The sequence below is a fragment of the Ruegeria sp. O4 genome (genome assembly GCF_056535125.1).
This window is the reverse complement of sequence record NZ_JBQERO010000006.1, coordinates 1-56,397: the sequence shown is the minus strand read 5'-3', so window position 1 is coordinate 56,397 and position 56,397 is coordinate 1. Positions and strand designations below refer to the sequence as shown.

52 protein-coding genes, 2 tRNA genes, 1 pseudogene and 1 riboswitch (1 of these 56 only partly in view) are annotated in these 56,397 nt (G+C 57.0%); of the genes and pseudogenes, 18 read left to right on the top strand and 37 right to left on the bottom strand.

From position 1 onward, the window contains the following. Both ACR0J7_RS09475 and ACR0J7_RS09470 read right to left on the bottom strand, forming a co-directional pair. Positions 1-421: the 5' portion of a pyridoxamine 5'-phosphate oxidase family protein gene (locus ACR0J7_RS09475; RefSeq protein WP_480487659.1), read on the bottom strand. It extends 200 nt beyond the left edge of the window; 421 of the gene's 621 nt are visible here — the first part of the coding sequence; it begins with the start codon at positions 419-421; its stop codon lies beyond the left edge, outside the window. Between the two features lie 11 nt (positions 422-432). Then, positions 433-897, bottom strand: coding sequence for a nuclear transport factor 2 family protein (locus ACR0J7_RS09470; RefSeq protein ID WP_209504702.1), 465 nt, complete (start codon positions 895-897; stop codon positions 433-435). A gap of 303 nt (positions 898-1,200) precedes the next feature. Between ACR0J7_RS09470 and ACR0J7_RS09465 the strand changes: the two genes are divergently transcribed. The 3 genes from ACR0J7_RS09465 (at position 1,201) to ACR0J7_RS09455 (ending at position 4,512) form a co-directional block, all read left to right on the top strand. Continuing rightward, entirely contained in the window at positions 1,201-1,764 is a 564-nt protein-coding gene (locus ACR0J7_RS09465) for a TetR/AcrR family transcriptional regulator (RefSeq protein ID WP_267366610.1), read from the top strand. A 142-nt stretch (positions 1,765-1,906) separates the two neighbouring features. Then, on the top strand, positions 1,907-3,064 hold the full coding sequence (locus ACR0J7_RS09460) for an acyl-CoA dehydrogenase family protein (RefSeq protein WP_480914022.1): 1,158 nt from the start codon (positions 1,907-1,909) through the stop codon (positions 3,062-3,064). 176 nt (positions 3,065-3,240) lie between these two features. Further along, positions 3,241-4,512, top strand: a complete 1,272-nt coding sequence (locus tag ACR0J7_RS09455) for an NAD(P)/FAD-dependent oxidoreductase (RefSeq protein ID WP_480914020.1) — start codon at positions 3,241-3,243, stop codon at positions 4,510-4,512. A 2-nt stretch (positions 4,513-4,514) separates the two neighbouring features. Here the strand turns inward: ACR0J7_RS09455 and ACR0J7_RS09450 are convergent, their stop codons facing one another. Then, positions 4,515-5,216 carry an SDR family oxidoreductase gene (locus ACR0J7_RS09450; RefSeq protein WP_480482134.1) on the bottom strand — a complete coding sequence of 234 codons (702 nt, stop codon included), beginning with the start codon at positions 5,214-5,216 and terminating at the stop codon, positions 4,515-4,517. 131 nt (positions 5,217-5,347) lie between these two features. Beyond that, complete coding sequence (locus ACR0J7_RS09445; protein WP_480482132.1) at positions 5,348-6,250, bottom strand: LysR family transcriptional regulator; 903 nt, start codon at positions 6,248-6,250, stop codon at positions 5,348-5,350. Between the two features lie 75 nt (positions 6,251-6,325). On the opposite strand from ACR0J7_RS09445, the gene ACR0J7_RS09440 reads away from it, so the two are divergent. From ACR0J7_RS09440 to ACR0J7_RS09420, 5 genes are all read left to right on the top strand, one after another. After that, positions 6,326-9,538, top strand: coding sequence for a reductive dehalogenase (locus ACR0J7_RS09440; protein ID WP_480914018.1), 3,213 nt, complete (start codon positions 6,326-6,328; stop codon positions 9,536-9,538). A gap of 125 nt (positions 9,539-9,663) precedes the next feature. Continuing rightward, positions 9,664-10,530, top strand: coding sequence for an FAD binding domain-containing protein (locus ACR0J7_RS09435; protein ID WP_480475624.1), 867 nt, complete (start codon positions 9,664-9,666; stop codon positions 10,528-10,530). Next, positions 10,527-11,006, top strand: coding sequence for a (2Fe-2S)-binding protein (locus ACR0J7_RS09430; RefSeq protein ID WP_209597982.1), 480 nt, complete (start codon positions 10,527-10,529; stop codon positions 11,004-11,006). Before ACR0J7_RS09435 ends, ACR0J7_RS09430 begins: the two co-directional genes overlap by 4 nt. After that, the gene (locus ACR0J7_RS09425) at positions 11,006-13,261 is read left to right on the top strand and encodes a xanthine dehydrogenase family protein molybdopterin-binding subunit (RefSeq protein WP_480914016.1); all 2,256 of its coding nucleotides are present in this window, start codon (positions 11,006-11,008) and stop codon (positions 13,259-13,261) included. Before ACR0J7_RS09430 ends, ACR0J7_RS09425 begins: the two co-directional genes overlap by 1 nt. Beyond that, positions 13,254-13,499, top strand: coding sequence for a MoaD/ThiS family protein (locus ACR0J7_RS09420; RefSeq protein ID WP_170346142.1), 246 nt, complete (start codon positions 13,254-13,256; stop codon positions 13,497-13,499). The genes ACR0J7_RS09425 and ACR0J7_RS09420 overlap by 8 nt, the downstream gene beginning before the upstream one ends. On the opposite strand, the gene ACR0J7_RS09415 is transcribed toward ACR0J7_RS09420, so the two are convergent. Next, positions 13,496-14,200: a lysophospholipid acyltransferase family protein gene (locus ACR0J7_RS09415; RefSeq protein WP_480899448.1), complete on the bottom strand. Its 705-nt coding sequence runs from the start codon at positions 14,198-14,200 to the stop codon at positions 13,496-13,498. The two genes, ACR0J7_RS09420 and ACR0J7_RS09415, sit on opposite strands and share 4 nt — an antisense overlap. A 141-nt stretch (positions 14,201-14,341) precedes the next feature. On the opposite strand from ACR0J7_RS09415, the gene ACR0J7_RS09410 reads away from it, so the two are divergent. Further along, positions 14,342-14,417, top strand: a tRNA-Trp gene (locus ACR0J7_RS09410). 161 nt (positions 14,418-14,578) lie between these two features. On the opposite strand, the gene ACR0J7_RS09405 is transcribed toward ACR0J7_RS09410, so the two are convergent. After that, a complete protein-coding gene (locus ACR0J7_RS09405) occupies positions 14,579-14,800 on the bottom strand; it encodes a hypothetical protein (protein ID WP_480899450.1) in 222 nt (73 codons plus the stop codon). A 438-nt stretch (positions 14,801-15,238) separates the two neighbouring features. Here ACR0J7_RS09405 and lptF point away from each other — a divergent pair, with 438 nt between their 5' ends. Next, entirely contained in the window at positions 15,239-16,378 is a 1,140-nt protein-coding gene (gene lptF, locus ACR0J7_RS09400) for an LPS export ABC transporter permease LptF (protein WP_480870121.1), read from the top strand. Positions 16,379-16,380: 2 nt separating this feature from the next. Here lptF and ACR0J7_RS09395 read toward each other — a convergent pair whose 3' ends face one another. After that, positions 16,381-17,214, bottom strand: a complete 834-nt coding sequence (locus ACR0J7_RS09395) for a LysR family transcriptional regulator (RefSeq protein ID WP_480773726.1) — start codon at positions 17,212-17,214, stop codon at positions 16,381-16,383. Positions 17,215-17,315: 101 nt separating this feature from the next. Here ACR0J7_RS09395 and ACR0J7_RS09390 point away from each other — a divergent pair, with 101 nt between their 5' ends. Further along, positions 17,316-17,906 (top strand): HD domain-containing protein, encoded by a 591-nt coding sequence (locus ACR0J7_RS09390; RefSeq protein ID WP_480605317.1) that lies wholly within the window; start codon positions 17,316-17,318, stop codon positions 17,904-17,906. On the opposite strand, the gene speB is transcribed toward ACR0J7_RS09390, so the two are convergent. From speB to ACR0J7_RS09335, 11 genes are all read right to left on the bottom strand, one after another. Further along, complete coding sequence (gene speB / locus ACR0J7_RS09385; RefSeq protein WP_480773725.1) at positions 17,903-18,745, bottom strand: agmatinase; 843 nt, start codon at positions 18,743-18,745, stop codon at positions 17,903-17,905. The genes ACR0J7_RS09390 and speB overlap by 4 nt on opposite strands. Then, positions 18,742-19,911, bottom strand: a complete 1,170-nt coding sequence (gene nspC / locus ACR0J7_RS09380; protein ID WP_480914014.1) for a carboxynorspermidine decarboxylase — start codon at positions 19,909-19,911, stop codon at positions 18,742-18,744. The genes speB and nspC overlap by 4 nt, the downstream gene beginning before the upstream one ends. Positions 19,912-19,996: 85 nt before the next feature. Continuing rightward, positions 19,997-21,220 carry a saccharopine dehydrogenase family protein gene (locus ACR0J7_RS09375; protein ID WP_480773723.1) on the bottom strand — a complete coding sequence of 408 codons (1,224 nt, stop codon included), beginning with the start codon at positions 21,218-21,220 and terminating at the stop codon, positions 19,997-19,999. A gap of 22 nt (positions 21,221-21,242) precedes the next feature. Beyond that, a complete protein-coding gene (speA, locus tag ACR0J7_RS09370) occupies positions 21,243-23,132 on the bottom strand; it encodes a biosynthetic arginine decarboxylase (protein ID WP_480773722.1) in 1,890 nt (629 codons plus the stop codon). 100 nt (positions 23,133-23,232) lie between these two features. Beyond that, a complete protein-coding gene (locus ACR0J7_RS09365) occupies positions 23,233-24,318 on the bottom strand; it encodes a DUF1513 domain-containing protein (protein ID WP_480773721.1) in 1,086 nt (361 codons plus the stop codon). A gap of 3 nt (positions 24,319-24,321) precedes the next feature. Then, positions 24,322-25,332, bottom strand: a complete 1,011-nt coding sequence (locus ACR0J7_RS09360; protein WP_480914011.1) for an imelysin family protein — start codon at positions 25,330-25,332, stop codon at positions 24,322-24,324. Positions 25,333-25,335: 3 nt separating this feature from the next. Beyond that, a complete protein-coding gene (locus tag ACR0J7_RS09355; RefSeq protein WP_480914008.1) occupies positions 25,336-26,883 on the bottom strand; it encodes a di-heme oxidoreductase family protein in 1,548 nt (515 codons plus the stop codon). Then, positions 26,843-27,328, bottom strand: a complete 486-nt coding sequence (gene bfr, locus ACR0J7_RS09350; RefSeq protein ID WP_480914006.1) for a bacterioferritin — start codon at positions 27,326-27,328, stop codon at positions 26,843-26,845. The genes ACR0J7_RS09355 and bfr overlap by 41 nt, the downstream gene beginning before the upstream one ends. Beyond that, on the bottom strand, positions 27,276-27,569 hold the full coding sequence (locus tag ACR0J7_RS09345; protein ID WP_480914004.1) for a (2Fe-2S)-binding protein: 294 nt from the start codon (positions 27,567-27,569) through the stop codon (positions 27,276-27,278). Before ACR0J7_RS09345 ends, bfr begins: the two co-directional genes overlap by 53 nt. 93 nt (positions 27,570-27,662) lie before the next feature. Further along, positions 27,663-28,934 carry an imelysin family protein gene (locus tag ACR0J7_RS09340; RefSeq protein ID WP_480914002.1) on the bottom strand — a complete coding sequence of 424 codons (1,272 nt, stop codon included), beginning with the start codon at positions 28,932-28,934 and terminating at the stop codon, positions 27,663-27,665. Between the two features lie 28 nt (positions 28,935-28,962). Next, on the bottom strand, positions 28,963-29,184 hold the full coding sequence (locus ACR0J7_RS09335) for a hypothetical protein (protein ID WP_480899464.1): 222 nt from the start codon (positions 29,182-29,184) through the stop codon (positions 28,963-28,965). Between ACR0J7_RS09335 and ACR0J7_RS09330 the strand changes: the two genes are divergently transcribed. Then, on the top strand, positions 29,183-29,740 hold the full coding sequence (locus tag ACR0J7_RS09330) for a ZrgA family zinc uptake protein (RefSeq protein ID WP_480914001.1): 558 nt from the start codon (positions 29,183-29,185) through the stop codon (positions 29,738-29,740). The two genes, ACR0J7_RS09335 and ACR0J7_RS09330, sit on opposite strands and share 2 nt — an antisense overlap. A 57-nt stretch (positions 29,741-29,797) precedes the next feature. On the opposite strand, the gene ACR0J7_RS09325 is transcribed toward ACR0J7_RS09330, so the two are convergent. The 3 genes from ACR0J7_RS09325 to ACR0J7_RS09315 form a co-directional block, all read right to left on the bottom strand. After that, positions 29,798-29,874: transfer RNA gene (locus ACR0J7_RS09325), tRNA-Met, on the bottom strand. 55 nt (positions 29,875-29,929) lie between these two features. Then, the gene (locus ACR0J7_RS09320; RefSeq protein ID WP_480913999.1) at positions 29,930-30,931 is read right to left on the bottom strand and encodes an alpha/beta fold hydrolase; all 1,002 of its coding nucleotides are present in this window, start codon (positions 30,929-30,931) and stop codon (positions 29,930-29,932) included. Continuing rightward, positions 30,932-32,398 (bottom strand): flavin-containing monooxygenase, encoded by a 1,467-nt coding sequence (locus ACR0J7_RS09315; RefSeq protein WP_480910538.1) that lies wholly within the window; start codon positions 32,396-32,398, stop codon positions 30,932-30,934. Between the two features lie 228 nt (positions 32,399-32,626). On the opposite strand from ACR0J7_RS09315, the gene ACR0J7_RS09310 reads away from it, so the two are divergent. The 4 genes from ACR0J7_RS09310 to ACR0J7_RS09295 all read left to right on the top strand — a co-directional run bounded on the left by ACR0J7_RS09310 (position 32,627) and on the right by ACR0J7_RS09295 (position 36,826). Further along, positions 32,627-34,174, top strand: a complete 1,548-nt coding sequence (locus ACR0J7_RS09310; RefSeq protein WP_480913995.1) for a trimethylamine methyltransferase family protein — start codon at positions 32,627-32,629, stop codon at positions 34,172-34,174. 71 nt (positions 34,175-34,245) lie between these two features. After that, on the top strand, positions 34,246-35,349 hold the full coding sequence (locus tag ACR0J7_RS09305) for a mandelate racemase/muconate lactonizing enzyme family protein (RefSeq protein WP_480899473.1): 1,104 nt from the start codon (positions 34,246-34,248) through the stop codon (positions 35,347-35,349). Between the two features lie 14 nt (positions 35,350-35,363). After that, entirely contained in the window at positions 35,364-36,095 is a 732-nt protein-coding gene (locus ACR0J7_RS09300; RefSeq protein ID WP_480773256.1) for an SDR family NAD(P)-dependent oxidoreductase, read from the top strand. Further along, a complete protein-coding gene (locus ACR0J7_RS09295) occupies positions 36,092-36,826 on the top strand; it encodes an SDR family NAD(P)-dependent oxidoreductase (RefSeq protein WP_480899474.1) in 735 nt (244 codons plus the stop codon). Before ACR0J7_RS09300 ends, ACR0J7_RS09295 begins: the two co-directional genes overlap by 4 nt. Before the next feature lie 2 nt (positions 36,827-36,828). Here ACR0J7_RS09295 and ACR0J7_RS09290 read toward each other — a convergent pair whose 3' ends face one another. The 4 genes from ACR0J7_RS09290 to ACR0J7_RS09275 are packed head-to-tail and all read right to left on the bottom strand — an operon-like array spanning position 36,829 to position 41,303. Next, positions 36,829-38,169: an NAD(P)/FAD-dependent oxidoreductase gene (locus ACR0J7_RS09290; RefSeq protein WP_480899476.1), complete on the bottom strand. Its 1,341-nt coding sequence runs from the start codon at positions 38,167-38,169 to the stop codon at positions 36,829-36,831. After that, positions 38,166-39,662 (bottom strand): aldehyde dehydrogenase, encoded by a 1,497-nt coding sequence (locus tag ACR0J7_RS09285; RefSeq protein WP_480899478.1) that lies wholly within the window; start codon positions 39,660-39,662, stop codon positions 38,166-38,168. Before ACR0J7_RS09285 ends, ACR0J7_RS09290 begins: the two co-directional genes overlap by 4 nt. 5 nt (positions 39,663-39,667) lie before the next feature. After that, a complete protein-coding gene (locus ACR0J7_RS09280) occupies positions 39,668-40,585 on the bottom strand; it encodes a dihydrodipicolinate synthase family protein (protein WP_480899480.1) in 918 nt (305 codons plus the stop codon). Between the two features lie 7 nt (positions 40,586-40,592). Then, on the bottom strand, positions 40,593-41,303 hold the full coding sequence (locus ACR0J7_RS09275; RefSeq protein WP_480557693.1) for a GntR family transcriptional regulator: 711 nt from the start codon (positions 41,301-41,303) through the stop codon (positions 40,593-40,595). Between the two features lie 166 nt (positions 41,304-41,469). Here ACR0J7_RS09275 and ACR0J7_RS09270 point away from each other — a divergent pair, with 166 nt between their 5' ends. Then, on the top strand, positions 41,470-42,420 hold the full coding sequence (locus ACR0J7_RS09270; protein WP_267365279.1) for a GlxA family transcriptional regulator: 951 nt from the start codon (positions 41,470-41,472) through the stop codon (positions 42,418-42,420). A gap of 891 nt (positions 42,421-43,311) precedes the next feature. Here the strand turns inward: ACR0J7_RS09270 and ACR0J7_RS09265 are convergent. The 9 genes and pseudogenes from ACR0J7_RS09265 to ACR0J7_RS09225 all read right to left on the bottom strand — a co-directional run. Beyond that, positions 43,312-43,821 (bottom strand): annotated as a pseudogene (locus ACR0J7_RS09265) (ABC transporter ATP-binding protein); the annotation flags it as partial. After that, the gene (locus ACR0J7_RS09260; RefSeq protein ID WP_480538224.1) at positions 43,818-44,849 is read right to left on the bottom strand and encodes a FecCD family ABC transporter permease; all 1,032 of its coding nucleotides are present in this window, start codon (positions 44,847-44,849) and stop codon (positions 43,818-43,820) included. The pseudogene ACR0J7_RS09265 and the gene ACR0J7_RS09260, both read right to left, overlap by 4 nt. 14 nt (positions 44,850-44,863) lie before the next feature. Beyond that, entirely contained in the window at positions 44,864-45,868 is a 1,005-nt protein-coding gene (locus tag ACR0J7_RS09255) for an ABC transporter substrate-binding protein (protein ID WP_480537371.1), read from the bottom strand. Positions 45,869-46,021: 153 nt separating this feature from the next. Next, a riboswitch (cobalamin riboswitch) is annotated at positions 46,022-46,214 on the bottom strand. Between the two features lie 704 nt (positions 46,215-46,918). After that, the gene (locus ACR0J7_RS09250) at positions 46,919-47,776 is read right to left on the bottom strand and encodes a DUF302 domain-containing protein (RefSeq protein ID WP_170582983.1); all 858 of its coding nucleotides are present in this window, start codon (positions 47,774-47,776) and stop codon (positions 46,919-46,921) included. A 1-nt stretch (position 47,777) separates the two neighbouring features. After that, complete coding sequence (locus ACR0J7_RS09245) at positions 47,778-48,167, bottom strand: DUF4345 domain-containing protein (RefSeq protein WP_480901144.1); 390 nt, start codon at positions 48,165-48,167, stop codon at positions 47,778-47,780. A 126-nt stretch (positions 48,168-48,293) separates the two neighbouring features. After that, the gene (locus ACR0J7_RS09240; protein WP_480910527.1) at positions 48,294-49,856 is read right to left on the bottom strand and encodes an arylsulfatase; all 1,563 of its coding nucleotides are present in this window, start codon (positions 49,854-49,856) and stop codon (positions 48,294-48,296) included. A gap of 224 nt (positions 49,857-50,080) precedes the next feature. Further along, positions 50,081-50,838, bottom strand: a protein-coding gene (locus ACR0J7_RS09235) for an IS5 family transposase (RefSeq protein ID WP_480870235.1) whose coding sequence is annotated in 2 segments (ribosomal slippage) — positions 50,081-50,502 and positions 50,502-50,838 — 759 coding nt in all. Because the reading frame shifts where the segments join, the coding sequence is not laid out codon by codon here. A gap of 168 nt (positions 50,839-51,006) precedes the next feature. Next, positions 51,007-51,258, bottom strand: a complete 252-nt coding sequence (locus ACR0J7_RS09230; protein ID WP_480508603.1) for a DUF6552 family protein — start codon at positions 51,256-51,258, stop codon at positions 51,007-51,009. Further along, positions 51,248-51,952, bottom strand: coding sequence for an SDR family oxidoreductase (locus ACR0J7_RS09225; protein WP_480537491.1), 705 nt, complete (start codon positions 51,950-51,952; stop codon positions 51,248-51,250). Before ACR0J7_RS09225 ends, ACR0J7_RS09230 begins: the two co-directional genes overlap by 11 nt. A 98-nt stretch (positions 51,953-52,050) precedes the next feature. On the opposite strand from ACR0J7_RS09225, the gene ACR0J7_RS09220 reads away from it, so the two are divergent. Next, positions 52,051-52,929 (top strand): LysR substrate-binding domain-containing protein, encoded by an 879-nt coding sequence (locus ACR0J7_RS09220; RefSeq protein ID WP_480537492.1) that lies wholly within the window; start codon positions 52,051-52,053, stop codon positions 52,927-52,929. Positions 52,930-53,167: 238 nt separating this feature from the next. Here ACR0J7_RS09220 and ACR0J7_RS09215 read toward each other — a convergent pair whose 3' ends face one another. The 3 genes from ACR0J7_RS09215 to ACR0J7_RS09205 all read right to left on the bottom strand — a co-directional run bounded on the left by ACR0J7_RS09215 (position 53,168) and on the right by ACR0J7_RS09205 (position 56,239). Further along, positions 53,168-55,105 carry an adenylate/guanylate cyclase domain-containing protein gene (locus ACR0J7_RS09215; protein WP_480474018.1) on the bottom strand — a complete coding sequence of 646 codons (1,938 nt, stop codon included), beginning with the start codon at positions 55,103-55,105 and terminating at the stop codon, positions 53,168-53,170. 13 nt (positions 55,106-55,118) lie between these two features. Then, positions 55,119-55,577 (bottom strand): hypothetical protein, encoded by a 459-nt coding sequence (locus ACR0J7_RS09210; protein WP_480474019.1) that lies wholly within the window; start codon positions 55,575-55,577, stop codon positions 55,119-55,121. A 215-nt stretch (positions 55,578-55,792) separates the two neighbouring features. Next, positions 55,793-56,239 carry a hypothetical protein gene (locus ACR0J7_RS09205; RefSeq protein ID WP_480913990.1) on the bottom strand — a complete coding sequence of 149 codons (447 nt, stop codon included), beginning with the start codon at positions 56,237-56,239 and terminating at the stop codon, positions 55,793-55,795. Between the last annotated feature and the right edge of the window lie 158 nt (positions 56,240-56,397).

Below are 56,397 nucleotides of genomic sequence, written 5' to 3'. Positions count from 1 at the left end.
ACAAGCTGGCTGCCGCTGCTTGACCTTCCGTGAATTCGACACGCCCCAGGATCTTCAAACGGTGTTGATTGGCATAATCCATCAGGATCATCGCGACCCGATCGTTGCCATCCAGATTTCCGCGCGAGATATACTGTCTGTTGCCTGAAAAATCGGCATATCCGATGGTTTGCGGCCCCAGCACCTTAAGAAACCCGACCGGCCCGCCGCGATACTGCACATAAGGCCAGCCTGTTTCAGACACCGAGGATTGATAAAACCCGTCGCGCGCCTGAATGAACTGTTTTTCGGGTTCGCCGATCAGATGGCCCTGTTGCGGGCCACCTTCAATGAATTTGGCATAGGTTTTTGCCGATCCCATCCGCTCCTGATGGGCGCGGACGGTTGGGGTGAAGGTCAGTTCTGAAAACGCACGCGGCACAGTATGTCCTTTCAAAGACCCAGATCAGACAACTCGGGATGGTCATCGGGGCGTTCACCCAATGGCCAATGAAACAAGCGGTCGCTTTCGGCTATGGGGTGATCATTCAGCGAGGCATGCCGATGCGACATGCGTCCGTCTTCGGCAAATTCCCAATTCTCGTTGCCATATGACCGGAACCACTGACCGCTATCGTCGTGCCACTCGTAAGCGTAACGCACTGCGATGCGATTACCGGTAAAGGCCCAGAGTTCCTTGATCAGCCGATAGTCCAGTTCCTTGTGCCACTTACGGCTTAGGAAGGCGTGAATTTCGTCATGCCCTGACAGAAATTCCGCCCGGTTTCGCCACTGACTGTCATCTGTGTATGCGGGGGTGACGCGGTCGGGATCGCGGCTGTTCCAGGCATTCTCTGCCATGCGCACTTTTTGCGTGGCAGTTTCCAACGTGAACGGGGGAAGAGGGGGTCGAGACATGGTGCAGGGGGCTTTCAGGTTAGAGAAGCGGCAAGAATGGCCAGTGTCAGAAGAAATGGAACGTACTGAGGGGGGAATATGCTGGCGCGACGTTTCATCGGTCAAATCCTCTGGTGTACTGATCGGTTAACTTTCCAATAAGGTGTACCGATCTGTTAACTTTTGCAAGAGGAAAAGCAGAAAATATTTCGCGCGGTTCAGGGCGAGCCATGAATTCTAATGAAAACAATGATTTGAGTTAGGCCGGTTGTACTTCATGTTTCGGGGTAATATGTACAGAACGGTACACCATGGAGCCGAATCATGCGTCCAAACAAACGGGATGAACTTGTCAGCAAAGCCCTGAAGGTTTTTTATCGCGACGGGTTTCACGCGACCGGCATGGATAAGCTGGTGGCGGAAACGGGCGTTTCGAAAACGTCGATGTACAAACATTTCCGCACTAAAGAAGACCTGATTGTAGCCGCTCTGCGTCTGCGGGATGAGAATTTTCGCGAGTGGTTCTATCGGCGCATCGAAGAGATGGCAGAAACACCGGCCGAGCAACTCATCGTCAGTTTTGATGCCTTGAAAGAATGGTTCGAGGAAGATGGATTCCGGGGCTGCATGTTCATCAAGGCCGGGGCAGAATATCAGGAAACAGACCATCCGATCCATGTGCAGGCAGCCGAACATAAACAGCTGTTGCTGGAGCATTTCACGTCCGTCGCCGAACAGGCTGGTGCGCGTGATCCTCAGAAACTCGCGAGCCAGATCGTGTTGTTGCAGGAAGGGGCAATTGTGTCTGCGGTTTTGCTCAAGAATTGTGATCCTGCGGAAGACGCCAGAGATGCGGCACAGCATTTGCTGGCATTGGCGCTGAGTTAATTTCCTTTAAAACAAGCAGGTTCTTAAAGTTACCTAGCAAAGAAACGTTGCGTTGTTCGAAGTCGGAACGCCACGTCACGTGGATTGGCGGGAATCGGGCTGAACGCTAGGCTTTCGCGAAAGACAGATTGGAGAGCCTTTGATGTCACTTTTCACTTCGACCGCGGCATGGATCACTGACGAACACCGCATGTTTGCGGATATGGCTGGCCGATTCATGGATGATGAACTGTCACCGAATATCGAAGCCTGGGTTGAAAACGGGGCCGTTGATCGCGACTTCTGGCGCAAGGCTGGTGAAACCGGCCTGATGGCTGGTGCAATCCCCGAAGAATATGGCGGCGTCGGCGGCGGTATGGGCTTTGACGCCATCACCGCGTACGAACAGGGTGCACGGGGCGACGCTGGCTGGGGCTATGGTATTCAGTCGATCGTGACCCACTATCTTATCGCCTATGGCAGCGAAGATCAGAAACGGAAATGGCTGCCCAAACTGGCTTCGGGTGAGATGGTCGGCGCACTTGCCATGACGGAACCCAGCACCGGCTCGGATGTTCAGGCTGTGCGCACAACGGCCGAGAAGGACGGAAACTCCTACCGGCTGAATGGCTCGAAAATCTTCATCACGAATGGCCAGACGGCGGATCTGATCATCGTGGCCGCCAAGACTGACAAGTCCGAGGGCGCGCGGGGTGTGTCATTGATCGTGGTCGAAACCGAAGGGGCCGAGGGGTTTCGCAGGGGGCGCAACCTCAAGAAACTGGGGATGAAGGGCAACGACACGGCCGAGCTGTTTTTCGAAGATGTCAAAGTTCCGATGACGAACCTGCTGGGGGCTGAGGAAGGTCATGGGTTTTATCAGCTGATGAAGCAACTGCCATGGGAACGGCTGAATATCGCGATCATGGCGCTGGGTTCGATCGATTTTGCCATTGCCGAAACGGTAAAGTACGTGCAGGAGCGCAAAGCGTTCGGTCAGCGGGTAATGGATTTCCAGAACACACGTTTCAAGCTTGCAGAATGCAAGACCAAGGCCGAGGTGCTGCGCAGTTTCGTCAATGACTGTATCGGCAAGCTGGAGGCAGGCGAACTGGACGCGGCAACCGCCTCGATGGCCAAGTACTGGGGGTCAGAGGTGCAGAACGAAATCATGCACGAATGCCTGCAGCTGTTCGGCGGTTACGGTTTTATGATGGAGTATCCAATTGCCCGCCTCTACGCAGACGCGCGCGTGCAGATGATTTACGGCGGCACGAACGAGGTCATGAAAGAGGTGATTGCACGGTCGCTCGACGTCTGAAGGTATCCGGGCAGCCTCTTGCCGGATGTCATCATTCCTGACGGAATGTTCGCTTCTGTTGGACCTCGCAGGCCCGTGCTTGCGGGGTTTTTTCGTTGCTGACCCGACCGCAGTTGCCCACTTGCAAAGGACGTGCAGCGGTATGATGATCCGCCGAAAAGACTCAGAGGTCTGACGTGAACGATCCCGAACAAGCCCTGTGGCGGACTACATGTACCGAAGCAGTCATAGCTCTGCCGCTGGGTAGTGATACAACCGTTGATCTGGCTATCATAGGTGGCGGATATACAGGGTGTTCAGCTGCCTTGACGGCAGCCCGGTCCGGCGCTTCGGTCTGTTTGGTGGAAGCGCAGAAGATCGGGTTTGGCGGGTCGGGGCGCAATGTCGGTCTGGTCAATGCCGGGCTGTGGCTGCCACCGGATGACATCCGCGCGCATATCGGTGCAGAGGCTGGCGATCGCCTGATCGATCTGCTGGGCAAGGCACCGTCGGACGTTTTTTCCCTGATCGAAGAACACGGCATCACATGCGAACCCATTCGCAACGGAACCCTGCATTGCGCGCATTCCGCCTCGGGGCTGAAGAACCTGCAAACGCGCCACGCGCAGCTAAGCGGGTCCGGCGCGCCGGTAGCACTGCTATCGGTGGATCAGGCCCGTGACCGGACCGGTAGCGATGCCTTCCATGGGGCGTTGTTCGATCCTCGCGCAGGAACCATACAACCCTTGGCTTATGTCATGGGATTGGCGCGTGCCGCGTCTCAGGCCGGGGCGCAGATCCATGAACAAAGCCCGGTACAGACCCTTCGGCACGAAGGTGGGCAATGGGTATTGACGACACCGGGCGGGAACGTACGGGCGAGGTCCGTCATTCAGGCAACCAACGCCTATCACCTTGGCTTGCCAGATACTGCGCCTGCCTATGTTCCCGTTTATTACTTTCAATACGCAACGACCCCGTTGTCGCATAATCTGCGCGCCAGCATCCTGCCGCAGGCAGAAGGGTGCTGGGATACCGGGCTGATCATGACGTCCTTCCGGCTGGATCAGGCGGGGCGGATGATCATTGGCGGCATGGGCGATCTGGGGAATGCAGGACGCAGTGTGCATACCGGATGGGTCCGACGCAAACTGGCTGAGCTTTATCCTCAGCTTGCCGATCAGCCGTTTGAACAGGGTTGGCACGGGCGGATTGCCATGACCTCGGACCATATCCCGAAAATCACGCAGATTGGCCCCAACGCTCTGGCCGCGCACGGATATTCCGGCCGTGGTATTGGCCCCGGCACGGTGTTCGGTCGAATGATGGCCAAAAGTCTTCTTGCAGGTGAGCTTTCGCTTTTGCCCGTTCCTGCGGTGCATGAGCATCGCGAAAGCTGGACGCGCGTGCGCCGCGCCTTTTTTGAATCCGGCGCGGCGCTGACGCATCTGATAAAGGCGCGGATCTGAATTCAGACCGAGCGGGTGATGCCACCATCAACCCGGATATTCTGCCCGGTGATGTAGCCACCGCCTTCGGATGCCAGCAGGGCAACGACCGAGGCGACCTCGTCATAACTGCGCCCATAGCGCCCCATGGGAATGCGCGCGCGGAATTCTTCTTTTTCGGGCAGGCTGTCAATGAAACCGGGCAGGATGTTGTTCATGCGGATGTTTTCGGCAGCGTATTTGTCCGAGAACAGTTTGGTGAACGCGGCCAGCCCGGCGCGAAACACGCCTGAGGTCGGGAAAACCGGGTCAGGTTCGAATGCAGCGAAGGTTGAGATATTGATGATCGATCCACCGCCCTGCGCTTGCATGATCGGCGTCACAAGCCGCGAGGGGCGGACGGCATTCATGAAATAGACATCCATACCGGTGTGCCAATCTTCGTCCGTCAACTCAAGGATCGGGGCACGGGGGCCGTGACCAGCGGAATTGACCAGAACGTCAATACGCCCCCAATGGGCCATGGCCGCATCAACAAGCTTTTGCAGATCCTCCGTGGACTGGTTCGAGCCGGTTACACCGACGCCTCCCAACTCATGCGCCAGCGCTTCGCCCTTGCCCGAGGATGACAGAATCCCGACCTTGAAACCGTCCGCGGCCAGCCGCCTCGCGGAATCCGCGCCCATGCCGCTGCCGCCTGCTGTGATCAGTGCTACTTTCTCCATCTGACGTCTCCGTTTTGATTTGGTTTCAGGATGGCGAATGAATTGCGGTTTGACCAATCCGTTTTGTTGAGTACTCGTAACCGTGTCCCGCAGCCGAACCTGGCCTTTGTTATGCGCAGCTGACGGCTGTCTCAGGTCTGAAGGGACGCTGCGATGGCTTCTATCCGGTCGCGTAACCAGCGGTGGGCGGGGTCATTGGCCGATCTTTGATGCCAGACCATGTAGATGGACACAGGGGGACAGGCGAAGGGTAAAGGTGCGCAATCCAGCGCGGCAAGTGGGCCCTGTTTCATCAGTGCCGTATCTGTCGAGATCAGGTCGCTGCCCTGCACAAAGGCCGGGATCGCGTTGAAATGCGGCAGGGTTACAACCGCAGGATTGATCTGGCTTTGATCAACGCCGCGCATAACGGCACGGGCGTTTCGGCCATCGGCAAAGCGCACTTCGACATGGTCGCTGTGGCAATAGTCCTGCCAGCTGTCCGGGGGCGTGCGTTGCGTGGCGTCGTAGAACACCATCAGCGGGCTTTCGATCAGTCTTTTCTGGAAAATATCCGGTCCGTCGGGCGGCAGCGGGGTTAGCATCAACTGGCACCGGTCGCTGCGCAACAATTCGGGGTCGGGCACACCCGATGGGATGAATTCCAACCGCAGGCGCGCGCCTTCGGCGCGTGTGTCACGCAGCAACCATGGAAAGATCAGCTCTCGTGGCATGTCATTGGTGGCGATGCGGATGTTGATCTGTTCCGACAAAGGATCGAACGGCCGGCCGTCGGTCAGCGCGCGCATCCCGTCCAGTACCTTTTGCGCAGGCTCTTTCAGGGACAGGGCGCGTTCGGTTGGCGTCAGACCCTGACCTGAGCGAACAAACAGCGGGTCGCCCAGGACCTGCCGCAGTTTGGCCAGAGTATGACTGATCGCAGATTGCGTAACCCCCAGCCGATCTGCGGCTTTCGAGACCGAGTTTTCCTCGAGTATCGTCAAAAAAGTGCGTAGAACCTTGCCGTCGAGGTCAATGAAATCGAATTTGCTCATACCATTTATGATTAATCATGAATGGTTTTGCTGTCCATGGCGGGGTACGGGACGGGCATCAACAGGAGATATTCGATGGGGATCCGTTTATTCTCGGACAGAAACCGGCCCGTTCATATGGGCGGCTACCCGCTGGAGCGTTTGGCCCGGCAAGATGACATGCCGGATCTGTCGCTTGTGCCCGCTTTGGCCGAGCTGAGTTTCCACCGACCGGAACACCCTGACAGCATCGTCAATGCGATGGGTGAGTTTCAGGCGATGATGGACGCCATCCGCGACGGAATGGTGAACGCGGTTGCGTCCGAGATTCCATCTAACCCGCAGGAACGGGCCAACCACATAAAAGCGTTCGGTTACTTCAACGATGCGTCGATGATGGGGTGCGGTCCACTGCCATCTGACGCCCTTTTGCCCGAGGCTCGCCGCAATCCCGATATTGACCGGCTGGCCCACGCGTTGCGCACCCGTCAGACCAAAACGCTGGCATCCGGGATCGACGTCATCATGGCTGATCTGAAAGACAGTATGGAGGCTGCGCCCAAGCCGATCGACAGCCATCGGCACAGCATTGTCTTTCTTTATGAACACAACCGCGATCCCGACCCGTCCGAACCCGGCGCTGATTGGATAGTCGACGCGCAGGACCATCGCGCCTGTCTGCTGGCGACCGAGAATGCGGTGGTCATCGCCAATTACATCCGCCTTTTGGGCTTTGACGCACGGGCGCACAGCATGATGTCAACCGACGTTGATTTGGGCAAGCTGGCGGTCACCGCCGGGTTGGCTTCGGTCGAGGATGGAGAGGTTGTCGTGCCCTGGCTGGGCAAGCGCTTTGGTTTGGCCGCCGTGACGACTGACATGCCGATCGCCCATGACAAACCGCTGAAGCCTATGGCCGATCAGCCCTGGTTCCGGACGCAGGGGCCGGCATGGTGGTTGGGCACGGGCTTTGCCAAGAACGCCCTCAACCGTGACCCATATGCCAAACGGCGCTATGTGGACGGGGCGCATCCGTTTGAGAAACTCAAACGGGTCGAGACACCAACGACCTTTATTGACGAAGAGAATGTCGCTCGTGTGCCCAAGCGTGCAGATATGTTTGCTCGGGCGCAGTTCGGAGATATGGGCAAGTCGCTACAGGATGCGGCCAAAGGCGGGTATTACGTCCGCAAGGCAGCGCCGAGTTTTGCCCAACGCCGTGCTTTGGGTGCGTTTGTACTGTTGCAGGACGGTGAAAGCGCTGACGCGCCCAAGCCATCTGACGCACAACGCAACGCAGCAAACATCAAGGCTGCGACCTATTTTCTGGGGGTCGATGCGGTGGGTCTCAGCCGCTGCCCGGAATGGGCCTGGTATTCCCATGACGCGACGGGCGAAGAAATCGTGCCGCCCCATGATCAGGCCGTCAGCATGATCATCGATCAGGGTTATGAAACGATGGAGGGTGCCAGCGGCGACGACTGGATCAGCGTCGCCCAATCGATGCGCGCCTATCTGCGATTTTCGCTGCTGGGTGGCGTGATTGCACAGCAGATCCGCAATCTTGGCTACAAGGCCAAGGCGCATACGGTGATGGATGGCGAAGTTCTGCAACCTCCGCTTTTGTTGCTGTCCGGTCTGGGCGAAGTCAGCCGGATCGGCGAAGTGATCCTGAACCCCTATCTTGGGCCGCGACTGAAATCAGGCGTGGTGACCACGGATATGCCGATCGTGCATGACAGGCCCATCGATTTCGGTCTGCAAAGCTTTTGCGAGTCTTGCAACAAATGCGCGCGCGAATGCCCATCGGGCGCGATCACGGCTGGGCCAAAGCTGATGTTCAACGGCTATGAAATCTGGAAATCCGACAGCCAGAAATGCGCGACCTACCGCGTGACCACTCCGGGAGGCGCAATGTGCGGGCGGTGCATGAAGACCTGCCCTTGGAACCTTGAGGGTATCTTCAAGGAGCGCCCGTTCCGTTGGGCCGCGATGAACATCCCCTCGGCGGCGCCTGCATTGGCCAAGCTGGATGATGCGGTTGGCAATGGCGGTTTGAACGACACCAAGAAATGGTGGTGGGATATCGAGTTGCAGCCCGACGGGGCGTATCGGCCAACAACACACCCTTTGAACCGGCGCGATCTGCAAAAGGATCTGTACCTTAGATACGAAGATCAGACATTGGCGGTCTACCCGGCCTATCTGGCCCCGCACCCCTGGCCCTATCCGTTTGCAATGGATCGCGAGGCAGGAATTGCCGCCTATGAGGCCTTGGTGACAGCCGAAGAGTACAAGGCGCGTAAAGCTGCGGGGGATATGTCGATCATTCATCGTTATCAGGTCGCAGGTGACGCGCCGGTGATGCGGGTCGCTGTGACCAAGGTCGACAAGATGACCTCGGATGTCACCAAGTATGAGTTTTCCTCCCTTGACGGTGCGCCGCTTCCTGAATGGTCCGCAGGTGCGCATCTGGATGTGCTTGTCGCGCCAGAGTTCCTGCGCCAATACTCCATGTCTGGCGACCCGTCGGAACGGGGGTCTTATCAGATCGGTGTTCTGCGCGAGGATGAAGGGCGGGGTGGCTCGGCCTTGCTGCACCGAATTTTCAACGAAGGGCGCAAGGTTTTCATCTCGAAACCGATCAACCATTTCGAACTGAACGAAGGGGCGTCCAAAACCTTTTTGATGGGGGGTGGTATCGGTATAACCCCGATGATCGCATTTGCTCATCGCCTGCATTCATTGGGCATGGATTTCGAGTTGCACTACTCGGCCAGCACGCGGGGTGGGGCGGGGTATCTGGATGATCTGGCGGGGATGCCCTGGGCGAACCGCGTCCACTACCATTTCTCGGATGAAGGCTCGCGCGCTGATCTGGATGCGATCCTGTCGGGGTATCAGCTGGGATGGCACCTCTATACATGCGGGCCTGATCGGTACATGGAAGGGGTCATGCAGGCCGCGGAACATCAGGGTTTCCCCGAAGAGGCCCGACATCTTGAGTATTTCTCGGTCCCGGAAACCCCGGACTACGAAAACCACCCATTTATCCTGAAACTCGCGCGTTCAGGTAAAACGTTGCCTGTGCCCGCAGACAAGGATGCCGCTCAGGTTCTGAACGAGGCGGGTTTTCGCGTGGATGTGAAATGCGCCGATGGTATCTGTGGTGTGTGCAAATGCGGTGTCCTTTCGGGCGAGGTCGAGCATCGGGATTTCGTGCTGTCCAAAAAGCAGCGCCAAGGGGCGATGATTCTGTGCCAAAGCCGCGCTGCGGAGCCGGATGGTGTGATCGAGCTCGATCTGTAAGCATGGTCAGAAAGCGACCTTTGGACGGTTAAATTTGGTCGCTCGGCCCATGGACGTCAGGTGGGTGGTGAATTAACGTCGCCCCGAACCCAGATATCCCTGACCAACAGGTGCGAGGTAGCATTATGGATTATCACAGCCCCGCCAGCTTTGCCGAGGCTTCGGCTCTGGCCGCAAATGCGACGGGCATCACGCGCTTTCTGGCGGGCGGCACCGACGTTTTGGTGCAGCTGCGCTCGGAGTTGGTGACGCCTGATACGCTGATCGACATCAAGAAAATCAACGGTGTACACGACATTACCCGCAATGCTGATGGAAGCTGGACGTTGGGAATTGCCGCAACCGGTGCCGAAATGAGCGAGCATCCCGAGTTGGGTCGTGACTGGCCCGGTGTGGTCGAGGCGATGGACCTGATCGGATCAACCCAGGTGCAGGGGCGCGCAACACCGACCGGTAACCTGTGTAACGGCTCACCTGCGGCTGATTCCGTGCCCGCCATGGTCGCAGCTGGTGTGACTGTTACCGTGACCGGCCCGGACGGCACTCGCGAAGTCGCGGTCGAGGATATTCCGACCGGCCCCGGTAAAACCTCGCTGGCCAAAGGCGAGCTGATCTCGGCGGTCAATATCCCGGCACGTGGCGAAAACGGCGGCGATGCCTATCTGCGGTTCATCCCCCGCACCGAAATGGACATCGCTGTGGTTGGCGTTGGTGTGAACCTGCGTCTTGACGGCGACACCATCACTGAGGCCCGTGTATCACTGGGCGCCGTGGCCCCGACCGTTCTGCTGGTCGAAGACTGTGCCAAGGCCATTATCGGGAGCGCGCTGGATGATGCGGCCCTGGCTGCGCTGGCCGCCGCCGCCTCTGCCGCTTGTAACCCGATTGACGACAAGCGCGGCACGATCGCGTTCCGTACCGAGGTCGCAGGCGTTCTGGCAAAGCGCGCTGCAAAAATTGCCTATGCCCGCGCGAAGGGAGAAAACGCATGAAAAAGCTCCACGTAACCACCACCGTGAATGGCGATGCGGTCGAATACCTGTGTGATCCGCGTGAAACTCTGCTGGATTGTCTGCGCGACAAGCTGAACCTGACAGGCGCGAAAGAGGGCTGTGGCACCGGCGATTGCGGCGCGTGCTCGGTCACCGTTGATGGCCGTCTGGTCTGTTCATGTCTGATGCTGGGTGTCGAGGCTGAAGGTAAGCAGATCGAAACCGTCGAAGGCATCGCCGACGGTGATATTCTGCACCCGCTGCAAAAGAAGATGATCGAATACGCCGCCCTGCAATGCGGCATCTGCACGCCGGGCATTCTGGTGGCGGCCAAGTCGTTGCTGGAGAAAAACCCGAACCCGACCGAGGAAGAGACGCGGTATTGGCTGGCAGGCAACCTCTGCCGCTGTACTGGGTATGACAAGATCATTCGCGCCGTGATGGATACGGCGGCTGAGATGCGGGAGGCGTCGTAATGGCTCTGGACGATCGTAAATCAGACTTCACTTTTGTCGGCACCCGCCCCAACCGTCCCGACGGTCTGGACAAGGTGACCGGCCGCGCCAAATTCGGAGCGGATGCCTACGCCCCGGGAATGCTGCATGGCGCGATCCTGCGCTCACCTCATGCTCATGCGCGGATCGTGAAAATCGACACGTCGAAAGCCGAGGCGCACAAGGATGTCAAAGCTGTTGTGACGCGCGCCGACTTTGCTGAAGTGCCGTTTAAGCCCGGTCTGGAAGGTGAATTCTACAACGTTCTGGAAAACGTTATGGCCGGTGAGAAAGCGCTATATGACGGGCACGCGGTTGCAGCGGTCGCTGCGACTTCGGCATTGGCGGCGCGTGACGCGCTCAAGCTGATCGAGGTCGAATACGAAGTTCTGCCCCACGTCACCGATGTGGATAAGGCGATGGCACCGGATGCGCCTGTGATCCGCGAAAGGGCAGCGGATTATTCCGTGCCGGAAGGAATGCACCCGAACGTTGTCCGCTATCATGAAAGTGGTCACGGCGATGTCGAGGCCGGATTTGCCGAAGCGGATCTGGTCATTGAAGACAGTTTCGTCACTGAAGCGACGCATCAGGGTTATATCGAACCGCACGCCTGTCTGGCCATATTGGGTAATGACGGCAAAGGTGAGTTGTGGTGCACGACACAAGGGCATTGGATTGCGCAGAAAACCTGTGCCGCGCTTCTGGGAATTGAAACCTCGCAGTTGCGCGTCACTGCGTCTGAGATTGGCGGAGGGTTTGGCGGTAAGACAACCGTTTTCATCGAACCCGTCGCACTAGCGCTCAGCCGTAAGGCCAATCGCCCGGTCAAGCTTGTGATGACCCGGTCCGAGGTGTTCCGGGCCACTGGTCCGACTTCGTCTGCCTCGATGGACGTCAAGATCGGCATGAAGAAAGACGGCACGATCTCGGCGGCCCAGGGTGTTTTCCGCTTGCAGGGCGGGGCCTTTCCCGGTGCGCCGGGCGACATGACAGCCATGTGTGCCTTTGCGCCGTACAACCTGACCAACGTCAAGCAGATCGGCTATGACGTTATGTCCAACCGCCCAAAGCAGGCAGCGTACCGCGCGCCGGGTGCACCAATGGGCGCCTTTGCAGTCGAGTCCGTGATTGACGAGTTGTGCAACAAGCTGGGTCTCGACCCCGTTGAGGTGCGCCTGAAGAACGCCGCGCATGAGGGCACGAAAGCCAGCTATGGACCTACCTACGAGCGCATCGGTCTTGTCGAAACGCTGGAGGCAGCCAAGGCGCATCCTCATTATTCAGCTCCGCTGAAGCCGGGGCAGGGGCGCGGTATTTCCTGTGGCTTCTGGTTTAACCATGGTGGCGAGACCAGCGTTTCGCTTGCCTTGTCCGAGGATGGCTCGGCTCAGGTGATGGTCGGAACGCCTGATATCGGTGGCTCGCGCGCGTCGATGGCCCTGATGGCGGCCGAGGTTCTGGGCATCCCGTATGAAAACATCCGGGTGACCATCGCCGATACGGCCACGCTGGGCTACAATGACGTAAGCCATGGCTCTCGCGTGACCTACGCGTCAGGGCTGGCGACGATCAAAGCTGCGAGACACGCGGTTGAGAAACTGTGCGAACGGGCCGCGGCCAAATGGGGCATCCCGGTTGATGCGGTGAAATGGGAAAACGGCTGTGCGGTGCCCTCAGGCCCGAATGCAGGCGATTTCGATCCGATGCCGCTGGCCGATATCACCGCTGATATGGGCCGCACGGGTGGTCCGATCTCGGGCCATTTCGAGGCAACCCCCGAAGGTGCCGGCGTGTCTTTTGGCACCCATATCGTCGATGCCGAGGTTGACCCGGAAACCGGTAAGACCAATGTGACCCGCTACACGGTCATTCAGGACGCGGGCAAGGCGATCCACCCGACCTATGTCGAAGGCCAGTATCAGGGCGGTGCAGCGCAAGGTATCGGTTGGGCCCTGAACGAGGAATATATCTACGGCGAAGACGGTCGCTTGCAGAACTCGATCTTTCTCGACTACCGCATCCCGGTGGCCAGCGACCTGCCGATGATCGACACCGTGATCGTCGAGGTTCCGAATCCGGGCCACCCGTTTGGCGTTCGCGGTGTGGGTGAGACGGGTATCGTGCCGCCACTGGCCGCCATTGCCAACGCTGTGTCCAACGCGGCTGGCGTGCGGATGAAGCGGTTGCCGATGTCGCCGCCACGTATTCTGGCCGCTCTCAAGGACAATGGTTGAGGTTCACCTCTGGTCCGGCCTCCGGTCACTGACCGGGGGTCAGCAGGTGGTTGAGGTCGAGGCCAAAACCACTGGCGAGTTGCTACGCGCGCTCGTGCGTGCACATCCGCAGCTTCAGGCACCCATCGACGCTGGCGTGTCTATCGCTGTCGACGGGCGCGTGATCGCGACCGGACTGACCGAACCAATTCCAGAGGGTAGTGAAGTCTATCTGATGCAAAGGCTGAGGGGCGGTTAAGCGTCAGGCGACCAAGGTTCGCGCCCGACCAATCGGTCTGCCTCGGCCGTGATATCGTTCATATGCTGCTCAAGGCTTTGGCGCAGGGTTTCGATTTCGTCTTCACTGGCTTTGCGCGGAACTGTTTCTGTCCATTCCCGGCACAGAAACACCCCCTCGTTACCCCATGGGCGGGGCATCAATAGATGATCCCATGTTCCTGCTTCGCGCCCATGTTTCGCCGAAAAGGTAATACCAAACACGCGTTTGCCTGATGTGCGCGCCCAGACCAGCGGAACCGTTGACAAAACCCGCTCTGGTCCACGGGGTCCGTCCGCCGCTATGCCAATGGATATTCCCTGTTTCATCTTTCCAAGCACTTCGCGTGATAACGCCACGTGGCGCTGATGACTGGACATGGCAATCGTGTCCATTCCGAACAGCTTTTGCACGCGACCCACCATGCTGCCAGCCCGCGCAGACGATGTAATCGAACAGATGCGCCCCTTGTCCAGTGGGAAGAAATAGGGCGACTGCGCCAGCCGTTGATGCCAAAGAACAACGATGACCGGCTCACCCTGTTCGGCCAACTGGTCCAGTTCTTCATAGCCGATGCGCTGCCAACGTGTGTTGCGGTGTACCAGCCGAATATAATTTGCAATCCGACGCGCCACCCAGTTTAGCACAGCTTCGCTGTCTGCAATCTTCTTACGGAGGTTCACGCCGGGTTCCTTCTGCTAACCGGTCCTTGTCTTAGCGCACCATGCGTTTTGCGCAACTTGTTTGTCCGGACATTTCGTGGATCGGAATCTGAAAAAGCCTCTTGAGTCCGCCGCGCGGCTGGCATATCTGGGGCTCACTACAGGGGTATAGCTCAGTTGGTAGAGCGACGGTCTCCAAAACCGTAGGTCGCGGGTTCGAACCCTGCTGCCCCTGCCATTGAAATTGTCCGAATACTAAGTTGTGATTTCCAAGGATGAACGGGTTTCAGCCTTTGAGTTCGCTTTGCCAGTCTTAAGCCATTACGCGCTTGGGTCATTACTGGTCGCAGTATTGGCTCCGACAGCACTGCTACAATGGCGCGAGGCCATCGTGCCCTGTTATTGTCTTTTGTTGGCACCTGTATTTTCGTGCGGACCTACGGCATCCAGCTTTTCAGCCCACATATGCTGATATTCTTGAAACACCGCAGGCTTGTTTGAGTGGAGCGCCATCAATGCACACGCGGCCCACATAGCGACATCGTAATCCGAGTCGGTCTTTTTCAGTATTTGCGCATTCAGTGCAGCGGCTTCTGATGTCGAAGGTTTATGCATTGCCATCGGACCCCTTGTGCCAACTGGTACTGTTACTCGCAATCGTCCTGCCCCGGACACTCACCAAAACCAACAGATTTCATTATGTGGGTAGAACAGTGAATGGGCTGGAAACAAGACGTTAACGTGTCATTAACTTTTAGCTGGGGCAGATGTCTACAAGAGTGTTCATGTGAACGGTCCAAAGGTGAACTAAGTCACAGACCAATCACTTGAATTCCACTTTACTTACAATTGTTACGAGTTGGCGCTCACGTTCGGTACATGACGCTGTTTTTGTTTTTCCCTCCTGTGGCTGGGGCGCGCTTGTGGTTGAGCGCGCCCTTCCCATGTCCGAATAACTAGGTTACCGCCGATGCCAGTTCTGAGGCGGTAATCGAGGTTTCCTTGGGTGGGCGATTGACTTATTGTCCGGCCACGACGCAATCAGCCGGATGAGGATACATGTCGCGTTTTGATGGATATTTCCTGCGGCAATTGCTGGTTTTATTCGGCTTCTTCACCCTTGTCCTGGTGGGTGTGTTCTGGATCACCCGTTCCGTCAGCCTGTTTGACAAGGTCATCAGCGGTGGCCAGTCCGCTATGGTGTTTCTTGAATTCACCGCGCTTACCCTGCCGACGCTGGTTCGTACGGTTATGCCGATGGCGGTATTTGCGGCGGCTGTCTATGCGACCAATAGATTGAGCCGCGAAAGCGAGATGACAGTGATGCTGGCAACCGGGTCAAGCCCCTGGCGACTGGCGCGTGCCGTAGTATTGTTCGGTGTGATCACCGGTCTGATGATGGCCGCCATCAGCGTGTTCCTGCGCCCGGCCTCGGTCCAACAACTGGAATTCCGGCAAGCCGAAGTTGCAGGAGATGTGACAGCGCAGTTGTTGAATGAAGGTGAATTTCTGCACCCTGCCGAAGATGTTACGGTTTACATCGGTGGCATCGATCTGGACGGTACGTTGCACGAGGTGTTCGTATCGGATCGCCGCGACCCGGAAAACGCGGTCAGCTATTCCAGCGTGACAGCCTATCTGGTCAATAACGACGCGGGAATTCATCTGGTGATGGTCGATGGGGTGGCGCTGCGTTTGAACAAGGCGGGCAGGGTTCTGTCCTCGACCCTGTTTCAGGACGCATCATATGACATTTCGCAACTGACGAACGCAAGCCCGTTGGCAAGCCGCAGCCTCGAAGCCATTCCAACCTCTGATCTGATCCTCAACCGGGATGCGATTTCTGAAACCGAGGGGTTCAGCCAGGGTAAATTGATCGAAGAACTGCATCAGCGATTTTCCTGGATAGCCATTTGCATCGCCGTATCGCTGGCGGGTTATTCAACCCTGATGTTAGGCAGCTTTTCACGGTTTGGATTGTGGCCTCAGATTTTGGGTGCCTTTACCATTCTTGTGCTGCTTGAAGGTGTTCGCGGGTTTGTGTCCCCGGTTGTGATCGATGACCCGAAGCTTTGGGTGCTGCTTTACCTTCCTGCCGTTATGGGTGTGTTGATCTCGTGCTGTTTTCTGCTTGTCGCAGGTCGTCCACTTATGCGGAAACGTGCGCGCAGGTCCGAGGTCATCCCAACACCCGCTTGATTTCAGGTTCGAAGTTCTTCCAGACAACAACGAATGTCGTCGAATTCTTCGCGATCACTACGGGCGACCAGATACATCGGCAGCCGCAGGCTCACACTGTCCTCTACCGGTTCGAGTGCACCCGAAGCCAGATGTTGCGAAATGACGTAATCGGGGAAGTAGCCGCATCCGCCTCTATGCAAGACATAACGTAGCGCCATCATGCAATTTCCCAGAAACAAGATCTGCCCCGAGGCGCGTCGCACGGCCGATCTGACGTGGTCTTGGTAAATCTCTCCAAGTTCAAGGTTGACGAAGACCAAATCGTTTTCTGCTGTTGCTGCTTGCGGGGTTTTGACCAGGGTTAGAAGCTCCGGTTCCAGCTCGTGGTAGGTGACGCGTCGGTCTGATGGCGTTTCATGCGTGATCGCCACGTCCAGCACATGGGTCGCCACAGCTTCAACCATGTTCAGATCGTGGTCGTAATTCAGTGTCAGCAGCAGTTTGTCAAAGCGCTGTTCAAACCGAACAGCCAGATCCACAAGCAAAGGGTCCCAGATGCTAAGCTGACTACCCAACCGAAGCGCTGGACGGTTCTGTGTCTGCAACGATAAATCCCGCGACGCGAAGGCCCAAAGGGACAGAATTTGTTCTGCATATGGTTTGAATTGTCTGCCAAACTCGGTCAGCGCCGTGCCACCGGCTCCGCGGGTAAACAGTGGTCTGCCGGTTTCTTCTTCGATCAAATGAATGCGCGCGCTGACGGCCGTTTGAGTCACATTCAGCTTGCGGGCAGCGGCATGAAAACCACCTGTCTCGGCCACACATAGAAAGGTTTCCAAAGCTTTGGTTCGCATACCGAGAGTATTTTTTGATCATTGTGATAAAATCAATTCATTTTTTTGAAGTTGCGACTCGTAATATTGTCGGCTTCGGGAAACACGCCAAAGGATCAGCCATGCTGGACAAAAGCCACAAACCGACCTGGACCAGTTTTGAGAATGCCACCAAGGCCGACTGGGACGCCGTTATGGATTATGAAGAGGCGTATAATGCCGCCTTGCCGGATCGCATTCTGGACGCCATTCGGTCACTGGACGAGGAATGGACACCCTATCCGGTCAACCGGTATCAGCACAGCCTTCAGGCCGCGACCCGGGCTTATGAGGATGGCGCGGATGAGGAGTTGGTGGTCGCCGCTTTGATCCACGATACCGGCGACATTCTGTCACCCTACAACCATGGAGAGCTGTCAGCGGCGATGATGAAGCCCTATGTCAGCGAGAAAACCTATTGGATACTTAAGCACCATTGCGTGTTTCAGGGTTACTACTACAACCACCACCTTGGAGGAGACCGCAACGCGCGCGACAAGTATCGCGACAGCCCCCATTGGGAGGACTGCCGCTATTTCTGCCATGAATACGATCAGAAGGCGTTTGACCCAGACTATCCGACGAAACCGCTGGAGTTTTTTGAACCCATGCTGCGCCGCATCCTGAGCAAGGGCGAAGGCCATATGGAACTGAACGAAACTGCCGAAGATTAACAGGCAGCCATCAGGCGATAGACAATCTGAGCTGTGGTGAAATCCCAGGCGGCATTGCCGTCCGGGGCCAGCTCAACCACATCGAAGCCCACGCATCTGCGCCCCTTGAGCGCGTGCTCGACCAGCCGCAGCGCCTGATAATAGCCCAACCCGCCAGGCACCGGTGTTCCGGTGGCGGGCATCAGCGATGGATCCAGCCCGTCGACGTCGAAACTGACATAGACCAGCTCGGGGAAGTCTGCAGGCAAGTCGACCGAATGGATGTTACCTGTCACCAGTTCCTCGGCATCCACGTGAAAGACGTGGTTTCTCAGTCGGCTTTGGGCCTCTTCAGTTGAAAAAGCGCGAACACCGAACTGGGCGAGCCGAACGCCTTCTTCGGCAAGCAGGTGCATCACTGAGGCGTGAGAGTGTTTTTCGCCCTGATAAGCGTTGCGCAGGTCGGCATGGGCGTCGATCTGGACGATGCCGATGGGTTGGTTTAGCGCACGGGCCACACCCTTCACCGCACCATAGCTGAGGGAATGCTCGCCGCCCAAAGTGACCGGCACCTTTCCGGCCCGAATTGCAGTCTCGGTGCGTTGCGCAAGGCGTTCCATTACCTCGGGCAACGGGCCGTCACAATTCAGCGGTTCTTCGGTGAAAATCCCTTCGACACAGGGCTCAGCGTGACCGGTGATGCGTTCCAGTTCATTACTGGCCTCGATAATTGCTTCGGGGCCTTTGGCCGTGCCGGACCCGTAAGAGACCGTGCGCTCCAAAGGCACCGGGATCACGCGAAAGCGGGCATCTTCGGTGCGTTCGGATGCGGTCAATTCGCTGTCGAGAAAAATGCTCATGAGAGTCTGTCCTTGAAGTCGTCATATCCGAACTGCCGGATGATCTTCAGCTCGTCTGTTTCGCTGTTCCACAGGGCGATTGTGGGCAGGGGGACGCCATTGAAGGTGTTTGTCTTGACCATCGAGTAATGTGCCTGATCGAGGAAGGCAAAACGCTGTCCGATCTCCAGCGGCTTGTCCCAAGTGTAGTCGCCAATAACGTCACCCGCCAGGCAGGACGGGCCGCCAAGGCGATAGGTATGGCCTGTTTCGACCTCATCCATCAGGGCGGGGCGATAGGGGGCCTCGATCACGTCGGGCATGTGGCATGTGGCCGAAATATCGGTGATCGCGAGGTTCATGCTGTTGGTCGGCAGGTCGAGGATTTCACCGATCAGAACACCTGCGTCCAGCGCCACTGCTTCACCGGGTTCGAGGTAAACATCAATGCCGTAGGTTTCGCGAATGTTCTTGAGGAAAGCCACCAGCCCGTCGCGGTCATAATCGTCGCGGGTGATGTGGTGGCCACCGCCAAAGTTCACCCACTTGAGTTGATCAAGGTAGGGTTTGAGCTTCGGTTCGACAGCGTCCCAGGTGCGCTGCAAAGGCGCAAACCCCTGTTCGCAAAGCGTATGCATGTGCAGCCCGTCAACGCCGCGCAACGTGTCGGCGGTCAGTTGGCTGACTGGTGTGCCAAGGCGCGAGCACGGGGCGCAGGGATCGTATTTCGGAACCTCGCCTTCGGAATGTTCCGGATTGATGCGCAGGCCAACCTGCACTTTGGCGGTTTGGGCTTTGGCGAGAAACCGGTCCTTTTGGGCAGCGGAGTTGAAGATGACGTGATCCGACTGCGACAGGATTTCGTCGATGTCGGCGTCTTTGTACCCGGCGCAGAAGGTTGCGACTTCACCTCCATATTCCTCGCGTCCCAGCCGCGCTTCATAGATACCTGAGGCGCAGGTGCCGCCGAGGTGTTGGCGCACCAGTGGGGCCAGTGAGAACATTGAAAACGCCTTGAGCGCGCTGAGAACATGCGCGCCGGAGCGGGTTCCGACATCAGCGAGGATTTTCAGGTTCCGTTCAACCGCCTTTTCGTCGACGACAAAGCAAGGGCTGGGTACACGGGAGAGGTTGAAATTGCGGAAGGCGCCGGCGTCTCCGGCCTGTGTGGTCATCATGTCGGACATAACCGGCGTCTCCGTTTGGTGGAGAGGCCGGGGGCGCTGCCCCCGGACCCCCGGGATATTTAGGGCCAGATGAAGCTGAAGCGGATCAGAAGGTGACCGGGCCGTCGAGTTCATGGACCTGCCACGGCAGGCCATGTTCGTTCAGCATGGCCATGAAGTCGTCCGGGTCGAGTTGTTCCATGTTCCAAACGCCGGGCTCGGTCCAGTTGCCTTTCAGCACCTGCGCCGCGCCGATCATGGCGGGGACACCGGTGGTGTAGCTGACAGCCTGGCTGCCGACTTCCGCGTAGCATTCCTGATGATCGCAGATATTGTAGATGTAATAGGTCTTTTCGCCGGAGCCATCCTTGGCCTGACCTGTGGCGATATCGCCGATGCAGGCCTTGCCCTTGGTTTCCGCGCCCAGATCACCGGGATCGGGCAGGAGGGTTTTCAGGAACTGGATCGGGATGATTTCCTTGCCGTCATGCATCACCGGGTCGATGCGGGTCATGCCGACATTTTCCAGAACCTTGGCGTGGGTGATGTAGGCGTCACCGAAGGTCATCCAGAAGCGGGCGCGCTCGATCTCGGGGAAGTGGGTCGAGAGCGATTCCAGTTCCTCGTGATACATCAGGTACATGTTCTTGGGGCCGATGGCGGGGAAGTCGAATTCGACCTTGTGGGTCATGGCGGGAGAGTGCTTCCATTCGCCACCTTCCCAGTGGCGCACTTCGGCCAGCACTTCGCGCAGGTTGATTTCGGGGTTGAAGTTGGTGGCAAATTCCTGATCGTTCGAACCACCATTGGCATCAAGCACGTCGATCTGGCGGATGGTGTCCAGCTTGTGCTTTTTCAACCATTTGGCAAAGACGGATGTAACACCGGGATCGAAGCCCGAACCAAGGATGGCGGTCAGGCCGGCCGCCTTGAACCGCTCCTTATAGGCCCATTGCCAGTGGTATTCGAACTTGGCCTCGTCTTCCGGCTCGTAGTTCGCGGTGTCTAGGTAATGGATGCCCGCCTTAAGGCATGCATCCATCAGCACCAGATCCTGGTAGGGCAGGGCGAGGTTCACGAGGATTTCAGCACCGGTTTCCTTGATCAGCTTTACGGTGTCTTCGACCTTGTAGGCGTCCAACTCGGCGGTTGCGATATCAACACCCACACGGTCTTTCACCGATCTGGCGATGGCGTCGCATTTAGATTTCGTGCGGCTGGCCAGCGTGATTTCGGTGAAGATATCCGAATTCATCGCCATCTTGTGCACAGCAGCGTGGGATACGCCGCCCGCGCCGACAACCAGTGTTTTGCCACTCAAAGTTCCCATGGGGGTGATCTCCTCTCAGGGGTTATTCGTAATAGGTGTAACCGTTGATCGACTCGCGGTAAGCGCTCATCAGGGTTTTGCGGTCCTTGGCATTCAGGGTGCCGGTCGAAATCGCCTCATCCACCATTTTGCGGAAGGCGGCGACGCAATCCTGCGGGTCGAATTCGACATATGACAGAACCTGGCTGATCGTGTCGCCCTCTTGTTCGTGCAGCAGGTCAAAGCCACCGTCCCGACGCAGGTCGATGGTGACCACGTTGGTGTCACCAAAGAGATTGTGTAGATCGCCCAAAGTCTCCTGATAAGCGCCAACGAAGAAGACACCCATGAAGTATTCGTTCTCTTCGGGCAGGGAATGCACCGGCAGGCTGGGGGAAACACCGTCGGCCAGAATGAACCGGTCGATCTTGCCGTCGCTGTCGCAGGTGATGTCGGACAGCACGGCGCGACGGTCGGGGATCTGGTTCAAAGATTGCAGTGGCACGATCGGGTGCAGCTGGTCGATGGCCCAGACATCTGGCAGCGACTGGAACAGCGAGAAGTTGCAGTGATAGATGTCAGCAACCTTTTCAAGCTGGTCATTCAGGTCCGTTTCCAGATCCTCTGACGCGGCCAATGCCTTGAGCCGCGCCATCAGCGACAGGTATATCCGTTCGGCCCGGGCCATCTGACGCAGGTCGACATAGCCGCGACGAAACAGGGCGCGCAGCTCGTTACGATAGAAGGTGGCGTCGTTCCAGCATTCCTGCAGGCGGTCGCGAGAGAGGTATCCGTGCACCGCGGCGAGGTCCGAGACCAAGTGGTGGTCATCCGGATCAACCTCGGGGCCATTGGGCGCATCGTAAAGCGTGCTTTCGAGCACGTTGAAGACCAGCATCGAGGACGTCGCCACCACGGCACGCCCACTTTCCGTGACCAGTGTCGGGTGGTCCACCTCTGCCTCGTCCATGGCGTAGGCCACGGTTTCGACGACATTGGCACAGTATTCTTCGACCGTGTAGTTGATCGAGTTTTCGGCGGCTTTCTTTTCGCCGGTGTAATCGACCCCCATGCCGCCACCCAGATCCAGGTGGGTCAATGGCACGCCTTCGCGCGTAAGCTCGGTGTAATAGCGACAGGCTTCGCCCACAGCACGGCGCACATCGTTGACATCCTGAACCTGGCTGCCCAGATGTGAATGCTGCAGCTTGAGGCAGTGCAGCAACCCTGCGTCTTTCAGCTTGTCTACGGTGGCGATAAGCTGATCAGTGTTCATCCCAAAGGCCGAGCGGTCGCCCGAGCTTTCTTCCCATTTGCCGCTGATCTGGTTGGTCAGCTTCACCCGAACACCGATCAGGGGCTCGATGCCCAGTTCGTTGTAAACTTCGATTACCGTGTCGGCCTCTTTCGGGCTTTCCAAAACGATGACCGTGTTGAACCCGATCTTGCGGCTTAGAATAGCCAGTTGGATGAATTCGGCATCTTTGACACCGTTACACACGATCAGCGCTTCGGGGGCCAGGCGATGCGCCAGCGCAATCACCAGTTCGGGTTTGGAGCCGGCCTCGAGCCCATAGTTGTATTTCTTTCCAAACTCGACGATCCGGTCAACAACCTGCGCCTGCTGGTTCACCTTGATCGGGAATACACCGCGATAGCTGCCTGTGTAGCCCACGCGCGCAATCGCATCACGAAAGCTCTCGTTCAGATGGGCAATTTCGTGTTCCAGATAAGACGCGACGCGCAGGACCATCGGTGCCTTGATTCCGCGGTCGTCCAGATCGCTGAGGATACCGGGCAGGCTAATCGCCGCTGCCTCGGGGGCCATGGGATTGCGCAGACCGATCTCGCCCTGTTCGGTCACCTCGATGAGGCCTTTTCCCCATTTCTCAACTCCGTAGATGGAATGCGGTGCGTCGGGCGTCTGTTTCAATCAAGTCGGTCCTTAACGTAGGGTGCCAGTTTCGCGCCCGCCAATACGGCAGCAGTTTGATTCTTCCAAGTGTAAACTATCTGATTGGGGATTCCGAATTTTACGCGGACGGGTGGATCGGGATCAGATGATTGTCCCATTGGCATTCGGCGCGGGTTCGAACAGCTGGGCGCGCGCCCATCAATGTCCCGAAAGCGCCTGTTCCCGTGGTAAAGACCAACCCGCCCGCCCCGGCCCCAAGCCCGCAGACATCCTCAAGCGCGAAGGCGCCGGTGAGTGTGCCGCTGGTTATGTCGAACTGGTGCAGCGCATTGCCGCGCGGACAGGTTATTGCGATCATATCGGCGTCGGCTGAAAACGCGACGCTGCCAGCGTATCCCTGCAACATGCTTTGTTCGTGATCCGGTGCCGCCAGCAGGCGTGGGGCTTCACCCTGACAATGCAAGCCCAACAGGGGCGGGTGTTCGGACTTGCTGCCCTGCCATTGCATGGCAAAGCCAACCAGACCGTCGCTCCGCACCACCAGATGGCGGATCGAGTTCTTGTGAAGCTCGTCAGGTAACGACACCTGTTCTTGGATCCTACCCGACTGGGTGAGATAGCTCAGGTTGGGTGCCATCGTCGGCAGGTTCAGCTTTGTGCGCCCGGTTTCGGGGTGGGTTTCGATCCCGCCATTGGCAATCACCAGCGTTTCCCCGTCGGGCATCAGGCGCATGTCATGCGGGCCTATTCCACCAGATGAAAACTCACCCAGACGCGAAAAGCTTTTAGCGTCCCAGACACTGACGATACCTGTCCCGGCTTCGTAGTCGTTCTCGGTGGCATAAAAATACGCGCCATCCGCCGAGAATGTGCCGTGGCCGTAGAAGTGTCGGCTTTCAGGGGCATTTAGCTGCGCAATCTGCGCGCCGGTTGCGCAATCGATGACGATGGCAAAGGTTCCCGGACGTCTGGCAAACGCGACCGCCAAGGCCTTGTGTGGATGGGCAGCGGCCGCATGTCCGCGTTCGGGTAGAGGCACGGAGAACACGATTTTCCCCAATGTGCTCAACCCGGCAAGTCGAAAGGACCCGTCGGGAAACAGCCCTGCGGCCAGAAAACCAGGCGAACCGGCCGAGGCCCACCCGCGGACTGGGGAAATCGTGGCTGCGGCAAGACCGGCAAGAAAATGGCGGCGTGACGTCACGGGTTAGTCTCCGTCCAGCGAGTTGAATCCTGCGCTGATCCCCAATGTCGGACCCAGCTCGGTCACGGCGATGCTGCGGATATCGTGGATCGACTGTTGAAGCGCCTCAATCCGGAACCGGGCCTGGGGATCTGAAACCCCGGCCAGCGAGGGATCGTCAATGGATTGAGCGTTCTGGATGGCACGTGCAAACGCAGCGTCCAGTTCCGACGCGATTTCGGGGTGATCAAAAGACAGCCGTGCAGCTAAATCTCGCAAGGATATCAGCGACAGTTCTACATGGCGTAAAGACCGCCCGGACCGCCACGCTTCGGCCCGGTTCGGACGGGGGCGGTCAAATGTCCCCATGGGGCGACCCAGCCGAGTGTCAGCCGTGAACTCAAGACCGGTAGCCAAGGCCTTGAACAGCTCCTGCATTGCTTCGTCCTGCGTCCGGTAGCGCCTGTTCTCTTGGGGTTGGGTAAGGCTAGGGGCATAGCTGTGCCAGTCCTGCGCCATCGCCCGGGCATTGGCATCGATATCCGCCGTGATCGCCCTGATCAGCGCGCAGCGATATTCGGCACTACCCTGTTCCGCGTAATTGGGATCGAACAACATCCGTTCGAGCGCGAAGAACCCGCGCCCTGCTATGGACGTTTCGGCATAGGTCTCCGGGCTTTGCACGGCGTCATCCTCGGTTGCGATATGCTGGGACAGGGCTTTGGTGGTGAACCCTTTCGTGTCCGGCCAGAACGCCATGGCGAAAGCGCGGTCATCGACCTCGGTCGGACCAAACCGCAGGTGGCTGGCGGATATCCAGCTATCGAAAGCCGCATCGTAGGCCGCGCGCAGCTCCGGTGAGGTCGGATCGCACTCAACCAGTGATGCGCTGACTAGCGCGCCTGTCGTTTCCGGGAGCGTGTCGAACCGGGGCAGGATATGGGTTTCTGTTACATCCATCAGGATCGGCGCGCGATCCTGTGCCTGCGCGGCAAGTGGCATGATCAACGCTGCAACAAGGGTAAGAACTCGCATGGGTCAGAGGCTCTCCAGAAATTGGATCAGGGCGTCACGGTCGGCTTTGGGCATCGAGATAACGGTGTCGCGGGCAGCCTGCGCTTCACCGCCATGCCACAGGATTGCTTCAAGCAAGTCGCGCGCACGCCCGTCATGCAGAAACTCTGTGTGGCCCGAGACGCGTTCGGTCAGGCCAACACCCCACAAAGGCGGCGTGCGCCATTCCCGGCCCGTTGCGCGGGCCTCGGGGCGATTGTCGGCCAGACCTTCGCCCAGGTCATGAAGCAACAGGTCGGTGTAGGGCCATATCAGCTGAAAACTGTGCTCGGGCCGGTCTTCCATCCGATGAGTGACATGTGACGGTGTGTGGCATGACGCGCAGCCGGTTGCATGAAACACCTTTTTCCCGCGGAGGACCCTGGGGTTGTCCATGTCGCGGCGACCCGGCACCCCCAGATTGCGGCTGTAGAAAGCGACCAGGTCCATACCCTGATGATCGATCTCGAAGCCGCGCTCATCATTGTCGCCATGCGGGGCTTGGATGCAGTTCACCTGCACATTGGTGCAATCCCCGTGCGGAGCAGGGTAGAGTGGGTTCGATATGCCGATATCCCCGGCAAAAGCAGCAGCCGATTGCTCCATCACTGTCGGCATCCCTGCTTTGTGACCGAACCGGCCCATCATCGGGGCGTCAAACTCGACTGACCAGACGATATTCGGGCGACCTGATATGCCGTCCCCATCGAAATCGTTAGGGTCGGCCTTGGCAAGCAGGTCTTCGACCGGGATCGCTTCCAACAGGCCAAGCCCGATCATCTGCGGCGCGACCCGTGGGCTTAGCATCGCGTCCGGGTGCAGCGGGCCATAACCCAGATCGGCTGCCTGATAAGTCGGGCGGCGCAGTGAGGCGGTTTCACCGTCAGAAAGCTCTACCGGGATTTCTTCGTATGAGATGTCCAGCCGGTATTCCGCTGGATGACCTGCCATTGCGAAATCCTGCATCTGTCCACCATAGGTGGGCTCGGGCAGAGTGGCGATGTAATCTTCGATCGCTGCATAACCATCCTCCGACGTGCCTGGGATCGAGACCCGCAAGAACATCGAAACCGCGTTGTCATCGGGCCCGTTTGGCGTGTGTCCGCGCCCATCCTTGATGTGGCAGCGCTGGCACGACCGCGCGTTATAGAGCGGCCCCAACCCGTCAGAGGCGAGTGTCGATGAGGGCGACGAAACCCAGACCTTCTTGAACAGTCCGTTTCCGACTTTGAAGTTCAGCTCCTGTTCAAAGCTCAGGTTGTCTGACGGTTGCGAGAACGCATCCGCGTCCGTACGGACCCGAACAGTCGAAGCCCCGGCGGGCAGTTCTTCAAACTGCTGCGGTGCGTTGAAATCCTGGGGCGCCGCCGTCACAACAGCAATTCGGGCGCGTTCATCGTCAGTGCGGGGGGTGACATTCAGATGCAGATCCTGCAGCTCGGCTGACAGGGAAGGGGTGGCCGCGAAAGCCACCACCGACAGGGCGACAAGGCTACTCGCCTTCGCCCATTTTCGATGCGTTGAGTTGCGCATAATTGGCTTCGCCGATCCTTTCATAGAGGTCGAGCTGCGTTTCGAGAAAGTCGATATGGCCCTCTTCATCGGACATCAACGTTTCGAACAGCGACATCGAGACATAGTCGCCGGCATCCCGACAGTATTCGCGCGCTTCCTTGTACAGGGCCCGTGCATCGATCTCGGCCGCAAGGTCACATTCCAGCGTTTCCTTTGGTGTTTGACCGATCCGAAGCGGGTCAAGCTTCTGAAGGTTGGGGTGGCCTTCCAGAAAGATGATCCGTTCGATCAGCTTGTCCGCGTGGCCCATCTCTTCGATGCTTTCCTCGCGGCTTTTCTTGGCCATGTGGCCAAGCCCCCAGTCTTCCTGCAACCGGTAATGCAGCCAGTATTGGCTGACAGCAGTCAGTTCATGCCGCAGAGATCTGTTGAGATATTCGATGACTTTTGGATCGCCCTTCATCTGCACTCTCCTGTGATACCGCCGCGCGCAGTGCGCGGAGTTGCATGGGTACTTCGAGATTATCGCTTGACCGCATCGTGTCCAGAAACAGAGGCATGCATCCGCCGCAATCCGCCGATTTTCCAAGAGCACGGTAAACCTTGCCGGGGGTGATGATGGTTCGGGGGTCGGCTGTTCGCATCCAGTCGATGGCGGAGCGGATGTCGTGGTCCGAGATGTTGGTGCAGTGGCAGACAATCATGAATGTTGGCTTGGGTTTGTGTGGTTCAAAGGGCTGGCGGGTCAGCGTGTTGAGTGTGCCGGGGGCAGGCTAGCCCCCGGCGCGCGTTCTTGTTTAGTGGAATACCGCGTCGGGGTTATCCAGGCTGTCTGATCCTTCAAATTCAATCTGGTCCAGTTCCAGTGCGGTCACGATGCGCTCGATTGTTTTGGTCTGGTCGATCAGGCCGTTGACGCCGGCCATGATCAGGGTTTCACCGCCTTCGTTGCCGCGTTCCAGCATCTGGTCATAGGCAAATCCTGCTTCCGCGGTCGATTTGATCCTGCCAAGGGCTTGCATCGTGACGGCCAGTTTCGCCTTCATCTCGGCGTCCAGTGCCGGGTCGGTTGCGATTACCAGATCGGCCAGCGATGCGCCCGATACAGGTGCGCCATCGATACGGGTATAGCTGCCCAGATAGACGTTCTGAACGCCCAGCCCGTCGTAGTAATGGCTGTTGTGGGTGTTGTCCGAAAAGCAATCATGTTCTTCTTCCGGGTCGTTCAGCATCAGGCCCAGACGCATCCGCTCACCCGCTTGTTCACCGTAGGACAGTGAACCCATACCGGTCAGGATCGCACTGACACCCCCAGTTTCGTTTTCCATCAGCGCCGCGCGCGCCGCGCCGCCTTGCTTCCACTGGTCCGCCATCCAGCTCAGGTCGCTGACCAGCAGGTCGGTTGCGGCGCTCAGATACTGGGCACGACGGTCGCAATTGCCACCGGTGCAGGCATCGCCGTTTGCATAATCGGTTGCCGGACGGTTGCCTGCACCTGCCCCGTGTCCATTCATGTCCTGCCCCCACAGCAGGAACTCGATAGCGTGATATCCTGTCGCGACGTTGGCTTCGATACCATCAGCTTCGTGCAGGGTTTCGCTCAGCAGTTCCGGAGTAATCTCGCTGGCGTCAATGGTTTCGCCCGACAGTTCGAAGCTGGGGTTGGCGATGACATTCAGAACCGCAAATTCGTTCTCATCCGTCGCACCACCATAGGCCGCGTCGACGTAATCAATCAGACCTTCATCCAGCGGCCAACCGTTTACTTTGCCTTCCCAGTCATCAACGATTGCATTGCCAAAACGATAAACTTCGGTCTGTTGATAAGGCACACGCGCTGCAACCCATGCTGCCCGTGCCGCAGTCAGGGTCGCGTCCGATGGTTCGGCAATCAGCGCACCGACTGTATCCCGCAACGTCTTCGCCGCAGTCAGACTGTCGTCATACTTGGCTTCGGCAATATTGGCGTAGGTTTCCAGAATATCCACTTTTGCAGGCACATCCCCGGCAAAGGCAAAAGCGGTTGTACAAAAGGTCAAAGCGCTGGCTGTTGCAAACAACTTGGTCATAGGGGTCGTTACTTTCTTGTCTGAACTGTCAAATCAGGCGGGTTTGTTCCCACGGCGGCTTTTGTTGAAATAACTGAGTTAAAAAGTCAACATTGTCAACCTGAGTTTTTTTGTCGGAAAAAGGAGCTGCTGACCTGATGGTCGCCATCCCCATATCTGGCGGGGGTTTGATTCGGTGGATCACATTGCGCGGTACATGTTTCGGGCTAAAATCATCCCAGTGATTCTTTGTAGGTGGTTTGTGGTTCATGAAGCGCGTGGTTCTGGCCTTATTCCTGTTTCCTGCGGCACTTGCAGCGCAAGCAACGCAGGTTTCCACGCCTCATCACCACGGTTCGGGCCAGATCGATATCGTGTTTTCTGAAACCGGGTTTTCGTTGGCACTCCGGGTGCCCAGCATGGATATCGTCGGGTTCGAATCTCCGGTTGAAAACGATGACAACCGCACGCGTGTGGCCATAGCAATGTCAGAGCTTTCCGACCCGCTGGACCTGTTCGTAACCCCTCCCGAAGCTGGGTGCTCTACGGTGACTGCCCATGTGGTTCTGACATATGGTATCACACGGCAGAGTGGCGAGGCGAACGCAGTCACAGGCTCCACAACGGAGGAGAGTCACTCGGAGTTTCAGGCGGACTATGTCATTCAGTGTCAGGATATGAATGCGCTGAACATGATCGAGTTCGCCTATTTCGCGCGGTTCAGTGGGACTGGCCAGCTGAACATCCACTTGAATACGAACGGGGTACAGGACGCTGTCGAAATCACACGCGCGGCACCATATCTCGATCTTCCGCCGGATCGATGAGCGCTGAAATCATAAGGAAAACCACAACTGGTGTTTCGGTTTGATGCTCTGGGGAATTGGTAGCGGAGGAGGGACTTGAACCCCCGACACGCGGATTATGATTCCGCTGCTCTAACCAACTGAGCTACTCCGCCGTGAGTGAGAGGCGATGTAAGCGAGGGGCCGGGGAGGGTCAAGAGGGAAATCGCCCTAACCGGGGAATTCTTTCACGGGCTCTTTCACCGGGTCCTGCAAGGGCGTCTGACGGAATATCGTGGTGTCCACCGTTCTGCGGATAAACGCGGCGCATATCTCCGGTTCTGTGATCAGGATCATATGACCCAGACCGTCGAGCTCTTCATAGCTCAGACCATATTTGACCATCGGCGGTCCGTGAAGGGCAGGGGACAGAAGTGCGTCCTGACGGCCATACAATATCCCACCGGGGACCGATAGCTCAGGATATCTGGCCACCAGCGCATCGCAACTGGCATCCAACCCGATAACGTCCTGCGAGGCCGTGACAAAGGCCGACGGGCGCAGCCCGAGCGCACCACCCGCACGGTCCAGAAAGTCATTTGGAGGGGTTTCAGGGTCAAATGCCACGCCCAGACTGTGCGGCGCTGTTTTTGAGGCCATGGGCACTGCAATCGTGTTGGCAATCAGACTGCGCAGCCATTTGGTCCGAATCTCGAGCGGTTTGAAGATCACCGGTGTTTCAGGCAGCCTGTGCGTTAGTGGTGCTAACAGAGCGAGGCTGGATACCCGCTCGGGGTAATCCAAAGCCAGTGCCAGCGACACCGCACCGCCCAGTGAATGCCCGACCAGCACGGCCTGATTCACGCCTTTGGTTTCAAGAAACTCAGCTATCATCGCGGCCTGCTGCGGCAATTGTGCGAGTTCTGCCGTATCCCGGGTTGAATATCCGCAACCGGGGCGATCCAGCGCGATGACGTGGAAATCCTCGGCCAGTTGATCTGCCAACGCGTAGGTAAAATGCTGTAACTGCCCAGCCAGACCATGAATCAGGATAACCGTCTGCGCGTCCGGATTGCCCTTTTCCACATAGTGGATGCTACCGCCCTGCACGGGCACGATCTGGCCCATCTGCGGCACGGTTTCTAGCCCCTGACGGGTTATACGCCGGGTCCACAGGGCCATGGTCAGAAGAAAGACGGCAAAGGCCGCAACCAGGCTAAGAAAAATTGTCATCTAGCTGTCTCCGGTCCTAATAGGGATGTATTGCTCCAATCCCGATTGTGACATGCGTTTCTGAAATTCGGCAACTGTTCCGGGCCAAAGCGTCGTGTTTTGCCCATCCGCATCAATGTACCAGGATGTGCAGCCTCCGGTCTGCCAGACACTGTCCGCGTGGCGGTCCTGCATTTCCTGTGTAAAGGCCGCCTGTTTCGCCGCATCGGGGGTGATCACCGACAGTTCCTTGTGCTGCATCTCGCTCAGAACCCGACCGATATGCCCGACCTGGGCTTCGATCATCAACACGACCGAATTATGCCCAAGCCCGGTATGAGGCCCCAGAAGGATGAAAAAGTTGGGAAAACCGGCTATCGCCGTGCCCAGATGAGCAGACATCCCGTTTGTCCAGGCCGACCGCAGCGTTAGCCCATCTGTGCCAGTAATATCCAACCTCTCTACGACATTGGTGACCTGAAACCCGGTGCCCCAGATCAGCGCGTCTGCCTCTGCCCTGGTGCCATCTGACGCGAGGATGCTGTTGCCATCGATACTGGCAACGCCGTGCGGAATGACGCTGACATTGTCGCGGGCCAGCGCCGGGTACCAGTCATTTGAACTGAGAATGCGTTTGCACCCAATTCGATAGTCCGGGGTCAGAATGCGCCGTTCTTCTGGGTCGGCAATCGCGCCTTCCAACGATTTTCGCCACATCTTCAGAGCAAAGTTCATCGCGCGTTCCTCGCCCCTGAACACGCGGTGACGAAACTCGAAGAACATGAAAATCAGTTTGCGCCGGATGCGCGGAAGCAGGGGAAGGTAGGCATATAGTTTGCGCACCCAAGGCGCGATCGGGCCGTCAGGGCGCGGCATGACGTAAGGCGCGCTGCGCTGAAAAACGGTGACGTGGCGCGCAACCTTGGCAATCTCGGGCACGAACTGAACGGCTGACGCCCCGGTGCCGACAACAGCCACATGCTTTCCGGTCAGATCGACGGTGTGATCCCATTCGGCCGAATGAAAACAGGGGCCGGGAAAGCTGTCGGCGCCGGGAATATCCGGAATGCTGGGATGATGCAGTGCGCCGATGGCCGAGACCAGAAACCGGGCCGACCAGAACTGGCCATCCATGGTTTCGACCTGCCAAAGCGTGCCATCCCATTTTGCCGATTTCAGCGCCTGCCCAAAGTGGCAAAGATCATACAACCCTTCCTGATGCGCGACATTTTGCAGATATTTCTGTATCTCTGCGCCACCGGCATAAGCGCGGCTCCAGTGCGGATTAGGGTGGGTTGCCATGGAATACAGATGCGAAGGCACATCGCAGGCGACGCCGGGATAGGTGTTCTCGCGCCACGTGCCACCGATATCTTCGGCCTTTTCCAGAATGGCGATATCTTTGATGCCACGCTTGCGCGCCTCAAGCGCCATCGTCAGACCCGAGAACCCGGCACCGATGATCAGCATCTCTGTCGTGTAGTGCATTGAAGCGCCCCTCCTGAAACAACTTTATGGATATCTGTTGCAGATGTCTGCACGTGATTGGCAGTGAAGTAGGTCACACAAGGTAAAATGACTGAACGACCTTACGTGAACAGACATGGCGAAAAACCGTCATCAGGGCGGTGTCGCTTCCTGCAAACACATATCGCAATCAGAGAGGTGAACGGCGCGTAATTCCGTCAGTCTGATTCAAAACAGGAGGATTGCCCCTTGTCGACCCGTACTCTTACACGCGCTGGTGGGCGTTCCGCGCGCCGCGCTCTTCGCACAGCGCCGAACTTCGACATGCTGCCGGGTCTGACCCGCGGCATCCCGCATTGCGAAGTTATGGACGGAAGCCAGGTTGAGGCTATCGACAAGGCCGCCATGGATATTCTTGAGAACGTCGGTGTCCAGTTCCGCGACCCGACCGCAGTGGAAGACTGGAAGAAAGCGGGGGCAAAGGTCGAAGGAGAGCTGGTCTTTCTGGACCGCAACATGGTGCGCGAGCTGATCGCGACCATTCCGACGCAATTCACCTATCACGCGCGCGATCCGCAAAAGAACCTCGCACTCGGCGGCAAGCACTCGATCTTCGTGCCGATGACCGGCGCGCCGTTTCTTCGTGATCTTGACGACGTTCGCCGGAACCCGACGCTGGACGATCTGGCGATGTTTCACAAACTGTCGCACATGATGCCCGCACTGCACAGTTCGGCCCATCATATCGTCGAACCTTACGATCACCCGATCAGCCAGCGGCACTTGCGCATCACTTATTCGTCGATGAAATACTCGGACAAAACCTTTATGGGCATGACCACCTCGCCCAGGAATGCCGAAGACGTGATGGACATGTGCGATATCCTGTTCGGCGAAGGTTTCATTGACGACCATCCTGTTACCACCGGCAACTGCAACGGCAACAGCCCTCTGGTCTGGGACGAAACCATGCTGGGAGCGCTGCGGGCCTTCTGCCGTCGCAATCAGCCGGTTTTGTGCTCGCCCTTCGTTCTGGGCGGTGCCAATACGCCCGCATCGGTACCCGCAACCGTGGCACAGCTGACCGCCGAGGCGCTTTCGGCGCTGGCCTATACGCAGGTGATCCGCAAGGGCTGTCCAGCGATCTGGGGGCACTACCTGTCAACCGTTTCGATGAAATCCGGTGCACCGATGGCAGGGACGCCTGAAATCAGTCTGATGAATTTCATGATTGGTCAGATGGCGCGCTTTTACGATGTGCCATGGCGCACTTCGAACACGCTGGGTGGGGCCAAGACGTTTGACGCGCAGGCCGGGTACGAATCCGCGACAACTCTGGGCGCTGTTCTGCATGCAGGGGCCCATTACATCTGGCATTCGGCAGGCTGGAACGAGGCGGGGATGCATTGTTCGGTCGCAAAGTTTGTGGTGGACGCGGAACAATGCGCGATGGCCTATCGGATGGCGGAAGGTCCTAAATGGCACGATTTCGATCAGGCGTTGGCGGCGGTTTCTGATGTGGGTCCCGGCGGACACTATCTGGGTCATCCGCACACGCAGGACAATTTCCAGACTGCGTTCTTCATGCCGGAACTGTTCGACAACAACTCGATCGAACAGTGGGTGGCGGAAGGTGAAGTTGAAATCACCGAACGCGCTCTGAAATACGCGAGGAAGCTTTTAGCCGAGTATCAGGAACCAAAGCTGGACGAGGCCAAGAACGACGCCCTTCTGGACTATATCGCCCGCCGTGAGAGGGAAATTCCGGCAGCAGATGAGCTAAACCAGACATACTGATGCAAACTCCCCGTGCTGGCCTGCCCGAAACACCGGGCGGGTTCTTTTTCGTTCAAGACCAAGAGACCAAAATGAAGATCGCTGAACTGCACATCTACAGCCACGACCTGTCGGTCAAAAACGGACCCTACACCATGGCCAATGCACAGGTCTGGTCCTTGGATACCACGCTGGTGAAAGTTGTGGCGGACAACGGTCTGGTTGGCTGGGGGGAAACCTGCCCAGTTGGGCCAACATATGCCGAGGCGCACGCAGCAGGTGCCCGCGCAGCGCTTGCCGAAATGGCCCCTGGCTTGATCGGGGTCGAGGTGCTGCCCCTGTCCCTGCATCGCCGGATGGATAGGGTGCTGAACGGGCATGCCTGTGCTAAGGCGGCCATCGATATCGCGGTGCATGACCTGCTGGGCAAGCATCTGGGCGTTCCGGTCTGTGACCTGCTGGGCGGTGCGACCACGAACAAGGTACCATCCTACTACGCCACTGGCGTCGGCGCGCCCGATGACATTGCCCGGCTGGCAGGCGAAAAGCTGGCAGAAGGCTACCCCCGTCTGCAGATCAAAGTTGGGGGTCGCCCGGTCGAGATCGACATCGAAACCATCCGAAAAGTCTGGGATGTGGTCAAAGGATCAGGCATGCGACTTGCCGTCGACGGCAACCGGGGCTGGACCACGCGCGACGCCCTGCGTGTTAGCCGCGAATGCCCCGAAATCCCGTTCATCATGGAACAGCCCTGCAACACCATCGAAGACTTGCAGAAGATCCGGCCTCAGGTCGCACACGGTATATACATGGATGAAAACAGCACCAGCTTGAACATCGTGATTTCGGCAGCGGGCACCGGTTTGGTCGATGGGTTCGGCATGAAGGTCACCCGCATCGGCGGTCTGCATCCGATGCGCGCTTTCCGCGACATCTGCGAGGCGCGCAACCTGCCACACACCTGCGATGACAGCTGGGGAGGAGACATCATCGCTGCCGCCAGTACTCATATCGGTGCCACCGTTCGGCCCGACCTGCTGGAAGGTGTCTGGCTGGCTGCGCCTTATATCGAGGGAAACTACGACCCTGAAAACGGCATCCGGATCAAAGGTGGGCATATTGAACTGCCAACCGGGCCGGGGTTGGGCGTGGTTCCTGATGAAGGCCAATTCGGTGCTCCGGTTGCATCATTCTAACAATGGATGACTTTATGAACCTGAATGGAAAATCGGCTCTGGTCACTGGCGCAGCCGGTGGTATCGGGGCGTCAATCGTTCAACGCCTGCGCAAGGCGGGGGCGCGGGTCGCCGTCGCAGACCGGTCGGTCGGTGGCATCGAGGCTGAGGCACATCTGCCCGGCGATTTACTTGATCCCGCCTATTCTGATTGCTTACCTCAGGCTGCGGCTTCGGCGCTGGGTGGGCTCGATATCGTGATCAACAATGCAGGCGTCATCACGCGCGGGTCGGTCACGGAAACGTCTGATGCGGATTGGTCTCTGTCACTGGGGGTCAACGTTGAAGCGCCCTTTCGTATCTGCCGTGCCGCGATTCCAATCATGGCCGAAGCAGGGAGTGGGGCCATCGTCAACACCGCGTCCTGCTGGGGGTTGCGTCCGGGCCCTAACCACGCCGTGTATTGTATGACCAAAGCGGCCATTGCGTCCTTGACCCAGTGCATGGGCATGGACCACGCCCATCAGGGCATTCGCATCAACGCAGTATGCCCGAACGAAGTGAATACTCCGATGCTGCGCTCGGGCTTTGAAAAGCGGGGTTTTGATCCCGATTCCGCGGTGGCTTCTCTGGGCCAAACCGTACCGCTGGGCCGGATCGCCGAACCGGAAGACATCGCCGACGTGATCATGTTCCTTGTCTCGGACGCATCGCGCTATGTTTGCGGTACGTTGGTCGAGGTCAACGGAGGGAAGCCCGTTTCATGAGGCGTTTCGATGGAAAAGTAGCGCTGGTCACCGGCGGGCGTAGCGGCATCGGTCAGGCCATCGCCCGACGTTTGCAAGACGAAGGTGCACAGGTCTTTACCGCCCAACGCGGCGAGGACAGCGAATTCCATGGAATCGCTGCTGATTTCACCGATCCCAACAGCCCCGAGCAGGTGGTCGGCAATGTGATCGCTGAAGCCAAGCGTCTGGACGTGTTGGTCAACAACGCCGGCATGATGCAGGAAGCCTCGGTCGAGGAAATGAGCCATGAGGACTGGCAGCGTATCCTGACGGTCAACCTCACCGCACCGTTCCTGATGATCAAGGCCGCACTGCCCTACTTGCGCAAAACCAAAGGCACCATCGTCAATACCGGATCCATCGAAGGTTTGGGCAGCAATCCCGGCCACGCCGCTTACTGCGCGTCCAAAGCAGGGTTGCACGGCCTGACCCGCGCCGTTGCCGTGGATCACGGGGCCGAGGGCATCCGATGCAATGCGGTTGCGCCGGGATGGGTCGATACCGAGCTGAATGAGGATTTCATTGAATCCATGCCCGACCCGGCTGCATTCCGTCGCGACATTGCCAAAATCCACCCTGTCACCCGGACGGGACGTCCTGAAGAAGTTGCGGCGCTCGTCGCGTTTCTGGCATCAAAGGATGCAGCTTTTGTCACCGGGCAGGTCTATACGGTGGATGGAGGGCGCATGGCGAAGCTCAGCTTGCCTTGACCTCATTCCTTGCCTGACCGCCATTCTTTCCAGATCAGATAGCTGTTTACTCCAAACGAGGCGAACGGCTCGGGTGGCAATCGCGGCAGGTCCGGTTGCGCCAGAAAATGATCTGCAATCTCTGATCCACCTTGCAGTACCAGTTCTGCCACCCCTATTCCCTGCAAGGTGCCTCGAGCGATACCCAGACCGTTCTGACAACAGGCCGAGAACACATCATCCTCCAGTTCGCCGAACGCCGCCGATCCGTTGCGGCTGAGGCACAGCATACCGGCCCAGCGATGCTCCATCTGCACATCTGACAGATGCGGAAAGCGTTCCCTGAACTTTCTGTCATGCACCCAGCCTGCATTGCGCAGCCTCATTGGACTGGTCTCGATTGTTGGATGAAAGCTTGAGCAGGTGCGAATCAGGATGCGATCCCCATAGCTTCCCGAAATACGCCGTACCGACGTCCCCAATGGGTCCGCAGGCGTCACGGACCAACGCGACTGCCCGCCCATTGTCTTGATCTGCGCGTCGGTCAGCGGCGCTGTGAGCGAGGCATAGAGGCAAATATGCATCAATTGCCGCTGATAGAACCCAAAGCTCTCCAGATGGCCATTGTTGGCCAGAATGATCCGCCCGGTGCTGACCTTGGCCTTTTTGGTGCTGACCACCCAGCCTGCGCCTTGTTGTTCAATACGGATGACGGGTGAATGCTCGAATACATTGATCTGCCCGGCCAGACGGGCAGACAGCGCCCGCACATATGCCGCAGGCTGGATCATCACTGTTCCCGGCGCATAAAGCCCCGAGGTATAGTGCGGGCTGCCTGTGATCTCTTGCATCTGCTGCTGATCATAAAGCGTATGCGGCTCGCCGAGTTTGGTCAGGTGCGCGGCAAAGGCGCGGTTATGCGCGTCGCCCGCTTTGGTGGCGGCGGCATTGTATTTGCCGCAAGGGTCGAACATTTCCTTTGACAGCCCGCAATCGAAGGCCACTTCGGTCGCAAAGGCAATCGCCTTGCGGTTCAGCGCAATGGTGGCGCGATCTGCCTCTGATCCCTTGCCCGCGTAGTTATCCGAGGCCAAATCATGGGGCAAGTCGATCATGAACCCCGAATTCCGGCCTGCCGAGCTCTCCGCGAAGCGATCGGCTTCCAGCAGAACGATTTTCAGCGAAGAATCCAATTGATGCAGCCGCCGTGCCGCGCTGAGCCCGGCAAACCCGCCGCCAACTATTGTGATATCCGCGGTAAGGTTCCGTTCCAGCACCGCCAGAGGTGTTTGGGGCGGCAGAATCGCGTTCCATCCCGACGGACCTGTCTGCCGGGGTAGCCTTTTGGCGTCATGTCGGCTCAACCGACGGCCTCATCCGCGTCATCGGCCAGATCGATCCAGATGGTTTTCAACTGGGTGTACTGATCATGCGCGTGGATCGAGTTATCACGACCCCCAAAGCCCGATTGCTTGTAACCACCGAAGGGTGTCGTGATGTCACCTTCGCCGAAGCTGTTCACTGTCACGGTGCCTGCGCGGATCATCCGCGCACCTCGAATGGCGCGTTTGACATTGGCCGTGAAGATCGAGGCGCATAAGCCATAGTCGGTGTCGTTCGCGATCTGGATCGCTTCATCGAAGCCCGAGACTTCAATTACCGACAAGACAGGGCCAAAGATTTCCTCGCGCGCCAATGCAGCGTCGTTGCCGGGCACTTCGACCACGGTGGCCTCGACAAACCCGTTGTCTGCCTTGCCACCGATCACCACGTTCTCGGCCTGATCCAGATAGCCACAAACCTTGGTGTAGTGGTCTTCGCTCACCAGTGCGCCCATGCGGGATTCGGGGTCGAGCGGGTCGCCCGTGTTCCATTGTTTGGCGTGATGCGCGATGCGCTCCAGCAGCTCGGCCTTCACTTTCTTATGCACGATCAGGCGTGACGAGGCCGAGCAGTTTTCACCCATGTTCCAGAATGCACCATTGACGATATGCGCCGCCACCCTGTCCAGGCTTTCGGCATCGTCCATCACGATGGCTGGGTTCTTGCCGCCCATCTCCAAGACCACCTCTTTGGCGTTGCTTTCCGCCGAATAGGTCAGAAAGCGTTTGCCGGTCACGGTTGAGCCTGTGAAGGATACCATGTCGATATCCATGTGCCGCCCAATGGGTTCGCCCACTTCGGCTCCGCCGCCGGGAACGATGTTCAATACTCCGCGTGGCAAACCGGCCTCCATCGCCAATTCAGCAAGGCGCAGGGCCGTCAAAGTGGTTTCAATCGCCGGTTTCACAACAACAGAACAGCCTGCCGCCAGTGCTGGCCCTATCTTCCATGCCAGCATCAGCAGCGGAAAGTTCCACGGCAGCACCAGACCGACGACGCCGATTGGCTCGCGCACCACCATAGCGATGTGATCGTCGCCGGCGGGCGAAACCTGATCGTAAATTTTGTCAATCGCCTCGGCGTGCCACTTCAGGCAGTGGATCGTCTCGGGCACATCAACAGTTTCGCAGTCAAAGATCGTCTTGCCGCTGTCGATGCTCTCCATCACGGCCAGTTCACGGGCGTTGCGGGTTATCAGCTTGCACAACCTGATCAATATATCCTTGCGATCAGACGGATGCAGCTTGCTCCAGCGGCCATCGTCAAACGCCTCACGAGCTTTCGCGACCGCAAAATCCACATCCGCCCCATCGCAGGATGCGATATCGGTCAGCTTTTCACCGGTTGCAGGGTTCTCTGTCGCAAAGGTCTGGCCCGAGAACGACGGACGGAATGCGCCGTCGATAAAGGCGCCTGTCGGCAGGCTCAGACCTGCGGCGATGGATTTGTACTCGTCCTGTGTCAGCAGATCCATGTTTGTCACCCCTCAGCCACGATGTCAGCGATTGTCTTCCTCAGCACGCGCGTCACCTGTTCCAGCGCGCGCTTGTCATCTTTGTTCAGGCCCTTCAGTGGAGGCCGCATGATACCCGCGTCGATCCCGTTCATGGTGACGCCATGCTTGATGGTCTGGATGAACTTGCCACCCTGTTCCAGCACCCGCATCAGTGGCATCATCGCAGACATGATCCGGCGCCCTTTGGCAAAGTTGCCTTCGATCACGCAGGCCTGATACAATGCCACATGTTCTGCTGGCAGGAAGTTCGAACCGCCGCAGACCCAGAATGGTGCGCCCCAGGCGAAAAACTCCAGTGCCTGGTCGTCCATGCCGCAGCCCAGCTGGATATGCGGATAATCCCGCGCCAACAGATGCACCCGGTTGATATCGCCCGAGCTTTCCTTGATGCCGCAGAAATTTCGGCTCCGACCCACGCGGTCAAGGAACTCTTCCCCCATCATTGTGCCGGTACGGTGCGGATAGTTGTAAAGCATCACCGGCAGGTCGGCGGCCTTGTCGATGGCCAGCGCGTTCAGCGCGTTTTCGCGATCCGTCGGTACCGAATAGGGCGGGCTTGCCAACAGGATGGCGTCCGCGCCGATGTCGCGCGCGCCCGCGGCCAACGCAATCGAGTCCGAAGTCAGCATCGCGCCCGTGCCAACCACCAAGGGCAACCGCCCTTTCAGGCGCTGATGCGTGAATTTGGCCAGTTCCAGCCGCTCCGCCACGGTCTGGGCATAATTCTCGCCCGTGGATCCGCCGGAAATCAGGCCGTGCACACCATTTTCGATCAGGTATTCGATCACGTCGGACAGGGCGTCCCAGTTCACGCTACCATCGTCGTGATAGGGGGTGATCACAGGGGTATATATCCCTTCAAACTTGAAAATCGGGTTCATTCCGTCCTCATGCGGGTTTCGAAAATGGTGGGATACCCATCGGCACATCCAGCGCGTCAGGCATCACGAACATCCCGATCTGATCCCGGGACAGGTTCCAGTGATCCTCGGCCAGTTTCGCCGCCGCGGCCTCATCGCGTGCCTCGATGGCTGCGATGATCGCGTCATGCTGTTGGCTGGCCAGCGACAGGTTTTCGGACATTTCAACTGTCTGTGGCCGGTAGAATGTCATGCCAATCCGTGCATGATCGATCAGCAGCCGGTTGAATGACGGCAGCAGGTAGACATTGCCGGACATCTCTCCGGTCACGTCATGAAAACGGTTGTTGGCAAGTGCGCGATCTTCGGCCGACCCTGAACGAAGGGCAGCTTTGAATGCTTGCTGAGCCGCTTTCAGTTCTTCGATTTGCGCGTTAGTCGCGTTCACTGCCGCCAGACGCAGGATGGCCCCGTAAACCATCGGCGCGGCAAGGAAGAAATCGCGCAGTGTGGTGTAGGACATTTCCGAAACACGGGCACTGCGGTTTTTTCGCAGATCCAGATAGCCTTCGCCAGCCAGTTGACGAAACACTTCGCGCAGAGGCGTGCGCGACAGGCCGAATTCATCGGACAGATGCGCCTCATCCAGATCGTCACCTGGACGAAGGCGCAGCGTCAGGATGGACATCTTCAGGTGTTCTCTTAGCGCATTTTTGCGCGACTTGGCTTCGTCTTTCATCCTTTGGCCTCACTAAGTCCTGTGGCAGCTGCGTTCGAATCGCGGAGGTCACAGTTTTGTATTTCTAAAAAATACAACTTGTATACAAAAAAATCTCGTGCAGCATGGATGTCTGCAAAATAGACTCACGTTCGGGCGTCGGCCCAGTTTGGAAATGGTCCTGCTCATGCCTCAGACGCAGCACTTCGCCTTCATCCTGGTCGAGGAGTTTTCGCACCTCGCCTTTTCCTGTGCGGTCGAGCCGCTGAGAATCGCCAACCTTGTAAGTGGCGAAGAGCTGTATCGCTGGTCATTTGTATCCGAACAGGGCGAGCAGGCCGTGTCTTCCAATGGGTCCGTCACCCTCGTGCATTCCGGACTTGAGGAACTGTCCAAGTGCGATCAGCTCTTTGTTTTGTCGGGCATTCACATGCGTGACCACGTGACCCGTTCCCTTCTGGCCACACTGCGGCGCGAACGAGCGCGTGGAACGCGGATCGGGGCATTGTGTTCCGGCGCGTGGCTGCTGGCCGAGGCCGGGTTCCTCAACGGTATGCAGGCGGCGATCCATTGGGAATACCACGACGCGTTCATGGAAGCCTTTCCGGATATCAATCTGGTGCGCAGCGTCTTTGTCGCCGACGAAAAACACATTACCGCATCAGGTGGGACCGCGACCGCAGACCTGATGCTGCACCTGATTGAACGCGACCATGGCGAAGAGCTGGCCACCGATGTTGCGGATCAAATGGTCTATAACACGGTGCGTAATGCGACCGCCAAGCAGCGCGTTTCGCTGCAGTCGCGCAATGGAATGCGCAATGCCCACCTGGCAAAGGCGATAGACATTATGCAGGACAGCCTGGAAACCCCAGTTTCCCCATCCTTCATTGCAGACAAATTGGGTATTTCCACCCGTCAACTTGAACGGTTGTTTGGCAAATACCTAAACACTTCCCCTAAAAGGTACTTTATGGAAATGCGGCTGGAACGGGCCCGGAAGCTGCTTTTGCAAACCGAGGCGTCGGTTACCGAAGTCGCCGTGGCCTGCGGCTTCGAAAATCCGGGTCATTTCTCTAGGGTATACAGGTCCAGTTTCGGCATCACGCCGCACGCGCAACGCAACAAGATCAACTGAAAAAGATGGGTTGCTGGTTCGCGCTTACCGGCGGGGGTGCCGCGATCTGTTGGCCTCGAACTGGCCTGATCTGGCACCCCCTGATCCTGCCGGGATACCCCCTCGTTAAAAACTGGACTAGTCAACAGACCGGCAGGATTACCCACCAATAAATCTCGATATAGGCATAAGTATATCAAGAACTTGTCATCCAGAGATTTGTTGTGCCCTGTTTCGTTAATCTACCGTTAATTTAAGGCTCAGATTGAGGCTTTGATTGTGGGTAATCTGCAATATCGACATGCGGTCGCCGCAATCTGTTCGACCTGATGGCGTGTCGTGATTTGTGTCAGGCCTCAGAGGTTTCCAAAAGGAATCTGTTTCACGGTTCAAAACAAGTAGTGAACATATCATTGAGGTTTGGTCGACCCACGCTCGGACAACGCGCCTGCTGATCATCTTTGAAGGCAAAAATACGAACGAATCCAATACAGGTCAGAATCAAGACAGCATTCGACGGGCAACTTGACGGGTTGTGAGGAAACCCAAGTCAAGATTGCGCGCCGTTGGAATATGGCTTTGAGGCCGTAGATTGTACGTATCTGACATGCTGCGCTGACGACACTGATATCCTGTACGACCAGAAGCGATCGGAATCCGTCAGTCCAGATGATAGGACAGAAATCGTTCTGTCCCGCCGGCACTATACCCCCACTGTGCTTTGACACCGAAAACTTCTGAAACGGTTTCCAAAGACAGGGCATGTTCGGGCGGGCCAAGAGAGACCAGCCGCCCTTTTGACAAAACAGCCACCCGGTCACAGGCCATCGCCTGATTCAGATCGTGCAGCGCCATCACTGTCGTCACTTTTAGAATTCGAACACAGTTCAGGATCGACAGTTGGTGATGAATGTCCAGATGGTTGGTCGGTTCGTCCAAAAGCAAGAGTCCCGGTTGCTGAGCCAAAGCGCGTGCGATGTGCAGTCGCTGGCGCTCTCCTCCCGACAATGTCGCCCATTCTCTGTGTGCCATATCGGCCATTTCCACGGTTTGCAGGGCTTTGTCGACTTGCCAGGTGTCCTCGGCGCGCCACGGCCGTAAGGCCGACAGCCAGGGCGTGCGGCCCAGTTCGACCACGGATCGTGCAGTCACGCGTTCGGCCGTATCAGCCTGTTGTTCAACGATGGCAATCCGTTGGGCAATTTGTCTGCGCGACAAATGCGAAACGGGATGACCCGCTATGACGACTTTTCCTGAAACCGGACGTACCAACCCCGCCAGCAGGCGCATCAGCGTTGATTTTCCCGAACCGTTAGGTCCGACCAAAGCAAGTGTTTCGCCGGGCTCCACGACAAAGGATACGTCTGACAGCAAAGTCTTGCCGCGAACGGAATATGTCAGGTTTTGCGCCTCGATCTTCATCGGGCGCTCCTCTGGCCGCGCACCAAAATTACGGCAAAGGCAGGCGCACCGATCAGAGCGGTGACCACCCCAATCGGCAGAACCTGACCCGGGATGATGATGCGCGACACGATATCTGCGCCGATCAGGAAGACCGCTCCGATCAAGGCGGAGGTTGGGATAAGCCTGCGATGCCCCGGTCCCACAAGGAACCGGGCAGCATGAGGGATGACCAGCCCGACAAAGCCAATGGATCCGACGATAGAAACCATGACAGCTGTCGTGAGCGCGGTCGCAAAGATCAGGGTTGCCTGCACCCGACGTACCGATATGCCCAGCGAGGCCGCTGAATCAGAGCCGAAAATAAAGGCGTCCAGTGCTCTGGCGTGAAAGCGGCAAATGAGCCAACCGACAAGGGCCACCGGAATGGCCAGATACACATCCGGCCAGCGCACGCCGCTGAGGTTTCCCATCAGCCAGAACATGATCCCGCGCGCCTGATCGGCATTGGCGGATTTGGCGATGATGAAGGCCGTCAGCGCATTGAACAACTGAGACCCGGCAATTCCCGCCAGGACGATCTGTGCCGTCGCAACCCGTCCGCCCCCTGCGCCAGCGGCTCGGGCCAGCAACGCGACAAAACCAAAAGCCAAAAGCGCGCCATTGAACGCGCCAAAAGACAGCGACAAAGCCCCCCCACCCAAACCAGCGATGGTTACAGCCACGGCACCCGTCGAGGCCCCGGCAGAAATGCCCAAAATGTAAGGGTCGGCCAACGGGTTTCGCAGCAAAGCCTGCAACACGACCCCTGCGACAGCCAGACCGGCACCGCAGGACGCAGCGACCAGAGCGCGAGGAATCCGGTAGCTCCAGATAATACCCTGATCAATTGGGTCGACAGGAAAGTCCGCTCCGGCCAGCTTGTTGGCCAGAACGGAGAGAACCAAATCGGGCGACAGAGAGGTTTCCCCGATCATCGCGCCCGCAAGAACCGCCGCAATCAACAATGGCACGGTAAGGCACGCAGCCTTGAAACCCTGCCGTAAGATTGCGGCGACCTCGTTCACAGGTTGTTTCCGATGGTATCCAGCTTCTCGGCCAGATCCTCCAGCGCCGGGATTGCGCGGATGGTGGCGTCCATGGCCTGCGCATCCATAATGACGATCCGGTCATTCTTGACCGCATCCATCTGGCTGGTCACCGGATCAGTGCGCAGGAACTCCAGCTTTTTCAGGTAGTCGTCCGCAGCAAAGCGACGGCGGTCCATCTTGGCGATAACAATCACCGTCGGATTGGCCTTGGCAATGGTTTCCCAGCCCACTGTTGGCCATTCTTCATCCGTCTCGACGACGTTGCGGATACCCAATTTACTCATCATGTATCCCGGTGCGCCTTTCTGTCCGGCCACAAACGGGTCGCTTTCCATTTCAGGAGAGGAAAACCAGAATACGGCTGACACATCGTCCAGCTTCACGGTTTGCGCCTTGGCGACGGCTGCGGCTTCGCGGGCCTTGTACTCGGCAACCAGGTCCGTGCCGCGTTCGGATACATCAAAGGCTGCCGCCAGTTCTTCGATACCCTGATACAGCGTATCGGTCGAGAACGCTTGCAGGCGGGTGCCATCGCCGCCGACTGTATTGTCTTTGCCGATGCAATCTGCAGGCATTACGTACGTTGGAATGCCCAGTTCGTGAAATTGCTCACGCGTGGCGACGATGCCCTCGGGTCCGACATGCCACTCATATTGCGCTGCGACCAGTCCCGGCCGCTTGGCAACAACGCTTTCAAAGCTGGGATCATTGTCTGCCAGACGCTCTACCTTGGCATTCACCTCGGCATATTCAGGCAGCACCTCGTTGAACCAGACCGAGGTTCCAAGAACCTGCTCGCCCAGACCCAGCGCATAAAGCACCTCGGTCGCGGCTTGGCCGACCGTGACTGACGACGTCACTGGCGCGTCAAACGTGACCGAGTGACCGCAGTTTTCGATAGTTAGGGGAAAGTTTCCTTCGGAGGCAGCGCTGGTAGCCAGCAAGGAAAGGCCAATCAGGCCAGTGCGTAGAAACATGACAATCGATCTCCATGTGTCAATGACCAGAGAACGGGTGAATGGGCATTTACCGAAGCAACAGACGCTTTACTGCCTGCCGTGAGCGCAGGGTAGAAAATAGACCGCCCGGCGCGTTTCTTCGGCAACCTCCCCGGACAACCCCGCCCGGTGTGTTTCGGTTTCATACCGGCAGGTCTCCTGACTGACGGGTCTTTGTCTGTCCTGTCTTCCCAGACCAAAATGGCCCAGTGACGGAAATGGACAGCGCTCGCCGCCTACAGTTGCGGGGGCAGTTCCGGTTGGCACCAAAAGGCACCTCGGATTCCCTCTTAGCCACATCGGGACCGGTAAAACGCGGGTACCTTAACACTTACCCTGCGGCAAGAAAAAACTCCGGGGTCTTTCCTATTTTCTCGCAAGAGCATGCACCTGCGCGTCTCAACATGGCGCTGATATCAGAAAAGCCGCTGAGAACGCGCCAAAATCCGGACCTAGATTCATAGTGTGTGATATTAGGGTGCAAATTGAGCATAAGCGTGCACGAATCAGTATTTTCTCGCATAGGTTGTGCAAAAAAATCTTTTAAAAACAATAGCTTAAAGAGCGACAAATTTGATGAAACACCATAACTGTGCAACGCGTGAAGCATAAGCGTGCAAGACCAAAATCAGGAGGCATAAGCGTGCAAAAGTAGAACAAAGACCAAGACCACTAGAAGTGCCGGCCCATGCCGCAAATATTGAAACAACACTAGTCCATCGCAAATTTGACGGGCTTCGGCGAGCATCGCACCTCGAAGACTTTTTCGAGAGCTACCCACTGCACCGAAATCGGATGTTGAGATGGCTCGGGTCAACTTCCGCTTTATCGGGCAAAGCTTCGCTTCTCTGCCGCGCAGCATCCCGACTGTACTACGTCAGCGATGCGCAGAAAGCGGCCTTTGCAAAGTTTAACGAACGGCCCAAAGCGTGGTAGGCCTGTTGCGTTGAGAACCGCTGAAATCAACCCAAAGCGGACGACGAAAAGATGGCCAATCGGCAAAGGTTTTTTGCGTTTTCCTAACAGCGGCTACTCAATTGCCTTGCGAAATGTCTCCGTCAGCCGTTTGTTCAAACCGTGATGAGGTTCGGCTGAAGAACCGTAGTGCAACTCCGCCAAAGCAGCGATGTCATTGAAAATGACTACGGAGCCGCCTTCTTCATTCGCGTAAACCAATAGTTTTTGGCAAAAGGCATCCAAACCAATTGCCGGAAAGTCCGCCATAGCCACACCACCGGGCGCTGGTCCGCCGAATAGCAAGAGAACAGCATCCGGCAGCTCCGTCCCCAGTTGGGACGCTTCGGCCGCAAAATCGATCTCCCCAAACCAGACTGTATCGTCCTGTCCCATCACAGCTGTCCTGACACGTTCCACTGCCTCTGGAACGCTGAGCTCAGATCGCAATTCGATGATGCCATGGTTTGCAACTAATCCTTTGGTCGGCGCTGGTGCTGCATCCAAGTCGTTCAGGACTTCGAGCAACTTGTTCTCAAATGCATTCAACGCTTGGGTATTGATTAGACCATGCCGAACTTTGAGAAACTGAGAGTCTGTGTATTCGATCTGCGGTCGACCATCCTGATCGAATGAAAGAACGCGAAAAGGAAGGTCCAGACCTGCACGTACGTTCTCCTCCAGTATAGGTGTGTTTACCTCTGGATCAGAGAAAACGAGTACACGAGATGCTGGCATTTCGACGCCTTCGGCCTTGGCCAGGCGCGCGTGATCTATCGATGCGATTGGAGCAGCTCCCGCTTCGGAAACGGCAGTCTCAAGCTCTAAGAAGTTTTCGTCCACCGCGGTCTGGACAGATGAAGATTGTGCAAAAGCGGATGCCGAAACTGATAAAGTTGCGATCATCGAGAAAACAAAGCCAGACCTCACCATTTTACCACTTCCTGTTTCCTCGTACTTTTTTCAGAGAAACCGCCGCCAGAGCTGCAAAAGCTATCTCGGCTGCAAGATAAAAGAGAAGTACCCCGTTCGGAACTCCATCGATAAGGATGCTTAGTATGCGCCCAACGGCCAGTCCTGACATAAACAAAAATAGAACCCACAGCGCGGGGCGTTGTAACTCTGGTTTCGAAGCAGCCGCCAACCAAAACAGAGCGTTTGCCAGGTAAAGACCCATAATCGCTCGGAACACGTGGGTTTGGTTCGTCCCTTCCACCGGAAATCTCAGCAAAACTGGGATCGAACGGCCGGGCATCAGACCGTATGATAACGCAATTGGCACGAGGCCGACGGCAGCAAGCAGAAGGACTAATCTAGCACTCATGGAGGACTCCTTCTCGTAGAGGTTTCGCTTTTTGCGAAATTCCTAGTCGGTTATTTTGGGCATCCGATGATCCGAGCCGGATGCCCACGCTGCGGTGGGAAAGGCGTATTGGTTGCCTCGCTTCCTCTACTGAGAGATGCCGCCTTCGGTTGATGTCTGTTCTTCAACATGGTCTTGATTGGCGACCGGCTTCCCGCGCGGAGGGAACTCCTCGAAAGTAGCGAGATGTGCCTGCACTAGACGGGCGGCTGGACCGAATGCCCACATTTTCTCGCCCATCCAGCGGACGTACATCCCGCTTTCATCCGCAGCTTTCTCATAAGGATCGCGGCGAAGGTTGAAAAGCAAGGGGGCGACCAACTCTTCCTTCGGGCCTGACCAGCCATGGTTTTGAACGACAAAGTGCGCTTTCCAATCGTTGTAGCGTACTGCTTGGAGGTCCGTACCCTGATAGTAGATCAGCTCGCGGCGATTGCTCTCTTTATCCTCACCTGTCAGGTAAGTTAGTTGGTTGTAGCCATCGAGATGCACTTTATAGCCTTCATATCCCTCTAGGAGCTTTTCTCTTAGATCTGTCGGACCTCCAGCCGCAGCTACAAATGTTGGCATCCAGTCCATTCCGCTGAAGATGCCATTCAAGACTTGACCTTCTGGAATTTTGCCCGGCCAGCGAATAATCGCAGGAACTCTAAAGCCACCTTCCCAAGTAGTACCCTTTTCCCCATGAAACGGTGTCGTACCACCATCAGGCCACGTCAGTGTTTCCGGGCCATTGTCTGCGGTGAACATCACTATGGTATTATCGGCGACTCCCAGATCCTCAAGGTGGCTGAGAACGTTACCAACGTTGTTGTCCAACTCCTTCATGACAACATCCTGAAGTCCGCGCCCATTGCCCAACATAGCTTCGTATTCGGGGCTGAGGTGGGTCCAGACGTGTGCACGGGCTGGAGCCATCCAGACAAAAAACGGAGTGTCCGACTCTACTGCACGAGAAATGAAGTCTTTCGTGTAAGATGTCACTTCGTCATCCAAAGTCTTTTGGCGCTCAGGAGGCGCAGGCCCGTCATCAATAATGCGCTGCTTCCCGACTTTTCCAAATCGCGGGTCGACTGTTTCGTCTACCTCCTCTGTTGCAAATGAATGAATGATGTTGCGAGGCGCAAATTGCGCGTTGAATTCTGGGTCGTCTGGCCAATCCGGATCAGACGTATATTCCATAGCATTCAAGTGATAGAGCCAACCCCAATACTCGTCGAAACCTTTTGCAGTCGGTAGGAACTCATTGAGGTCGCCTAGATGGTTTTTTCCGAACTGCCCCGTCGTATACCCCAACTTTTTCAGGAACATCGGAAGCGTTGGGTCATCTGGGTTTAAACCTACCGGATCTCCCGGCAGTCCAACCGTGTGCATACCAGTCCGTATTGGCAATTGTCCGGTCATGAAAGCTGATCGACCGGCAGTACAACTTGGCTCGGCATAATAATCTGTGAGACGAGCACCCTCAGAGGAGAGGCGATCCAAGTTCGGCGTCTCGATGCTTTTGACACCTCCGTGGTAAACGCCGACGCTCGCCCAACCTACGTCATCTGCCATGATGACAAGAATGTTGGGCGGGGTATGTTCGTCGGCCCAAGCTCCAGTGAAAGCAAAGCAGACGGCACCCGTTACTGAGATAAGCTTGTTCATTAAGACCTCCCGACTTGGTACTTCTTACCAACCATAGGAAAAACATCGGCTTAGAGGAACGGTCTGATTTGTTAACTTTTTGGGCTCAGCACCTTGGTGCAAGAAATTTCTTCGACCAAAAAGCCCGCCAAGCCGGAATTGCAAAGTCCTGGGTTGAATGTCCGGTTTGGGCTGGAAACAGTCGTCGCCGATTGAAGCAATGAGCGATTGCTTAGGCTCTGGACTCATAACCAAAACAATACGGTTGCCGCGAGCGCAATGGCCGACATGAAGATTACAGGGCATCTGTCATAACGGGTCGCGACCCTACGCCAGTCTTTAAGCCGCCCAAACATGTTCTCAATCTTGTGGCGGATTCGATAAATCTTTGTGTCATGTGGGATGATGTCCTTGCGGTTCCGGCGCGATGGTATGCAGGGTTTGATGCTTCTTTCTTTCAAGCTTTCGCGGAACCAGTCGGCGTCATATCCGCGATCCGCCAACATCCATTCCGCAGCAGGTAGTGAGGGTAAAAGTGCCCGTGCTCCGATGTAGTCGCTGACGTTTCCCGCCGTCATGAATAGCCGAATTGGACGACCCACCGCATCGGTTACGGCATGGAGTTTTGAGTTCAGCCCACCCTTGGTGCGGCCAATCAGGCGGCCGCGCCCCCTTTTTTGAGCCCCATGCTGGACGCTGTTCTATGGGTCTTCAGATGCGTCGCATCAATCATTAGCGTGCCTGTTTCATCGCCTTGAGCGGCTAATTCGGTCAGGATACGTGCAAAGACGCCCATGTGGGACCATCGAGCCCATCGGTTGTAAAGTGTCTTGTGTGGCCCATAATCGGACGGAGCGTCTCGCCAGCGCAATCCATTGCGAATGACATGGATGATGCCGCTGAGAACGCGGCGATCATCGACACGCGCAACACCGCGTGGCTTTGGGAACATATGCTTGATGCGGTTGAGACGCTCTTGGTCGAGCCAGAACAGATGCGACATGGACAATCCTCCTGTCGACCTTGAATCACGATGCCTCAGGGAATGGAATCGACCATCGCAAAGGCGGCTCCGCGCGGCATTGCGGTCATCCGACAAAAACACTCGGATGACGGCACTGAGCCCTCTTTGACCGATGCTGCAAGACGCACTAATGACCGCTCTTTTGTGTCAGCCGCTTGCCATACCTGCAATCATTGCGCCTAGCGCGACAAGGTGGACCAGCATGAGCGCCTTGTCATTCCATAGAGCGCCGACGGCGAACCAACCCACGACTCCGACAAGAAACAGGTAGAGGTTCCATGGTGTCCAGCCAAACCCGGTCGCGGTGTATCCCATGATCTGAACTGCGGATGCGCCCCACTTGACCGCGAAGACAAGGCGCTCGCGCGATGACGCGAGCGCCAAGGTATCAGACTGCACGTGTCAATCCTCCGTCGAGACGCAAGTTTTGTCCTGTCATGTAGCCACCATGATTCGAGGCGAGCCACGAAATGAGAGAAGACACCTCCGAAGCGAAACCGTAGCGCCCCATGGGAATACGCGCTTTGCGGTCATCGGTTTCGGGCAGACTGTCTATGAATCCCGGAAGGACGTTGTTCATGCGAATGTTCTCGGACGCATATTTATCCGAATAGAGTTTCGTGAATGCAGCAAGCCCGGCCCGGAAGACCCCCGACGTTGGGAAAAGAGGGTCAGGTTCAAATGCCGCAAAGGTTGAGATGTTGATGATCGCCCCGCCGCGCTGCGCCTGCATTGTGGGTGTGACAAGCCTTGTCGGACGGATCACGTTCATCAGGTAGACTTCCATCCCTTGATGCCAATCGTCGTCGCTGATTTCGAGAACCGGTCCTTTCGGTCCGTGGCCAGCAGAGTTCACCAAGACATCGATACGGCCCCAACGATCCTTCGCACCCTCGACCAGAGCGTTCAGCGCTTCTCCATCAAGGTTAGAGCCAGTCACGCCAAAGCCGCCGAGTTCTCCGCCGAGCGCCTCACCCTTGCCGGACGAGGACAGGATGCCGACTTTGAACCCATCTTCTGCCAATTTGCGGGCTGCATCCGCGCCCATGCCGCTGCCGCCAGCCGTGATCAAAGCTACTTTTTCTACTGTCATGTCGAGTATCCTTTCTTGATTGAACCATACATGGTTATTTTTTTGGTGAAATTCGATTCAGAATTGATGTTGCATGACAGTAGAATTACTATTGAAAAATGACCGAACTTCCCCCGCTCAACAGTTTGCGTGCGTTCGATGCAGCCGGTCGCCGCCTCAGCTTCCGCTCAGCCGCCGATGAATTGGGCGTTACGCAAGGGGCCGTTGCACAACAGGTACGCCAGCTCGAAGCGCATCTTGATGTGGTCTTGTTTGAAAGGGTGCCGAAAGGCTTGGCTTTTACGCCAGTCGGGCGCAGCTATCACAACCGCATTGCCGGAGTGTTCGTAGACCTTCGAGCCGCAACTGCCGAACTGAAACCAGAGCCGAATAAAGTTCTTATCAGTGTCACACCGACCTTTGCTGCGAAATGGCTGATCCCCAACCTACCGGACTTCACCGCAGCGCACCCGGATATCGATTTGCGGATTATGGCGACCGAAAGAGTTTCCAGCTTCCACAGCGACGGGATAGACCTTGCAGTGCGCCAGGGATCGCCGCCATTTGGCGCATCGCTGGACGTAACGCTCTTGTTCAAGCAGTCGCTAATCGCTGTCGCCGCGCCAAAGTTTGCGGCCAAAGGTGAGGCTCATCTTGACCCAGAAAACCTCGCCAACCAGCCGAAGGTCCATGATACCCATGACCTATGGCCCAGCTATCTTGCGCATTTAGGCGTACGGGACCAGTCTCCTCGTCACCTTCGTCTGAGCCAAACCTCCCTTGCGGTCGATGCAGCAATCGCCGGGCAAGGTTTGGCGTTGGTAAGCCGGTTTCTGGTGGCTAATGACCTTGAAGCCCGACGTTTGATCGAGGTTGGTGCAGCTTGGGACGCGAGCGGAAATGATTTCTATGTCCTCATGCCACGAACCGCCAAAACCAATGAATCGGTCGTCAATGTCGTGACATGGCTAACGGCGCGCTCAGCCGAAGATGCCTGACTACATTGGAACCATGAGCGGTCATTCAAATCATTGGGACGAATGGCAGTAAGGTCCCGCAACTCGGTCATAGCGGCGATTTCGACGAACGTCCGGTGCTGATGGAAGCTGCCGTTGAAATTGCTACCCGTTTATAGGTCCAGAGCCTAGAACCTTTCGAGGACATTGCGCTAAAATTGGATTGGCCCTTGGCACGATTTGTCTGCGATAGTTTCGAGCTTTGGCATCCTGACCAACTCTACGGCTTAACACCAGCTTTCTTCAAGCCTTCGACCAAAAGCGCATTGTGTTCGGGTAGACGGAAGAGGATCAAAGCTCCGGAGACAATGCTGTCTAGGAACGCTGGGGCGAAATCCGCCAGCGCCTGCTCATGTGGCAGGCCTGCTTCGGCGCGCCCGAGGTGGGCGGCACTGGCGATCATAAGAGCCCGGCGGATCGGCGCACGCGGCGTCATCTGAATGGCGTGCTCACCCCAACGCATTGCGTCTTCAAAATCAGCGTCGGCGAAGGCAGCTTGGGCGAGCGCCAGATAGGCGTCTCCTACCCAGAGGTCAGTGTCGCGTGGGGAAAGCTGGAGGGCAAGGTGGGCATGTTCGCGCGCCTGTGTGGTTCGGCCGACCAAAGATTCATGCCAGGCCATGAAGAAGATGTTCCGGGCAAAGTTCGGGTTCAGTGTGAAGCCCAAACTGAAGTCGGCGTTGGCCCCGTCAAAATCTCCACGGAAATGACGAACCATACCGCGAACGCATAAGGCGCGCGGGTCGAGTTGACCACCAAGAAACAGAGGTTCAACGCTTTTATCAGCTAGGCCCAGGTTTTCGGTGGGGTCCTCATCGAACTGGTATAGATAACGCATCAGGTAGGCAAACGCTTTGATCCAATGGGCCTGGACGTTGCGCGGGTCGAGATCAATGGCGCGATCAGAGACCGATATGACCTCATCGAACTTATCCTGAGAGTAGAAGCCTCCCGCGTAGAAGATCGCCATTGCACGTAGCGAGAGGTCGTAGGAGTTGAAGTCGATATCTCGAGCCACAGACGCGCGATCTATTTCGGCAATGGATATCTGGGGGGCGATGGCGCCGACCACGCTGCGTGTAATCTCATCCTGTAACGCGAAGATGTCGTCTAGCGTGCGGTCGTAGCGCTCGGCCCAAACATGGGCTCCATTTGTGCAGTCGATGAGTTGGGCAGTAATGCGTACGCGGTTTTGGGCTCGACGGAGGCTACCCTCTAGCATGTAGCGAACACCGAGTTCTCGAGCGATATCTATATGGGTGACGGGGCGACCCCTGAACGAAAATGAGGAGTTGCGGGCGATGACGAAAAGCTCGGGAAAGCGCGAGAGCTCTGTGATGATGTCTTCGGAAACGCCGTCACAGAAGTATTCCTGTTCTGGATCATTGGACATGTTCTGGAAGGGCAAGACAGCGATGGAGGGTTTGTCAGTGGGTTGAGATTGGTTTTGCGTGGAATCTGATTTGCCCTCCATCGCCAATTTGTAGGCGCGAACTGGCTCGGAGATGTTTTTGAGCGCTACTTCGCCAAGGTCTATGATGTCGTGTTCGATTTTGCCTCGAACCTGCCGGCATGCGTCGTCAGACAGTATGACACCGCCTGGGTCAGCGATGCCTTCGAGTCTTGCGGCAAGATTAACACCCTCGCCATAAATGTCGCCCTCGTCCAAGATTACGTCTCCAATGTGCAACCCTATTCGGAAGCTGATCCGGCTTTCGGTGGGGCTCTCGGCTTCGGCGGCGTGCAGCGCCTTCTGGAGCGTCGCTGCGGCCTCAACGGCAGAAACGACCGAGCTAAAAAGTGCAAACAGGCCATCACCGGTAAGCTTGATAATCTCACCTCCGGCACTTTCGATACTTGGATTGATGATGTCCCGTCGTAGGTCTTTGAGACGAGCAAGTGTTCCCGCCTCGTTAGCCGCCATAAGCCGTGAGTAGCCGACCATATCGGCGGCAAGTATGGCGGCAAGTCGGCGTGTCATGCGCATTTCCCAATAGCAACCTTTTTTCGAATCTATCAAGTTCGGCAGTAGTGTGCCAACTTTCGAGAATGTCCGCTTCGGGCTGCCACCGGTCATTAATGTGAAAAGTAACGAAAGGCGACAACAAGCCCAATGCGGGCTTTGCCAACCTTTCAAATCAGCATCATCCCCGACCATTTCAGTTCGAGTTTCAATCCCTAGCGGGCAAGGCAACCTCGCCTTCCCAGTCAGAAATACGGTGCGGTAGCGCCAGGAGTTTTGACGCCACACGTGTTTTGGTCGTTCCACTTCCAGTCATCCCCGAATATTTGCCGGTGGAGGAAACAATCCGCCAGTTGTTGACGCCGAAGGCAACAACCTCCCATCTCATGGTGAACGTGTCCTCTTCTTCACCATAAACACAGACGCCACCGCCGCTGACACCGCTGGGTCCGCCGAAACCCGAGCCCACGCACCGGACAAAACCAGGATCGATTGGTCCCTCGTCAACGGTATAAGTCCCATAGTTGTCCTCTTTCCAGAACACGTCCTCGCCCGCGGAAATTTGCTCTTGGTTGACGACATAGAAGTTCGTTGCCGACACTTTCTCTGCAGCAGTCAGACAATGAGGCGCAAAGAGAACTGCGGGGATAAGCATTGAACGCAACATGTTGTTTCCTTCGACAGTGGGGCAAAACCAGCATGATAGAGACTACGAAATTTATTGCTAGGAAAGGAACGCATAGCCGGACCTGAAAAGTCAGCTTCGTCCCGCATCTCAGAGATTGCAAAGCTTAGTGATGAAGGTCCGCTTTGGGCTGCGACCCGCCGAATGCAGGTGCAGCATGCCTTCGAATTTGCAGACTAGTTTTCATCAAATACTGACTAATCGCTCAATTTGAGCATTCTCTTTGTATCGAATGCCTCGACGTAGTTTTTCTCAGTGAATGGAGAATACTGCTCTGTCGTACCTGTCCGCAGTGCAAACTGTTCAGCGAAGTCTTCCAGCTTGAGTTCGCTTTTACCCTCTAGTTTTGCTTTGGTGAGGGTGTCAATCAACAGTTCGATCACAAGGCCCCATCGATGAGCACAAGCAAAGTCCAGTCGACTTAGAAATTCCTTCGTTACCAGTTGGAAGATGTCAATTTCCGCCTCGTCAGCGTAGGCGAACAAAAGCTCGCGAAGTTCATCTTTATCACGCTTAAGTCTGATTTCATCGAAGTGAACGGGGTCCACAAGCGCGTCAAGTTGTTCGTAGGAGCGTACGTATTCGAACAAAGTGGGCACCCCGGAAAGGATCAACATCAAGGGCCAGCGGGGCTCTTTCATCATGGATTTGAAGCTGTCCAGAAATACCGTGTTCGATTTCACGCCCGCAGCAAACACGTGCTGGCACTCATTGGACGTGTCGCGGTTTGCTGCCGCTCCTTTGATAGCATTTATTGCAGCAAAGGAGACGAACTATGGGACTGAAACGGACGGACGAATTT

What these genes read in the sequence shown, in the direction of transcription:
- ACR0J7_RS09470 (WP_209504702.1), bottom strand. Translation starts at nt 897, where the DNA reads ATGTCTCGACCCCCTCTTCCCCCGTTCACGTTGGAAACTGCCACGCAA.
- ACR0J7_RS09465 (WP_267366610.1), top strand. Translation starts at nt 1,201, where the DNA reads ATGCGTCCAAACAAACGGGATGAACTTGTCAGCAAAGCCCTGAAGGTT.
- ACR0J7_RS09460 (WP_480914022.1), top strand. Translation starts at nt 1,907, where the DNA reads ATGTCACTTTTCACTTCGACCGCGGCATGGATCACTGACGAACACCGC.
- ACR0J7_RS09450 (WP_480482134.1), bottom strand. Translation starts at nt 5,216, where the DNA reads ATGGAGAAAGTAGCACTGATCACAGCAGGCGGCAGCGGCATGGGCGCG.
- ACR0J7_RS09445 (WP_480482132.1), bottom strand. Translation starts at nt 6,250, where the DNA reads ATGAGCAAATTCGATTTCATTGACCTCGACGGCAAGGTTCTACGCACT.
- ACR0J7_RS09440 (WP_480914018.1), top strand. Translation starts at nt 6,326, where the DNA reads ATGGGGATCCGTTTATTCTCGGACAGAAACCGGCCCGTTCATATGGGC.
- ACR0J7_RS09435 (WP_480475624.1), top strand. Translation starts at nt 9,664, where the DNA reads ATGGATTATCACAGCCCCGCCAGCTTTGCCGAGGCTTCGGCTCTGGCC.
- ACR0J7_RS09430 (WP_209597982.1), top strand. Translation starts at nt 10,527, where the DNA reads ATGAAAAAGCTCCACGTAACCACCACCGTGAATGGCGATGCGGTCGAA.
- ACR0J7_RS09425 (WP_480914016.1), top strand. Translation starts at nt 11,006, where the DNA reads ATGGCTCTGGACGATCGTAAATCAGACTTCACTTTTGTCGGCACCCGC.
- ACR0J7_RS09420 (WP_170346142.1), top strand. Translation starts at nt 13,254, where the DNA reads ATGGTTGAGGTTCACCTCTGGTCCGGCCTCCGGTCACTGACCGGGGGT.
- ACR0J7_RS09405 (WP_480899450.1), bottom strand. Translation starts at nt 14,800, where the DNA reads ATGGCAATGCATAAACCTTCGACATCAGAAGCCGCTGCACTGAATGCG.
- lptF (WP_480870121.1), top strand. Translation starts at nt 15,239, where the DNA reads ATGTCGCGTTTTGATGGATATTTCCTGCGGCAATTGCTGGTTTTATTC.
- ACR0J7_RS09395 (WP_480773726.1), bottom strand. Translation starts at nt 17,214, where the DNA reads ATGCGAACCAAAGCTTTGGAAACCTTTCTATGTGTGGCCGAGACAGGT.
- ACR0J7_RS09390 (WP_480605317.1), top strand. Translation starts at nt 17,316, where the DNA reads ATGCTGGACAAAAGCCACAAACCGACCTGGACCAGTTTTGAGAATGCC.
- speB (WP_480773725.1), bottom strand. Translation starts at nt 18,745, where the DNA reads ATGAGCATTTTTCTCGACAGCGAATTGACCGCATCCGAACGCACCGAA.
- nspC (WP_480914014.1), bottom strand. Translation starts at nt 19,911, where the DNA reads ATGTCCGACATGATGACCACACAGGCCGGAGACGCCGGCGCCTTCCGC.
- ACR0J7_RS09375 (WP_480773723.1), bottom strand. Translation starts at nt 21,220, where the DNA reads ATGGGAACTTTGAGTGGCAAAACACTGGTTGTCGGCGCGGGCGGCGTA.
- ACR0J7_RS09360 (WP_480914011.1), bottom strand. Translation starts at nt 25,332, where the DNA reads ATGCGAGTTCTTACCCTTGTTGCAGCGTTGATCATGCCACTTGCCGCG.
- ACR0J7_RS09355 (WP_480914008.1), bottom strand. Translation starts at nt 26,883, where the DNA reads ATGCGCAACTCAACGCATCGAAAATGGGCGAAGGCGAGTAGCCTTGTC.
- bfr (WP_480914006.1), bottom strand. Translation starts at nt 27,328, where the DNA reads ATGAAGGGCGATCCAAAAGTCATCGAATATCTCAACAGATCTCTGCGG.
- ACR0J7_RS09345 (WP_480914004.1), bottom strand. Translation starts at nt 27,569, where the DNA reads ATGATTGTCTGCCACTGCACCAACATCTCGGACCACGACATCCGCTCC.
- ACR0J7_RS09340 (WP_480914002.1), bottom strand. Translation starts at nt 28,934, where the DNA reads ATGACCAAGTTGTTTGCAACAGCCAGCGCTTTGACCTTTTGTACAACC.
- ACR0J7_RS09330 (WP_480914001.1), top strand. Translation starts at nt 29,183, where the DNA reads ATGAAGCGCGTGGTTCTGGCCTTATTCCTGTTTCCTGCGGCACTTGCA.
- ACR0J7_RS09335 (WP_480899464.1), bottom strand. Translation starts at nt 29,184, where the DNA reads ATGAACCACAAACCACCTACAAAGAATCACTGGGATGATTTTAGCCCG.
- ACR0J7_RS09320 (WP_480913999.1), bottom strand. Translation starts at nt 30,931, where the DNA reads ATGACAATTTTTCTTAGCCTGGTTGCGGCCTTTGCCGTCTTTCTTCTG.
- ACR0J7_RS09315 (WP_480910538.1), bottom strand. Translation starts at nt 32,398, where the DNA reads ATGCACTACACGACAGAGATGCTGATCATCGGTGCCGGGTTCTCGGGT.
- ACR0J7_RS09305 (WP_480899473.1), top strand. Translation starts at nt 34,246, where the DNA reads ATGAAGATCGCTGAACTGCACATCTACAGCCACGACCTGTCGGTCAAA.
- ACR0J7_RS09300 (WP_480773256.1), top strand. Translation starts at nt 35,364, where the DNA reads ATGAACCTGAATGGAAAATCGGCTCTGGTCACTGGCGCAGCCGGTGGT.
- ACR0J7_RS09295 (WP_480899474.1), top strand. Translation starts at nt 36,092, where the DNA reads ATGAGGCGTTTCGATGGAAAAGTAGCGCTGGTCACCGGCGGGCGTAGC.
- ACR0J7_RS09285 (WP_480899478.1), bottom strand. Translation starts at nt 39,662, where the DNA reads ATGGATCTGCTGACACAGGACGAGTACAAATCCATCGCCGCAGGTCTG.
- ACR0J7_RS09280 (WP_480899480.1), bottom strand. Translation starts at nt 40,585, where the DNA reads ATGAACCCGATTTTCAAGTTTGAAGGGATATATACCCCTGTGATCACC.
- ACR0J7_RS09275 (WP_480557693.1), bottom strand. Translation starts at nt 41,303, where the DNA reads ATGAAAGACGAAGCCAAGTCGCGCAAAAATGCGCTAAGAGAACACCTG.
- ACR0J7_RS09270 (WP_267365279.1), top strand. Translation starts at nt 41,470, where the DNA reads ATGCCTCAGACGCAGCACTTCGCCTTCATCCTGGTCGAGGAGTTTTCG.
- ACR0J7_RS09255 (WP_480537371.1), bottom strand. Translation starts at nt 45,868, where the DNA reads ATGTTTCTACGCACTGGCCTGATTGGCCTTTCCTTGCTGGCTACCAGC.
- ACR0J7_RS09250 (WP_170582983.1), bottom strand. Translation starts at nt 47,776, where the DNA reads ATGGTGAGGTCTGGCTTTGTTTTCTCGATGATCGCAACTTTATCAGTT.
- ACR0J7_RS09245 (WP_480901144.1), bottom strand. Translation starts at nt 48,167, where the DNA reads ATGAGTGCTAGATTAGTCCTTCTGCTTGCTGCCGTCGGCCTCGTGCCA.
- ACR0J7_RS09240 (WP_480910527.1), bottom strand. Translation starts at nt 49,856, where the DNA reads ATGAACAAGCTTATCTCAGTAACGGGTGCCGTCTGCTTTGCTTTCACT.
- ACR0J7_RS09225 (WP_480537491.1), bottom strand. Translation starts at nt 51,952, where the DNA reads ATGACAGTAGAAAAAGTAGCTTTGATCACGGCTGGCGGCAGCGGCATG.
- ACR0J7_RS09220 (WP_480537492.1), top strand. Translation starts at nt 52,051, where the DNA reads ATGACCGAACTTCCCCCGCTCAACAGTTTGCGTGCGTTCGATGCAGCC.
- ACR0J7_RS09215 (WP_480474018.1), bottom strand. Translation starts at nt 55,105, where the DNA reads ATGGTCGGGGATGATGCTGATTTGAAAGGTTGGCAAAGCCCGCATTGG.
- ACR0J7_RS09210 (WP_480474019.1), bottom strand. Translation starts at nt 55,577, where the DNA reads ATGTTGCGTTCAATGCTTATCCCCGCAGTTCTCTTTGCGCCTCATTGT.
- ACR0J7_RS09205 (WP_480913990.1), bottom strand. Translation starts at nt 56,239, where the DNA reads ATGATGAAAGAGCCCCGCTGGCCCTTGATGTTGATCCTTTCCGGGGTG.